53 protein-coding genes and 3 tRNA genes (2 of these 56 running past the window's edge) are annotated in these 56932 nt (G+C 64.3%); 32 read left to right on the forward strand and 24 right to left on the reverse strand.

The window, feature by feature from the left end:
* On the reverse strand, positions 1-39 hold the 5' end (the start) of the coding sequence (locus AC1DJW_RS02440; protein WP_390279017.1) for a nicotinate phosphoribosyltransferase. Its footprint begins 1290 nt before the window's first position; only the first 39 of its 1329 coding nucleotides appear in the window; its start codon is at positions 37-39; the stop codon falls past the left edge of the window.
* A 166-nt stretch (positions 40-205) separates the two neighbouring features.
* Here AC1DJW_RS02440 and clpS point away from each other — a divergent pair, with 166 nt between their 5' ends.
* The 6 genes from clpS to rdgB all read left to right on the forward strand — a co-directional run bounded on the left by clpS (position 206) and on the right by rdgB (position 4624).
* Positions 206-625, forward strand: coding sequence for an ATP-dependent Clp protease adapter ClpS (gene clpS, locus AC1DJW_RS02445; protein WP_476900613.1), 420 nt, complete (start codon positions 206-208; stop codon positions 623-625).
* Positions 618-1184, forward strand: a complete 567-nt coding sequence (locus AC1DJW_RS02450) for a DUF2017 domain-containing protein (RefSeq protein WP_284751202.1) — start codon at positions 618-620, stop codon at positions 1182-1184. The genes clpS and AC1DJW_RS02450 overlap by 8 nt, the downstream gene beginning before the upstream one ends.
* 104 nt (positions 1185-1288) lie before the next feature.
* Positions 1289-2377 carry a glutamate racemase gene (murI, locus tag AC1DJW_RS02455; RefSeq protein WP_390279014.1) on the forward strand — a complete coding sequence of 363 codons (1089 nt, stop codon included), beginning with the start codon at positions 1289-1291 and terminating at the stop codon, positions 2375-2377.
* Positions 2374-3171, forward strand: coding sequence for an MBL fold metallo-hydrolase (locus AC1DJW_RS02460; RefSeq protein WP_284751200.1), 798 nt, complete (start codon positions 2374-2376; stop codon positions 3169-3171). Before murI ends, AC1DJW_RS02460 begins: the two co-directional genes overlap by 4 nt.
* 56 nt (positions 3172-3227) lie before the next feature.
* A complete protein-coding gene (rph, locus tag AC1DJW_RS02465; RefSeq protein WP_078108499.1) occupies positions 3228-3986 on the forward strand; it encodes a ribonuclease PH in 759 nt (252 codons plus the stop codon).
* Positions 3983-4624, forward strand: a complete 642-nt coding sequence (gene rdgB / locus AC1DJW_RS02470) for an RdgB/HAM1 family non-canonical purine NTP pyrophosphatase (RefSeq protein ID WP_476900614.1) — start codon at positions 3983-3985, stop codon at positions 4622-4624. Before rph ends, rdgB begins: the two co-directional genes overlap by 4 nt.
* 74 nt (positions 4625-4698) lie before the next feature.
* Here the strand turns inward: rdgB and AC1DJW_RS02475 are convergent, their stop codons facing one another.
* On the reverse strand, positions 4699-5463 hold the full coding sequence (locus tag AC1DJW_RS02475) for a VTT domain-containing protein (RefSeq protein ID WP_476900712.1): 765 nt from the start codon (positions 5461-5463) through the stop codon (positions 4699-4701).
* Between the two features lie 163 nt (positions 5464-5626).
* On the opposite strand from AC1DJW_RS02475, the gene AC1DJW_RS02480 reads away from it, so the two are divergent.
* The 3 genes from AC1DJW_RS02480 (at position 5627) to AC1DJW_RS02490 (ending at position 8533) form a co-directional block, all read left to right on the forward strand.
* Positions 5627-6892, forward strand: a complete 1266-nt coding sequence (locus AC1DJW_RS02480; protein ID WP_459341293.1) for an MFS transporter — start codon at positions 5627-5629, stop codon at positions 6890-6892.
* A gap of 9 nt (positions 6893-6901) precedes the next feature.
* The gene (locus tag AC1DJW_RS02485; RefSeq protein WP_476900615.1) at positions 6902-7927 is read left to right on the forward strand and encodes a 3'-5' exonuclease; all 1026 of its coding nucleotides are present in this window, start codon (positions 6902-6904) and stop codon (positions 7925-7927) included.
* Between the two features lie 66 nt (positions 7928-7993).
* Positions 7994-8533, forward strand: a complete 540-nt coding sequence (locus tag AC1DJW_RS02490) for a DUF4395 domain-containing protein (RefSeq protein WP_476900616.1) — start codon at positions 7994-7996, stop codon at positions 8531-8533.
* A 12-nt stretch (positions 8534-8545) separates the two neighbouring features.
* Here AC1DJW_RS02490 and AC1DJW_RS02495 read toward each other — a convergent pair whose 3' ends face one another.
* Entirely contained in the window at positions 8546-9625 is a 1080-nt protein-coding gene (locus tag AC1DJW_RS02495) for an ADP-ribosylglycohydrolase family protein (RefSeq protein WP_284751195.1), read from the reverse strand.
* A 73-nt stretch (positions 9626-9698) separates the two neighbouring features.
* Here AC1DJW_RS02495 and AC1DJW_RS02500 point away from each other — a divergent pair, with 73 nt between their 5' ends.
* The 6 genes from AC1DJW_RS02500 to AC1DJW_RS02525 all read left to right on the forward strand — a co-directional run bounded on the left by AC1DJW_RS02500 (position 9699) and on the right by AC1DJW_RS02525 (position 17338).
* A complete protein-coding gene (locus AC1DJW_RS02500) occupies positions 9699-10058 on the forward strand; it encodes a YidH family protein (RefSeq protein WP_284751194.1) in 360 nt (119 codons plus the stop codon).
* Positions 10055-10405, forward strand: coding sequence for a DUF202 domain-containing protein (locus AC1DJW_RS02505; RefSeq protein ID WP_390279007.1), 351 nt, complete (start codon positions 10055-10057; stop codon positions 10403-10405). The genes AC1DJW_RS02500 and AC1DJW_RS02505 overlap by 4 nt, the downstream gene beginning before the upstream one ends.
* 142 nt (positions 10406-10547) lie before the next feature.
* Complete coding sequence (locus AC1DJW_RS02510) at positions 10548-11474, forward strand: MIP/aquaporin family protein (protein ID WP_476900617.1); 927 nt, start codon at positions 10548-10550, stop codon at positions 11472-11474.
* Positions 11475-11564: 90 nt separating this feature from the next.
* The gene (locus tag AC1DJW_RS02515) at positions 11565-12752 is read left to right on the forward strand and encodes an exonuclease SbcCD subunit D (protein WP_476900618.1); all 1188 of its coding nucleotides are present in this window, start codon (positions 11565-11567) and stop codon (positions 12750-12752) included.
* Complete coding sequence (locus AC1DJW_RS02520) at positions 12749-15769, forward strand: AAA family ATPase (RefSeq protein WP_476900619.1); 3021 nt, start codon at positions 12749-12751, stop codon at positions 15767-15769. The genes AC1DJW_RS02515 and AC1DJW_RS02520 overlap by 4 nt, the downstream gene beginning before the upstream one ends.
* Before the next feature lie 135 nt (positions 15770-15904).
* On the forward strand, positions 15905-17338 hold the full coding sequence (locus AC1DJW_RS02525; RefSeq protein WP_476900620.1) for an MFS transporter: 1434 nt from the start codon (positions 15905-15907) through the stop codon (positions 17336-17338).
* Positions 17339-17497: 159 nt separating this feature from the next.
* Here the strand turns inward: AC1DJW_RS02525 and AC1DJW_RS02530 are convergent, their stop codons facing one another.
* The gene (locus tag AC1DJW_RS02530; protein WP_284751326.1) at positions 17498-18232 is read right to left on the reverse strand and encodes an IclR family transcriptional regulator; all 735 of its coding nucleotides are present in this window, start codon (positions 18230-18232) and stop codon (positions 17498-17500) included.
* 148 nt (positions 18233-18380) lie between these two features.
* Between AC1DJW_RS02530 and AC1DJW_RS02535 the strand changes: the two genes are divergently transcribed.
* Both AC1DJW_RS02535 and hpaB read left to right on the forward strand, forming a co-directional pair.
* Complete coding sequence (locus tag AC1DJW_RS02535; RefSeq protein ID WP_390278999.1) at positions 18381-18917, forward strand: flavin reductase family protein; 537 nt, start codon at positions 18381-18383, stop codon at positions 18915-18917.
* A gap of 64 nt (positions 18918-18981) precedes the next feature.
* Positions 18982-20436: a 4-hydroxyphenylacetate 3-monooxygenase, oxygenase component gene (gene hpaB / locus AC1DJW_RS02540; RefSeq protein WP_284751187.1), complete on the forward strand. Its 1455-nt coding sequence runs from the start codon at positions 18982-18984 to the stop codon at positions 20434-20436.
* A 144-nt stretch (positions 20437-20580) separates the two neighbouring features.
* Here the strand turns inward: hpaB and AC1DJW_RS02545 are convergent, their stop codons facing one another.
* The gene (locus AC1DJW_RS02545) at positions 20581-21234 is read right to left on the reverse strand and encodes a phosphoribosyltransferase (protein ID WP_390279335.1); all 654 of its coding nucleotides are present in this window, start codon (positions 21232-21234) and stop codon (positions 20581-20583) included.
* Positions 21235-21316: 82 nt separating this feature from the next.
* Here AC1DJW_RS02545 and AC1DJW_RS02550 point away from each other — a divergent pair, with 82 nt between their 5' ends.
* Entirely contained in the window at positions 21317-21730 is a 414-nt protein-coding gene (locus AC1DJW_RS02550) for a MarR family transcriptional regulator (protein WP_459341997.1), read from the forward strand.
* 38 nt (positions 21731-21768) lie between these two features.
* On the opposite strand, the gene AC1DJW_RS02555 is transcribed toward AC1DJW_RS02550, so the two are convergent.
* From AC1DJW_RS02555 to AC1DJW_RS02575, 5 genes are all read right to left on the reverse strand, one after another.
* Positions 21769-22599: an alpha/beta fold hydrolase gene (locus AC1DJW_RS02555; RefSeq protein ID WP_284751185.1), complete on the reverse strand. Its 831-nt coding sequence runs from the start codon at positions 22597-22599 to the stop codon at positions 21769-21771.
* Between the two features lie 4 nt (positions 22600-22603).
* Positions 22604-22933 carry a biotin/lipoyl-containing protein gene (locus AC1DJW_RS02560; RefSeq protein ID WP_268021268.1) on the reverse strand — a complete coding sequence of 110 codons (330 nt, stop codon included), beginning with the start codon at positions 22931-22933 and terminating at the stop codon, positions 22604-22606.
* Positions 22926-23960 carry an alpha-ketoacid dehydrogenase subunit beta gene (locus AC1DJW_RS02565; RefSeq protein WP_476900621.1) on the reverse strand — a complete coding sequence of 345 codons (1035 nt, stop codon included), beginning with the start codon at positions 23958-23960 and terminating at the stop codon, positions 22926-22928. The genes AC1DJW_RS02560 and AC1DJW_RS02565 overlap by 8 nt, the downstream gene beginning before the upstream one ends.
* Entirely contained in the window at positions 23953-24990 is a 1038-nt protein-coding gene (locus AC1DJW_RS02570) for a thiamine pyrophosphate-dependent dehydrogenase E1 component subunit alpha (RefSeq protein ID WP_390278989.1), read from the reverse strand. The genes AC1DJW_RS02565 and AC1DJW_RS02570 overlap by 8 nt, the downstream gene beginning before the upstream one ends.
* A 303-nt stretch (positions 24991-25293) precedes the next feature.
* Positions 25294-26676: an amino acid permease gene (locus AC1DJW_RS02575; protein WP_390278987.1), complete on the reverse strand. Its 1383-nt coding sequence runs from the start codon at positions 26674-26676 to the stop codon at positions 25294-25296.
* A 176-nt stretch (positions 26677-26852) separates the two neighbouring features.
* Between AC1DJW_RS02575 and AC1DJW_RS02580 the strand changes: the two genes are divergently transcribed.
* From AC1DJW_RS02580 to AC1DJW_RS02605, 6 genes are all read left to right on the forward strand, one after another.
* The gene (locus AC1DJW_RS02580) at positions 26853-27332 is read left to right on the forward strand and encodes an Lrp/AsnC family transcriptional regulator (protein ID WP_059387632.1); all 480 of its coding nucleotides are present in this window, start codon (positions 26853-26855) and stop codon (positions 27330-27332) included.
* A gap of 101 nt (positions 27333-27433) precedes the next feature.
* Complete coding sequence (locus AC1DJW_RS02585; protein WP_284751324.1) at positions 27434-28144, forward strand: NUDIX hydrolase; 711 nt, start codon at positions 27434-27436, stop codon at positions 28142-28144.
* Positions 28141-29448 (forward strand): quinolinate synthase NadA, encoded by a 1308-nt coding sequence (gene nadA / locus AC1DJW_RS02590; protein ID WP_390278986.1) that lies wholly within the window; start codon positions 28141-28143, stop codon positions 29446-29448. Before AC1DJW_RS02585 ends, nadA begins: the two co-directional genes overlap by 4 nt.
* A 37-nt stretch (positions 29449-29485) precedes the next feature.
* Positions 29486-31255: an L-aspartate oxidase gene (gene nadB, locus AC1DJW_RS02595; RefSeq protein ID WP_476900622.1), complete on the forward strand. Its 1770-nt coding sequence runs from the start codon at positions 29486-29488 to the stop codon at positions 31253-31255.
* Complete coding sequence (nadC, locus tag AC1DJW_RS02600) at positions 31248-32144, forward strand: carboxylating nicotinate-nucleotide diphosphorylase (RefSeq protein WP_476900623.1); 897 nt, start codon at positions 31248-31250, stop codon at positions 32142-32144. Before nadB ends, nadC begins: the two co-directional genes overlap by 8 nt.
* 4 nt (positions 32145-32148) lie before the next feature.
* Positions 32149-33306 carry a cysteine desulfurase family protein gene (locus tag AC1DJW_RS02605; RefSeq protein WP_476900624.1) on the forward strand — a complete coding sequence of 386 codons (1158 nt, stop codon included), beginning with the start codon at positions 32149-32151 and terminating at the stop codon, positions 33304-33306.
* Between the two features lie 78 nt (positions 33307-33384).
* On the opposite strand, the gene AC1DJW_RS02610 is transcribed toward AC1DJW_RS02605, so the two are convergent.
* Genes AC1DJW_RS02610 through AC1DJW_RS02620 form a run of 3 tightly spaced genes read right to left on the reverse strand, consistent with a single transcriptional unit; the run spans position 33385 to position 35462 of the window.
* On the reverse strand, positions 33385-33876 hold the full coding sequence (locus AC1DJW_RS02610) for a GtrA family protein (protein ID WP_284751177.1): 492 nt from the start codon (positions 33874-33876) through the stop codon (positions 33385-33387).
* A 12-nt stretch (positions 33877-33888) separates the two neighbouring features.
* On the reverse strand, positions 33889-34743 hold the full coding sequence (locus AC1DJW_RS02615) for a fumarylacetoacetate hydrolase family protein (RefSeq protein WP_476900625.1): 855 nt from the start codon (positions 34741-34743) through the stop codon (positions 33889-33891).
* A 50-nt stretch (positions 34744-34793) separates the two neighbouring features.
* On the reverse strand, positions 34794-35462 hold the full coding sequence (locus tag AC1DJW_RS02620; protein ID WP_284751175.1) for a DUF1684 domain-containing protein: 669 nt from the start codon (positions 35460-35462) through the stop codon (positions 34794-34796).
* A 124-nt stretch (positions 35463-35586) separates the two neighbouring features.
* Between AC1DJW_RS02620 and AC1DJW_RS02625 the strand changes: the two genes are divergently transcribed.
* Positions 35587-36396 carry a hypothetical protein gene (locus AC1DJW_RS02625; RefSeq protein WP_284751174.1) on the forward strand — a complete coding sequence of 270 codons (810 nt, stop codon included), beginning with the start codon at positions 35587-35589 and terminating at the stop codon, positions 36394-36396.
* A 67-nt stretch (positions 36397-36463) separates the two neighbouring features.
* On the forward strand, positions 36464-37270 hold the full coding sequence (locus tag AC1DJW_RS02630) for a transglutaminase-like domain-containing protein (RefSeq protein ID WP_284751173.1): 807 nt from the start codon (positions 36464-36466) through the stop codon (positions 37268-37270).
* An 11-nt stretch (positions 37271-37281) separates the two neighbouring features.
* Here the strand turns inward: AC1DJW_RS02630 and AC1DJW_RS02635 are convergent, their stop codons facing one another.
* The 7 genes from AC1DJW_RS02635 to bcp all read right to left on the reverse strand — a co-directional run bounded on the left by AC1DJW_RS02635 (position 37282) and on the right by bcp (position 46349).
* Positions 37282-37746: a MarR family winged helix-turn-helix transcriptional regulator gene (locus AC1DJW_RS02635; protein WP_284751172.1), complete on the reverse strand. Its 465-nt coding sequence runs from the start codon at positions 37744-37746 to the stop codon at positions 37282-37284.
* The gene (locus AC1DJW_RS02640) at positions 37743-38876 is read right to left on the reverse strand and encodes an LLM class flavin-dependent oxidoreductase (protein WP_459341989.1); all 1134 of its coding nucleotides are present in this window, start codon (positions 38874-38876) and stop codon (positions 37743-37745) included. The genes AC1DJW_RS02635 and AC1DJW_RS02640 overlap by 4 nt, the downstream gene beginning before the upstream one ends.
* Positions 38877-39002: 126 nt before the next feature.
* Entirely contained in the window at positions 39003-42227 is a 3225-nt protein-coding gene (locus AC1DJW_RS02645) for an efflux RND transporter permease subunit (protein WP_476900626.1), read from the reverse strand.
* A gap of 64 nt (positions 42228-42291) precedes the next feature.
* Complete coding sequence (locus tag AC1DJW_RS02650) at positions 42292-43797, reverse strand: malate:quinone oxidoreductase (protein ID WP_390278970.1); 1506 nt, start codon at positions 43795-43797, stop codon at positions 42292-42294.
* Between the two features lie 79 nt (positions 43798-43876).
* Positions 43877-45544: an ABC transporter substrate-binding protein gene (locus tag AC1DJW_RS02655; RefSeq protein WP_284751169.1), complete on the reverse strand. Its 1668-nt coding sequence runs from the start codon at positions 45542-45544 to the stop codon at positions 43877-43879.
* Between the two features lie 132 nt (positions 45545-45676).
* A tRNA-Leu gene (locus AC1DJW_RS02660) sits at positions 45677-45758 on the reverse strand.
* A gap of 120 nt (positions 45759-45878) precedes the next feature.
* Positions 45879-46349, reverse strand: a complete 471-nt coding sequence (gene bcp / locus AC1DJW_RS02665; RefSeq protein WP_390278968.1) for a thioredoxin-dependent thiol peroxidase — start codon at positions 46347-46349, stop codon at positions 45879-45881.
* A gap of 108 nt (positions 46350-46457) precedes the next feature.
* On the opposite strand from bcp, the gene AC1DJW_RS02670 reads away from it, so the two are divergent.
* Positions 46458-46946, forward strand: a complete 489-nt coding sequence (locus AC1DJW_RS02670) for a MarR family winged helix-turn-helix transcriptional regulator (RefSeq protein WP_284751167.1) — start codon at positions 46458-46460, stop codon at positions 46944-46946.
* Between the two features lie 103 nt (positions 46947-47049).
* Here AC1DJW_RS02670 and AC1DJW_RS02675 read toward each other — a convergent pair.
* The 4 genes from AC1DJW_RS02675 to AC1DJW_RS02690 all read right to left on the reverse strand — a co-directional run bounded on the left by AC1DJW_RS02675 (position 47050) and on the right by AC1DJW_RS02690 (position 49664).
* Positions 47050-47125 (reverse strand) — tRNA-Lys (locus AC1DJW_RS02675).
* Positions 47126-47194: 69 nt separating this feature from the next.
* Positions 47195-47270, reverse strand: a tRNA-Lys gene (locus AC1DJW_RS02680).
* A gap of 116 nt (positions 47271-47386) precedes the next feature.
* Complete coding sequence (locus tag AC1DJW_RS02685) at positions 47387-48532, reverse strand: PQQ-dependent sugar dehydrogenase (protein ID WP_476900627.1); 1146 nt, start codon at positions 48530-48532, stop codon at positions 47387-47389.
* A 43-nt stretch (positions 48533-48575) separates the two neighbouring features.
* Entirely contained in the window at positions 48576-49664 is a 1089-nt protein-coding gene (locus AC1DJW_RS02690) for a sunset domain-containing protein (protein WP_476900628.1), read from the reverse strand.
* A 271-nt stretch (positions 49665-49935) separates the two neighbouring features.
* Here AC1DJW_RS02690 and ilvD point away from each other — a divergent pair, with 271 nt between their 5' ends.
* The 5 genes from ilvD to serA form a co-directional block, all read left to right on the forward strand.
* On the forward strand, positions 49936-51657 hold the full coding sequence (gene ilvD / locus AC1DJW_RS02695) for a dihydroxy-acid dehydratase (RefSeq protein WP_284751164.1): 1722 nt from the start codon (positions 49936-49938) through the stop codon (positions 51655-51657).
* A 432-nt stretch (positions 51658-52089) separates the two neighbouring features.
* Positions 52090-53991 (forward strand): acetolactate synthase large subunit, encoded by a 1902-nt coding sequence (locus AC1DJW_RS02700; protein ID WP_284751163.1) that lies wholly within the window; start codon positions 52090-52092, stop codon positions 53989-53991.
* A gap of 2 nt (positions 53992-53993) precedes the next feature.
* Positions 53994-54506 carry an acetolactate synthase small subunit gene (gene ilvN, locus AC1DJW_RS02705; protein WP_028264679.1) on the forward strand — a complete coding sequence of 171 codons (513 nt, stop codon included), beginning with the start codon at positions 53994-53996 and terminating at the stop codon, positions 54504-54506.
* An 81-nt stretch (positions 54507-54587) separates the two neighbouring features.
* On the forward strand, positions 54588-55613 hold the full coding sequence (gene ilvC, locus AC1DJW_RS02710; RefSeq protein WP_078108575.1) for a ketol-acid reductoisomerase: 1026 nt from the start codon (positions 54588-54590) through the stop codon (positions 55611-55613).
* 184 nt (positions 55614-55797) lie between these two features.
* On the forward strand, positions 55798-56932 hold the 5' portion of the coding sequence (serA, locus tag AC1DJW_RS02715; RefSeq protein ID WP_390278961.1) for a phosphoglycerate dehydrogenase. The gene runs 461 nt beyond the window's last position; the window shows 1135 of its 1596 coding nt (coding positions 1-1135); the start codon lies at positions 55798-55800; its stop codon lies off the right edge, out of view.

A 56932-nucleotide genomic window follows, 5' to 3' on the forward strand; every position in this document is an offset into this window, starting at 1 on the left:
CGACGTGCGGGGGTGGTCCCAGGCGACGGATCTACTCACGAATTCACTCTAGTCCCCACCGGCTCCCACGTCTCGCTCCGCTCAACGCGGGGCCCTCGCCGGTGTGGGCCCACCCACCGGCTCCCACGTCTCGCTCCGCTCAACGCGGGGCCCTCGCCGGTCCACCGTCATTAGCTCGCCCAGACAACGCCATTAGAATGGACAGATGACCACTACCGTCGGCCCCGGCACAGCCCCCGGCACCTCTATAGCCACCTGTACGGGCACCAACACAGTGACAGACGCAGGCTTAAAGGGAGGGGAACGGACGGACATCTCGGAGCAGTCGTCCACCGACCTCCTCAGCGCTGCTGACATCCCTTGGAACCTCGTAGTCTGGAACGATCCCGTCAATCTCATGAGCTACGTGAGCTACGTGTTCCAGAGCTACTTCGGCTATTCCGAGGCCAAATCAAACAAACTCATGCTTGAGGTCCACAAGAAGGGCCGTTCCATCGTGGCGTACGGTGGCAAGGAACAGGTGGAGCAGCACGCGGTTGCCATGCACGGCTACGGTCTGTGGGCAACGGTTGAAAAGGCAAGCAGCGGCGACGGCCGGGGACGCAAGGGCGGCGCACGTGGCTAAGGCTTTCAAATACGGACTCAAAGGCATTACCGGCTATCTTGAGCCCGCCGAGCGCGAACTCCTGCGCGGACTCCTGGACGATGTCATTTCGATGCTGGAACCAGAGCTGTCGAGGAACGAAGATCCCCTGACGGCCTTGATCGGCCTGGACATGAACGTCAAGGAACCGTCCGATCGCGCCCTTTTGCGGCTCTTGCCGAACGTCATGAAGAACGACGACGCCGCGTCCCTGGAGTTCCGCCAGCTCACCGAGCGCTCGCTGCGGGAAGGGAAAATCGGCGCGCTTCGGGCGGCCGCGATGGGCCTGGACCGAAACGAGCTCGTCCTCACCCGCGAGGAGGCGAAGCTCTGGTCCATGGCCCTCAACGATGTTCGTTTGGTGCTGGCGGAGCGCCTCGATATCCGCGACGAAGAAGATGCCGACCATGTGCACGCCATGCAGGACTGGTCGCAGGCCGAAGACGTAGAGAGCTACCTGGCGCTCGTCTACAACTTCACCACCTGGCTTCAGGAATCGTTGGTCCAGGCCATGATGGCCTCGATGGACCGGAAACCCTGAGTGGAATTGCCGGGGCTTGTGGCCGTCCGTGTGACAAAACAGACACGAGGCCCCCGCCACATGTCGTGGCTGCAGCACATGCCTTGGCTTATTCTCTAAGAATCATGAACTCAGCATCGGACCCGGTATCGGGTGGGGAGAGCGCCGCGGCGGCGCCGGAGTCACAGCGCAAGCCCGAGTCACAGCGCAAGCCGGAAACACTGAACAACCACGCACACAACCCCTTGCTGGGATCACGCCCCATCGGGGTCTTCGATTCCGGAGTCGGTGGACTGACCGTGGCACGGTCCATCATCGACCAATTGCCCCATGAGTCGATCATCTACGTGGGGGACACGGCCAACGGACCGTACGGGCCGCTCCCCATCGCCGAAGTCCGGGCCAATGCCCTCGGCGTCATGGACGAGCTCGTGGACTCCGGCGTGAAACTCCTGACCATCGCCTGCAACTCAGCCTCGGCCGCAGTCTTGCGCGATGCCCGCGAACGCTACACGGCCCGCTACGGGATCCCCGTCATCGAGGTCATCCAACCCGCAGTCCGCCGGGCGGTGGCCGCGACGAGATCCGGCAGGATCGGCGTGATCGGGACATCGGCCACAGTGGGTTCCCGCGCTTACGAGGACACCTTTGCCGCAGCCCCGGACCTCAGCATCACCTCGGTAGCCTGCCCTGAATTCGTGAGCTTCGTGGAGGCCGGCATTACGACCGGCCCCGAGCTGCTGGCCGCGGCCCACGAATACCTGGAACCGCTCAGGGATGCCGGCGTGGACACCGTGGTGCTGGGCTGCACGCACTATCCCTTGCTCACTGGCGTGATCTCCTACGTCATGGGGGACGACGTCACTCTTGTGTCGAGCGCCGAAGAGACCGCCAAAGACGTTTACCGCGCCTTGGCCACCCACGGGATCCAGCGGACCGATGCCGGCTTGCCCCGGCACGACTTCATGGCCACCGGCGACGCCGTGCAGTTTGAAACCCTGGCGCGCCGTTTCCTCGGCCCGGAGGTCCTGTCCGTGCGCCACGTGGACCATGTGGCCGCCCAATACCCGACCGGAAGCCTCGCCCGCATCACCCCGGAAATGTTGGAGGCCGCCCGCGCAGGCGGCCATCATGCGAGGACGTCCAATTTCGTTGACCCTGCAGCCTTCACCGTGAACGACTTCGGCGCGGCCCGCGGGGGCCGCATCCAGTGAAACTGACCATTGTTGGCTGCACAGGTTCCTTCCCCGGTCCCGGGTCGCCGGCGTCGTGCTATCTACTGACCGCGCACGACGGTGAGCGCCAGTGGAAGATCGTCATGGACCTCGGCAGCGGCGCCCTCGGGGCCATACAGCGCTACACGGACCTCGAAGACATCGACGCCATCTTCCTGACCCACTTGCACCCGGATCATTGCATGGACCTTTGCGGACTGCACGTGGCCGTACGCTGGAAGCCGGGCGGCTGGGGGCGGGACAGGATCCCCGTCTGGGGGCCGGCCGCGACCGCCGACCGCATGGCCACCGCCTATGGGCTCGATCTGGACCCGGGAATGCACGAGGAATTCGACTTCAGCAACTGGAGCGAACGCCAATCCGTGCAGCTCGGACCGTTCACCGTGACGCCGTTTGCCGTGAACCACCCTGTGGAAGAGGCCTACGCCTTGCGCGTGGAGGTCACCGAGCCGGACAAAGAAGGCAAAGCGGTGAGCCGCATCCTGACGTACTCGGGAGACACCGACTCGTGCCAAGGCCTAGAGGATGCTGCCCGGAATGCCGATCTCTTCCTGTGCGAGGCCGCCTTTGAAGAAGGGCGCGACGACGACATCAAGGATGTGCACTTGACCGGCAAGCGCGCGGGCCAGGCGGCGACAGCCGCCGGAGCCCGACGCCTCCTGCTGACTCACATCCCTGTGTGGACATCGCAGACCAAAGTCATGGCAGAGGCGCGGCCCGAGTTTGCCGGCGATGTCGCCGTCGCGGTTGCCGGAGTCCACTACACCGTTTGAACCCGCAGTCCAACTGAGTAGTCCGGCGTGGGCCACCGGATCGCTAAGCTTGCAGTATGACTTCCGAAGCCACATCTGTCCCCGTCATCCGTGCCGACGGCCGCACGCCCGATCAACTCCGTCCCATCAGCATCACCCGCGGCTGGTCCAAGCAGGCCGAAGGTTCGGCCCTGATCGAATTCGGCAACACCCGGGTGCTGTGCACGGCTTCCCTGACCGAGGGCGTTCCGCGTTGGCTCAAAGGCGAAGGCCGGGGCTGGGTCACGGCCGAGTACGCCATGCTGCCGCGGGCCACGAACACCCGTTCCGACCGTGAGTCGGTCAAAGGCAGGATCGGCGGACGCACCCACGAAATTTCGCGCCTGATCGGCCGCTCGCTGCGTTCCATTATCGACACCAAGGCCCTGGGCGAGAACACGATCGTGCTGGACTGCGACGTCCTGCAGGCCGACGGCGGCACCCGCACCGCCGCGATCACAGGCGCCTACGTAGCGCTCGCAGAAGCGATTCGCTTCGCCCGCGAGAACAAGATGATCGCCAAGAACGCACAGCCGCTGATCGACACGATCGCTGCCGTCTCCGTGGGAATCATCGACGGCATCCCGATGCTGGACCTGCCCTACGTCGAGGACGTTCGCGCCGAAACCGACATGAACGTGGTGGTCACGGGCTCCGGGAAGTTCGTGGAAGTCCAGGGCACCGCGGAGGGAGCCCCCTTCGACCGCGATGAACTGAATGCCTTGCTGGACCTCGCCCTCATCGGCACGGGCGAGTTGGCGGCAATCCAGCGCGAGACCCTGGCCGAGGCTCCGTGAGCGGGGCAACGACGCCGCGGCTCGTTCTCGCTACCCACAACAAAGGAAAACTGCGCGAACTCAGGGAACTGCTCAGGGGGCAGGTACCAGGACTCGACGTCGATACCCAAGTGATTGACGCGGCCGCGGCCGGCGCTCCCGATGTTGCCGAGACCGGCGTGACGTTTGCCGAGAATTCGCTGCTCAAGGCACGGGCCGTGGCTGAAGCCACGGGAATGGTAGCGATCGCCGATGACTCGGGACTGGCCGTGGACGTCCTGGGTGGGGCTCCGGGTATCTTCTCGGCCCGCTGGTCCGGCCGGCACGGTGACGACGCCGCCAACCTCCAGCTCCTGCTGGCGCAGCTCTCGGACGTCCCCGACGCACACCGGGGAGCAGCGTTTGTCTGCGCGGCGGCACTCGCTGTACCGGCCGCCGTCGACGGCGGGGCGCGCGAGGTGGTCGAGTACGGCCAGCTGGAAGGCACTCTCTTGCATGAGCCCCGCGGCGCGGGTGGATTCGGTTATGACCCCGTACTCCAGCCGCAGGGGCTGGACCGCAGTTGCGCGGAGCTGAGTTCCGAGGAGAAGAACGCCATCAGCCACCGCGGCAAGGCGTTCAGGGCTCTGCTACCGGCTATCGTGGACGCCCTGCGATAAAACTCCTGTAGGTATTAACGAGAGAGGCACCCCGCAGGCGAACTGCGGGGTGCCTCTTCTATAAGCCAGTGGGCTTAGCGCTCGCCGTGCTTTCCGGCTTCGTGTCCGTCGATGAACTCTTCGACTGGTTCAGTTCCACGGTCCGTGGCCTTGCGCTTGGCCAGGAGGCCGCGGATGACCTCGACGGCGACGGGGATCACCGAGAGCAGGACGATGACCACGAAGATGATGTCGAGGTTGTCCCGGACCCACGGAACCTTGTTTCCGAGAAGGTAGCCGAGCAGCGTGACGCCGCCACCCCAGAGCACGGCCCCGATGACGTTGAAAATGAAGAACTTGCGCTTGTCCATCTGCGCGACGCCGACGATCACCGGGACGAAGGTGCGGATGATCGGAACAAAGCGGGCCAGGATCAGGGCCTTGCCGCCATGTTTTTCGAAGAAGGCGTGTGCGCTCTCGACGTTCTCCCGTTTGAACAGCTTGGAATCAGGCTTGTTGAAGATCGCGGGTCCGGCTTTGGAACCAATGAGGTAGCCGCTCTGGTTGCCGATGATCGCAGACACGACGATGAGGGCGACGAGTGCCCAGATATTGAACTTGATGGTATCCGTGGCGACCAGCAACCCTGCGGTGAAGAGCATCGAATCGCCAGGCAGGAAGAAGCCCACCAGAAGTCCGGTCTCGGCGAACACAATGCCGCACACGAGCAGGACTACCCATGGTGCCAAGGCGGGGTCGGCCAGGAAGATCTGGGGGTTCAACCAGTCGGGGAGGAGCGCGGACATATGCGGCTGCACCTGCCCTGCACCCCCCAAAGCGGATACGGCAAAGTCGTTCATCGCAGAAAGGGTCACCCTTCAAGGGTACGGGACATCCGCCGTCGGGCCCTTGAGTCATCCGCTGGGGGTGTCTGACAGACACTGCCACCTTTCGCCGGACGTGGGTAGCGTGGTGGACATGGGCAGAAGAGACGAAAACTTCTGCGTCCGCACCTAACTGAACATGAGTGACGAGGAAGAACTGTTGAAGCGAGACGTAGCCATATCCAGGACACCGGCGAAGGTCGCCGCCGGGCCAGCCCCGGTGTTCCCGTGGGGAGGTCTTCTGATCCTCGCCGCGGCAGGTTTCACTGCCGTTACCACCGAACTCCTCCCGTCCGGACTACTTCCACAGATCAGCCGGGACCTGGGAGTAGATGAGGCGGCAGTGGGTTCCCTGACGGCCGCCTATGCAGCAGTCATCGTGTTTACAGCGCTTCCCTTGTCGAGGCTGCTCGGCGGACGGGTCCCGCGCAAGGGGTTGTTGATCGGCACGGTGCTCGCGTTCGCCCTAAGCAACGTGCTGTTGGCTTCCAGCCCGAGCCTGGGCTTCGCAGTTGCCGCGAGGCTCCTCGGGGGTGTGGCCCACGGGATGCTGTGGTCAAGCATGGCCCCCTACGTTGCCAGGATCGTTCCGTCGCACTCCGTCGGAAAAGCAATGGCCGTGGTCTTCAGCGGCAACAGCATCGCGCTGGCTGTGGGCGCTCCGATCGGCACGCTCATGGGCTCGGTGCTTACATGGCGGGTTTCCTTCCTTATCCTGGCCGGAGTCGGTGCAGTTCTCGCGTTGCTGGCCGTTTGGGTGCTCCCCTCCGCTCATGACGAGGACAGCAATACGACACCGACTCTTCGCGGAGCACTGAAGCTGCCTGGCGTGATCGCGGTGGCCACAGCCTGGCCGCTCTTGCTTTTGGGTCACTTCACCCTCTTCACCTACATCGCGCCGTTCCTCCACGTCTCCGGCCTGCCGGATGCCTTCACGAGCATTTCGTTGTCCGTGGTGGGGGCTGCCAGCCTCGTGGGGATCTGGATCGCCGGCCTCACCGCCGATTCCCATCCGCGGCGCTCCCTGCTTTCCGCTGTCGCCCTGCTCATGCTCGCCTTCGGCCTCTTGCCGCTACTTGGCGGCACCTGGGTAGGCGAACTCGTCCTGGTGACCGTGTGGGGTACCGCCTTCGGGGCCATCGGCATCTACAACCAGGCAGCAATCCTTCGCGCCGGCGGAGAACACAGGGACGCCGCGAACGGCTTGACGGTGGTCACCATTCAACTGGGCATCGCTGTCGGCGCGGGGTATGGCGCCCTGGCCCTGACTACTGTCGGCGCCCTGTGGGTGCCGCTTGCCGCGGCCGTCCCGACGGCGGCAGCGCTCGCAATCATCCTGGCCAGCCGCCGCGGCGGCTACCCCGCCGGTCCCCGGGAAGCACGCACTTCACCAGTCCACCTGTAACCTTGACCAGTGGCATTGGACTTTACGGCGATCGACTTTGAAACTGCGAACGGCTTCAGGGGTTCTCCGTGCTCGGTCGGGCTGAGCAAGGTCCGCGGCGGGGTCGTGGTGGAGGAAGCTTCATGGCTCATGCGGCCGCCGGAAAACCACGACCACTTCGAGTACCACAACACGCGGATCCACGGCATTCGCGCCGAGGACGTCGCCGGCGCTCCACGCTTTGGCGAACTCTTCCCTGAAATCGGGGCTTTCATCGGCGGAGACATCCTTGCCGCCCACAATGCGGCGTTCGATCTGGGCGTCATCCGTTCCGGACTCGAAGTTTCCGGCCTGCCTGGCCCCGCATACGAGTACGTCTGCACGGTGATGTTATCCCGGCGCTGCTACTCCTTGGTATCCAATTCCTTGCCCTACGCGGCAGAGGAGGCGGGCGTGCCCCTCGTGAACCATCACGACGCCGCGGAGGACGCCCGGGCCTGCGCCGGAATCCTGGTGGACATCGCGCAGAGGAACAACGCCAACAGCATCGCCGAGCTGTACTTGTCCCTCGGCCTGGCCATTCCCAAACAGCAGGCCTTCCAGCCAGGAGACGGACTGTCCAAACAAACGCTCGCTGCGCTCGCGGGCGTCGGTGGAGTGCGCGACGCGGTCGCCGGCCGGTCCGGCGTCGGGAATGGCGCCGGCCAGCTTGGACGCGCCTGGAGCAATTGGCCTGAAGAAGGCACCAATCCGGAGCCCAACCCTGCAGCGGAACCGGGCCACCCTCTGTTCGGGCAGACCGTCGTCTTCACAGGTGAGCTTGCGATTGCCCGGCTGGAAGCGAAACAGCGGGCAGCGGAGATGGGTGCGCGTCCGGAGAGCCGCGTGACCGGGAGGACCACGGTCCTCGTGGTGGGCGACGGCTTTGTAGCCGGCGATCTCCGGAATGGTTGCCTCACCGGCAAAGCCAAAAGGGTCCTGGAGTTGCACAGCCGCGGCCAGCAGATCGAGGTGCTGTCCGAGGGGGAGTTCCTGCAGATGGTCGGCGGACGCTAGCCACGTCGAATTTCACACGGAGCAACAAAGCTTCCCGTTGTGTCGCGGCGCTCCTAGCCTTGAGCCATGACACAGGGAAAACAGGCCGGCACTGCAGGGTTGACCGCAGCTCCCGCACCCACTGGATGGCGCGCCGTCTTCGCTTTCCCCAATCCGGTCAATGAGTACGCCGCGAGGATCACGGCCGGCCTGGTGGTTGTTGCTGCAGTGGCCACCCTCGTGAGCGGCCTCGGCTGGGGACTCGCGTTGATCGCCGCCGGCTTCTGGCTGCGGGTGTTGTTCGGGCCGAGGATCTCGCCGTTCGCCTTGCTATCCGTCAAAGTCCTGGCACCCAGGGTGGGTCCTGCCAAACTTGTCCCGGGACCGCCCAAGCGTTTCGCGCAGGGAATCGGCGCGGTGCTCAGCACCGCGGCCGTGGTCCTGTTCTTCGCCGGTTTCGCTTCAGGTGCCTGGATCCTGCTCGCCTTGCTGATCGTCGCGGCGTCCCTCGAATCGTTTGTGGGATTCTGCCTGGGCTGCGCCATTTTCGGGTTCCTGCAGAGGCGCGGCCTCATCCCCGAGGACGTCTGCGAAGCGTGCAACAACATTGCGCTTCGCAGGCTTTGAACCGTTTGGCTCTTAGCCCACCGTGACGGCGATGAGCCGTTGCGCCATCCCGCGGATGACCTCAGGGGCTTCAAGGGCTTCAAGCCAGTCCGAGGGCAGTGCCTCTTCCCCATGGAGTGCCCCGAGGATATTGCCGGCGATCGACGCGGTGGAGTCGCTGTCACCGCTGTGGTTCAGCGCCACCGCTATGGCCTGGCGGAAATGGGCGGCCGGATCGCGCTGAGCTTCTGCCGCGGTTGCCAGCACCGCGTAGAGCCCGACGGCGAGTGCCTCCTCCGCGACCCAGCCCTCGCCTAGTTGCGCGGTGAGTTCTTCCGGGCTGAGCAGCGTGCCGGTGGAAGACAGTTCCAGCGCCTCCCGGAGGCGCCCTAGGAGCTCGGGATCTGGATCCGGCAGTGCTGACACCACGCTCAAGGCATGCTCAGCCGCAGTCCGCACATCCGAGCCCGCGGTCACCTTGTGCACGAGCACGCTGAAGGCACCCGCGCTTTGCCGCGCCGAAGGGTGTCCGTGGGTCAAAGACGCGGCATCCGTGCTCAGCTTGTAGACTGCGGCCTCGGAAATATGCGGGACAAGGCCAAACGGAGCGGACCGCATGACCGTGCCGCAGCCTTTGGATTCCGGATTGACGGGCCGGAACTTGGTTCCCATCTGGCCTGTAGCGAGCCCGCTCAGGCACGCTTTGCCCGGATGCCTGCGGTGCCGGAGTACCTCCTGGCTGTCGATCCACCGCGGCTGGGGAGCGGGAGCAGACGCAGGCAACGCCACACCCTGCGTAGCGAGCCATCGCAGGTACGCGAGCCACAGGCACGCCGTTTCATCAGCTGCTACGCCGTCGTTGGCCCACTCGAGGGCTTCCACGAGGCCGTCAACGGTGTACAGCGTCATCTGGGTGTCGTCCGAAAAGTGGCTGCCGCCGTCGAGCTGGCCAAAAGAGGTGAGGCCCGCGGCGCCGAAGCGGGAACGGATGGTGGCTACGTCGTCGAACTCCACGGCGTAGCCGAGCGAATCACCCAAGGCGCCTCCCAGCAGGCAGCCGTGAACCCGGGACTCGAAGGACGGCATGGTGGAGGGGGACGGTTCAGCAGTCATAGTGGTAATTTACCGTGGCTGCATCGCCGGCCTTCACCTGCCCGCTGATACGGTGGCTCGTGAACCAGGAGGCATGATGCGTGAACCCGCGTGGCGGAAAACCGGAAAGACCCCGGACTACAGATTCTCGCTCGCGAATGAGCGCACCTTCCTCGCCTGGATCCGTACTTCCTTGGCGCTGCTGGCTGGTGCCGTCGCTATCGATCAGCTCGCCCCGAACATCGCGCCGCAGCCCGTGCGCATTGTCTTGTGCGTCGTGCTTTCCATGATCGGCGCCGGCCTCGCGACGCTTGCCTACCGCCGGTGGGCGCAGATGGAGGCGGCCATGCGCAACGACGAAGCCCTGCCGTTCTCACGGGTCATGCTGCTGATGACGATCGTGGTTGCCGTGGCAGCGTTCACCTTTGCCGTGCTGATCCTGGTGGCGCGTTGAGCATTGAAGCCAGGGATCGGGGGCTGCAACCGGAGCGCACCACGCTGGCTTGGCGGCGGACCCTGATTTCGCTTCTCGTGGTGGACCTCTTCATCTGGCGCCGGTGGTTGACGGCCAAGTCCGGCGCGGGGCAACTGCCCACCGGGATACCGGGGCTCGATTATCAGGGAATCTGCGCCTTGACGGCCGCCGCTGCGACGATCGTCCTGGGCTGCGTTGTCTGGGTCAGGTCTCATCAGTTGCACCATGGCGCGGAGGAAGCGTCGGCTATCTTGATGCTTGCGAGCGCCCTGTCCATCATCGCGCTCGCCTGCGCTGCGGTCGCCGCAATCGCGTTGGGCGGCTAGGCTCGGATTCAGGAAGCGTCCAGACTCGGCTGACAGGATGCTGCGGGGCAAGAGTGCGGTCCGCTGCAGGGCTTCTTGCCGTGCCAGGAGTGCTCGCCTCCGCAACAGACCACCCGAACTTCGAACAAAGGAATCCCTCGACATGACCACAACTGTGTCCGCTCCCTCCTCCCGCGGATCCCGGCTCCTAGCCCGGGCGTCCGCTGAAGCTCTGGGGACGCTGTTCCTTGTGGTTATTGGCTTGGGCGTGCTGATCTTCATCAACCCCCAGGCGGTTCCGATGCCGGCCTCGCTGGCTAGCGGTCTGACCGTTACTGCTGCCATGCTCGCCTTCGGTTACTTGTCGGGCGGGCACTTCAACCCGGCCATCACGGTTGGCCACCTGGTTGCCGGCCGGATGAAGCTTGTGGATGGGGCCGCGTACGTTGGGGCCCAGATTGTGGGCGGCTTGCTGGGCGCGTTGGCGATTTTCGCCGTCGTCCGAACCGTTCCCGGGATCACTGACAGCCGGACCGTCTTTGACACGGCAACCTCCGGCTTCGGTACGCATTCGAGCTTCCAGGTTCCCGTCACCGGCGTGATGCTCATAGAGATCCTGGGTGCTGCGCTCCTCGTGGGTGTCTTCCTGGGCGCCACCGCGCGTCGCAATCCCGGCAAAATCGCAGCACCGTTCGCCGTCGGCCTGACAGTCGCAGTCCTGCTGCAGCTGGGCCAATCCACCGGCAACCTTGCCTTCAACCCCGCACGTGCCACCGCCTCCGCCATCTTCAGCTCGAGCTGGGCAGTGGAGCAGCTCTGGCTCTTCTGGGTCGCACCTGTGGTGGGCGCGGCGATCGCAGGCCTCATCTTCCGCGGCTTCGGCGAAACTGCTCCGGCGGCCGTGCCTGAGGTCGAAGAACCGTTGCCGGCCGACGGCTGGGACGAAAAGTCCGACGACGACGCTGAAGCTGCTGCCCCGGAAAGTGCGGCCGAGGTTTCCACGCCGGCTCCTGCGCCCACCGCGGCACCCGCGGAAGAGAAGCCCGACGCCGACCCGGCCCGTGATTTCTTCGACGGCAAGCGGGGCTGACACAGGAATTCAGCTGCCCGGAAGGCCATGTTACGGACGGTGCCGCCGCGCCGCGCCAATAATGTCCGTGCCTCCAGTTAGCTTGAAAACATGAGGCTTTTGCATACTTCGGATTGGCATCTGGGACGCTCGTTCCATGGCGCCGGGATGCTTGACGCCCAGCGCAATTTCCTCGAGCAATTGCTGGCAGTCGTTCGGGAACAGTCGGTGGACGTCGTCTTGATTGCCGGGGACGTCTACGACCGTGCGCTGCCTGCCCTGGATGTCGTGAAGCTTCTCGACGACGCCCTCGTGCGGATCACGGATGCCGGAGCCAAGGTGGTCCTGACAAGCGGCAACCACGATTCCGCGATCCGCCTTGGTTTCGCCTCACGCCTGCTGGAGCGCGGGGGAGTCCATTTGCGGACCCGGGTAGAGGATCTCGATTCCCCTGTCCTGTTTCCGCTGGATGGCGAGGACGGCGCGGCTCAGCCGGGTGCGCCCGTGCTTGCCGTCTATGGGATTCCGTACCTTGAACCGCGGCTTGTCGCCGAACGGCTCGGCACCCAAACACCGAGCCACTTTGACGTCACGCAGGCCGCGGTCCAGCTCATCCGTGAGGACATTGCCCGGAGAAGCGAAGCAGGGCCGGTGCACTCGGTTGTGCTGGCACATACCTTCGCGAGCGGCGGCATCACCTCGGACAGTGAACGCGATTTGAGCATCGGCGGTTTGGGGGCAGTGCCCCTGGATCTCTTCGATGGCTTCGGCTACACGGCCCTCGGACATCTGCACGGTCGCCAGGAACTTTCGGAGCACGTCCGCTATTCAGGTTCGCCGCTGGCGTACTCGTTCTCGGAGGCCAAGCATCGGAAGGGTGCATGGCTGATTGATGTCGGCGTCAACGGTGTTGAGAGCGTAGGGGAAATTCTGTGGAAAGCACCGCGGGAGCTGGCCATTCTCCGGGGGAAGCTCGCTGAGCTTTTGGAATCGGAGGAATATTCCTGGGCCGAGACTGCGTATTGCCAAGTCACCCTCACGGACTCCGCACGGCCGGCGCAGGCTATGGAACAGCTCCGTGCCCGTTTCCCGGACACGCTGGTGCTGGGCTTTGACCCTGAAGACGCCGCGGGAAAGGTCAAAGCCAGCTACAGCAGCAGGCTTGCAGAGGCCGAAGACGATCTTGGTGTTTGCTGCGGCTTCCTCGACCATGTGCGCGGGAGGCCCGCTGACGACGCTGAACTTTCCGCCCTTCGTGAAGCCCTGGAATCGGTCCGGCTGGAAGGAGCAGAGCTGTGAGAATCCACCGCCTTGAAATCGAGGCTTTCGGTCCGTTTGCCGGGCTTCAGTCAATCGACTTCGACCAGCTGGGTGCACAGGGCCTGTTCCTCTTGAATGGCGCCACCGGCGCGGGAAAGACGAGCGTGCTCGACGCTATCTGCTTTGCCTTGTATGGCTCGGTGCCAGGCGCCCGCCAGGACGGCAAACGCCTGCGGAGCGATCACGCGGAACCGGCTGCGGAGCCCCGGGTGGTCTGCGAATTCTCGGCGCGCGGCAGGCGCTTCGAGGTCACCCGCTCCCCGGCATGGGACCGGCCAAGCGCCCGTGGACGCAAGGGATTCACCACGCAGCAGGCCAAAACGCTACTGCGCGAACGGGTCAATGGTTTGTGGGAAGAAAAGACTTCCCGCAACGACGAAGCCGGCATGGAAATCGGTGACGTCCTGGGCATGGACCGGGAACAGTTCACCAGGGTGGTCATGCTCCCGCAGGGAGACTTCGCGGCTTTCCTGCGTTCCAAGGCTTCCGACCGGCTGGATCTCCTGCAGAAACTCTTCGGAACCCAGCGTTTTGAAGCGATCGAGCAGCAGTTGGTACTCCAGGCAAACGCCGCGCGAGCAAAAGTGCAGGACAACCAGCACGGACTTCAGCTTCTCGTGCAGCGGGCGGAGTCAGAGTACGCGCAACTGGGCATCGAAGAAGCCAGCGATCCGGGTCTCGATGACGCAGGATCCAACGAGTCCACGCCCGAACTCCGGCTAGGGACCCTCGAGGCCCGGGCCCGGGCCGAATCTTTGGAGCGGCAGCAAGCTGCAATCTCTGCCGATGCCGTCCGGCTTCAGCTGGCAGACAAACTCAGCTCCGCCCGGGAACGGGTTCAACGGCACGCGAAGCTCGACGCCGCCACGCGCCGGCGCGAAGTCCTCGCCACACGTGCGGCTGAAGTGCAGGAATTCCGCGAGCGGCTTGGACGCCACCGCAAAGCCGCCGTCCTCGGCGGACAGCTCAACGCCGTCGACCGCGCCGCGAAGGCCTTAGACCTCGCGGGCGCGAAGGCGGAGTCGGCGACGGCGAAGCTTCTTGCCGCCTCTCTGGACGCAAGCGACCCCGGAGCGTCCCTGGCCAGGATTCAAGAAACGATGGCCATTGTGGAGGCCCGTGTCGGGGACGAACAGAAGCTCGAGGACATCACTGCCAGGCTTGACGCGCTTGAGCTGGCGGCAGGACAACGGGAGTCGGCCAAAGCAGCGCGGTCCGTCGCATTGGCCGGTCTTCGCGCGGAGGCGGCTGCCTTGGAAGGCGAGTTGGTCCCGCTGGAAGCGGCCGCTGTGGAGCTGCCCCTCCGCGAAAGCGAAGCTGCAGCAGCGCAGAACACGGTCAAAACCGTAGCCCGTTACACAATCGCCCTTGATTCCCAGTCCGCGGCAGTGAAGCGCCACGCGTTGGCCCGGGCCCTCTCCCAGGACCTCCGGCAACTCTGGCTGGATCTCCGCGAATCCCGGCTGGCCAATGCCGCCGCCGAACTCGCCGCAAAGCTGCACGACGGCGAAGCATGCCCCGTCTGCGGAAGCTCCGAACACCCGTCTCCGGCGCCAGCCGGGCTAACCGCCTTGGCCCTTGCCGAGGAAGAGCAATCCGCCCATGAACGCTATGACGAGAGCGAGCACGAACTGTTGCAGGCGGCGGCCGAGCTCGCGTCCGCCGAGCAGGAAGTTGCCGTGCTCGCCGCCCAAGGCGGAGATATCGATCCGAAGGAAGCCGCTTCGGCGGAGGCCGTAGCCAGAGACGCCCTGGCCTCGGCACGTTCCGCCGTCGACGGGCTCAAACGGGGCAAGACCGACCTTGCACGCGCGGCGGAGCGCATTGCCCGCTTGGAGGAAGAGCAAGTCCAGGAGGACACCGCCGCGGCGCAGGCTGCGTCCACCATGGTCCTGCTCGACGAACAACGCGAGTCCCTGGAGACCTTGCTTCGCGGCCTTCGTGATGGCTTCGACACACTGCGCGAGCGGATTGAGGCATTGACCGGGCAACGCGAGCTCCTGCAGTCCGCTGTGGCCGCGGGAGTGCAGTTGGAACGTGCCCGGGAGGCTTCGGATGATGCTTCCACAGCCTTGGAAACCGCCCTGTCGGCGAACGGATTCGACACCGCAGAGGCCGCGCGGCTCGAAATCCTCGACGAGCAGCACGCCGCGAGGCTCGATGAAACCATCAGGGCCGCGGAGACCGAGAGCGCCCGACTCGCGGAGGTCTTCGAGTCCGAGGAACTCGTGCTCGCTGCCAAGGAAGCGCAGATCGGTGAGGTGCCCCTGACCGCCGTCGAGCTCGCCGCCCTGGAACAGGAGGCCGGACAAACGGAAGAAACGGCCCGCCGGCTGGATCTAGCTGCGGGACTCGCTGCCAGGACGATGACCAGCCTGGCGGCGATCCGCTCACAGTACGAAGACGCTGCGGCATCCGGGCGCGGCCCCCGTGAACGCGCCCGGGTACTCAACGAGCTCGCTGAAACCGCCAGGGGAGCAGGCGATAACGGCTACAAGATGAGCCTCAACAGCTATGTCCTCGCTGCCCGCCTCGAACAGGTCGCGGCGGCGGCGTCGGAGCGGCTTATCGCCATGAGCGATGGCCGATACACCCTGCAGCACACGGACGCCAAGGCTGCCCGGGGCGCCAAATCCGGTCTGGGACTGGAAGTCGTGGATGAGTGGACAGGCCAGCGGCGGGACACCGCAACCCTGTCCGGAGGGGAGTCGTTCATGGCTTCGCTCGCGTTGGCCCTGGGGCTCGCGGATGTGGTCCAACAGGAGGCCGGCGGTGTAGACATCGAAACCTTGTTCGTGGATGAGGGTTTCGGGAGCCTTGACGAGCAATCCCTTGAGCAGGTCATGGATGCACTGGAGGGACTGCGCGACGGCGGCAGGGTCGTCGGACTGGTCAGCCACGTTGCGGAGATGAAACAGAGGATCAGCAGCCAGCTGCAAGTAATCAAAAACCGGAACGGTTCCACCGTGCGAATCGTCGACGCCGCCGCAGCCTAGACACCGGTTCAGGCTGCGGGCTCGTGTATGCGGCCCGCTGGAGCAGGCGCAGCCGTCCGGTAGACTTGGAGGGTTACACCGGGTCGCGCGCATCGGGAGGAGGGACGATGCGCACCATTCAGCGAACCCGGAATCATGAGCTCCTCCCCACAGAACCCCGCGGCGAACACCGCACTTAAGCCTCACCCTGAATTTCCTTCTGCGCCAACGTCGGCCCAGTCCCCGTCGGCGGAGCCCCGTCGCTCGCGTCTACCTGGGCGCTTCGCCCGCTTGCCCGAGCTCGCTGGCCGGAGCTTCCTCCCGCTGGGACTCTTTGCGAGGCTGCCCCTTGCCATGCTGACCGTCGGCACCCTCACGCTGGTCACGGCCGTCAGTCATTCTTACGCTATCGGCGGCCTGGCTGCCGGAGCAGTCGGAATCGGATCGGCCTTGGGCGCGCCGGTGCTCGGCTCGCTCGCCGACCGCTCAGGCCAGCGCCCGGTTCTGCTCGTAGCCGCTGCTGTCAACGCCATGACAGTCATCGCATTGCTCGTTGCGGCGTACCTGACGCCAGATTTCAACACCCCCACGGACGCGATTGCCATATTGGTGACAGCGTTCCTCGCCGGGGCGAGTTGCCCGCAGGTGGGGCCCATGGCCCGTGTCCGTTGGATGGCACTGACCACTAGGAACCTGAACACCCGGAATTCGATGCCCGGAACCGGGGCCAATGCCGCCGCTTCTGGAAGCGTGGCATCCAGCCGCGCAGACCTCGACACCGCTTTGTCCTACGAGGGAACCGCGGACGAGATCACTTTCGTCCTCGGTCCGGCGCTGGTCGGCATTCTGGCGAGCCTCGTAGCGCCTTGGCTTCCGCTCGCATTGGCGGCGGTCCTTACGGCCACCCTCGTGCCGGCCTTCGCCGTCCATCCCTCACAATTGGCTGTGGTGCCGGCAAAGCGCAAGGCGCGCACCGCCGTCGGGAGCGTCCCTGCAGAGCAGCAGTCAAGGGTCCGTTCATTGGCCTGGCTAAAGGTCGCCGTTCCGGTGCTGGCCATGGTCTGCATGGGAACATTCTTTGGTGCAACCCAGAATGCGTTGAGCGCTTTCTCCGCCCAGTTCGCCACGGCGGAAATTGCGGGGCTGATGTATTCCGTCATGGGCCTGAGCTCCGCCGTCGCTGCGCTGTCTGTTGCCTATTGGCCGCAGCGCTTCGGACTGACCATCCGTTGGGTGCTCGCCGCGGCCGCGATGACGGCGTTCTCCCTCCTGTTGTTCCTTCCCGCCGGGATCTGGCCGATGGTCGTCGTTCTGTTGGTGCTCGGAATTCCCGTGGGACCCGTCATGGTGACGGTCTTCAGTATCGGGGGAGTCGTGGCACCGGCCGGCCGGATGGCGACGGTCATGACGGCCCTGGCGAGCGGCATCGTGGCAGGTACGGCGCTGGGCGCCTACCTTGCCGGCCAGTTGGCCCAGACCCAAGGACCCGGCGCCGCATTTGTGGTGTCCACGTCCGCTTCGGGCGCGCTTCTGGTGCTCGGCATCGTTGCCGGGCTGGTCCTCCGGCGCCGGCCAAGCACGCAACCATAACGACGCTCGCTCATTTATGGGCCATTTTTTGGGAACCCTCGCTCAGATCATCTGCGAGATGGTTCCCGGGTTTGGCCCTATAAGTGAGCGAGCGTTGGAAGAAACCGGACGAACGCACGCATCAAAGGGTGAAGGCTCAGGGGTCCAAGGGGCGGGTCCTTACGCCAGTTGGGACTCTATGCGGGCCGCGCTCGCCGCCAGTGCTTCGCCGACGGCGGCCTGATCCTGTTCGCGGCGGATGTAGACGACGGCGATCGCGGCGGGCCGCCCGCCCGGCACCCGGATCGGGGCGGCCAAGGATGACAAGCCGGCGATGACTTCGTCGTGGCTCGCGGCGTAGCCGAGCCGGCGCGCTTCTGCCGCTTCCGGTCGATAGGGCAGGCCCGGAGCGCGGGCGGACCATTCCTCTTCGCTCATGGTGGATTGGATCGCGATTCCAGGCGCCCCGGTATTCACAGGGTGGCGTGTGCCGGGATGCTGTGCCAGGGTCGCGGCTGAGTGGCGGGGCTCGACAGTGACCAGCGTGACGCAGTCCTGATGATCCCAGACCGCTACGAATGCCGTCATGTTCAGGGCGTTGGCAAGCTGGGTCAGTTCCGGGAGGGCGGCCGTCTGGAGGTCGCGGGAGACACCCCGGGCCAGCACCGCAAGGCCGGGACCGGGCTGAACGCGGCCGGCGTCGTCGCGCACCAGCAGGGAATGATCCTCCAGCGTGCGAAGGATCCGGTAGGCCACCGAGCGATGAACGCGCAGGGCGCCGGCGAGTTCTGCAATGGTCAACGGGGCCTCGGCTGCCGCCAGGATTTCGAGGGCCTGGATTCCGCGGGAGAGGGTCTGCGACGGCGAGACCGTCGCCGTCGTGCCCTGCAGACTTTTCGCGGCGCTGGGAGACATCATGCGCTCCATCCTATGTTGGGGCCTAACGCGACCGGCCCGCCGTCTTGTGCTGTCACTCACAAGAGACTATGGTTCTGTATGAGAATTTGTTGTTCAAATATAGAACAAATTCACATATAGAACAATCGCCAGCCAGGAATCAACGATGATTGCCAAGTCCAGCCACAATGCGGAGCCCGGTCCCTTGAGCCGCACTTCGCGGCCGCGGGCACATCATTTCCGCGGCAGCCTGGGCCGCTTCGCCACAGGTGTCGCCATCGTGACGTTCGACGGCGCCACCAAGCGGCACGGTATCACCGTCAACTCCTTTACCGCCGTATCCATGGAACCGCCGCTGGTCCTGGTCAGCATCGCCCGCAACGCCAAAGCCCACGATGAGCTGGCCGGGCGCCCCTTCAGCGTCAATATCCTGGGCGCCGAACAGAAGCAACTCGCCCTGCATTTCGCGGGCCGACCCGGGCCCGAGCCCCTTTGGGTAGAAGGCGACACGGCGCCCCGGCTATCCAACGTCCTCGCCTATTTCGAATGTACGCCCTGGGCGGCTTACGACGGCGGAGACCACACCCTCTACCTGGGTGAAGTGGCGGACTTCAACTACCGCAGCGGCGACGCGCTCGCGTTCGCCAACAGCTCTTTCACCACTATCCCGGAAAGCCAATTGGGAATGGAGGACCTTCTGTAGTTGCCGGCGCCCGTCGACGCCGCATCCGTATGCCGTTTCAGCTCAACCATCATTGGAGACAACCATGGGAATCCGGACCGGACAGCAGTACCTGGACAAGCTCAACTCGATGAACCCCCACGTCCTGATCGACGGCGAAATGGTCACCGAGAAGATCGCCGACCACCCGTCCTTCAGGAACGTGGCCCGCACGTACGCGAAGCTCTTCGACATGCAGCATGACCCGAAGTATGCGGACGCCCTCACCTACGAGTCCCCGACGACAGGTGACCGGGTGAGTGCCTCGTTCCTCGTGCCGCGCAGCAAGGAAGACCTCGAACATCGGCATGCAGCGATCCGCACCTGGGCGGAGTACTCCCTTGGGTTCCTGGGCCGGACGGGTGACTACATGAACGGCGCCCTCACGGCGCTCGCGGCCGCAGAAAAATGGTTTGCCCAGGCCGATCCGATGTTCGGCGAAAACATCCGCAAATACTACGAGCATTGCCGCGAGAACGATCTCCTTGCAACGCACACGCTGATCCCGCCGCAAGTCAACCGTTCGGTGTCAGGTTCCGAACAGCTCGGCGGGCAGCTCTCCGCGAGGGTCGTCGAGGAGCGGGAAGACGGCATCGTGGTCCACGGCGCGCGTATGCTCGCCACGATCGCACCGATCGCCGACGAGCTTCTCGTGTTCCCTTCGACGCTCCTGCGCTCGACGCCGGAAGATGCTCCCTACTCTTACGCGTTCGCCCTCCCGAACGATGCGCCGGGCATGCGTTACCTGTGCCGGACCTCGCTCTACAACGGCGGAGGCACCCACGACGAGCCGCTCGCGAGCCGCTTCGAGGAGATGGACGCCGTCGTCGTTTTCGACCACGTGTTCGTGCCGAACGAGCGCATCTTCATGCTCGGGCATCCTGAACTGTGCAACGCCTTCTACTCCGAGACCGGTGCCGGCGCCCTCATGACCCACCAGGTGGTCACGAGGACCATCGCGAAGAGCGAGTTCTTCCTCGGCCTGGCCTCGGAGATCGCGGCATCGATCGGGATTGACGGATTCCAACACATCCAGGAGGACCTCGCGGAGCTGATCGAGACCGTCGAAATCGGTAAGGCGCTCATGGTGGCCGCCGAAGCCCAGGCAGCTCCAAGCCCGGATGGCGTGTTCTTGCCGCATTGGCCCACCCTGAATGCGGCTCGCAACTGGTACCCCAAGGTTGCCCAGCGGTTCCCCGCCATTATCCGGAAGTTCTCGGCGTCGGGCCTCATGGCGCTGCCAGGCGAAGCGGACGTGGCGAGTGACGCGTTGCCGGACATCGAGCTATACCTGCAGGCGAAAACGTTGACCGGGCCGGAGCGCGTGCGCCTCTTCAAGCTCGCTTTCGATGCCAGCATTTCCGCGTTCGCCGGGCGCCAGGCCCTCTATGAGTACTTCTTCTTCGGCGACCCCGTCCGCATGGCTGCCGCCCTCGTGAACAGCTACGACCGCGAGCCGGCCCGCGCCCGGGTGCGGGAGTTCCTCGAGCGGAAGGACTGAACGCGCCACGGCGCGTCCGACGACGACGGCGAGCTATCGCCGTCGTCGTTCGCACTCCGACGCTCGCTCACGTATGGCCGGAAATTCTCCGACGCTCGCTCACGTATGGCTGGAACAACCGCAACCCTCCGGCAAATTTGCGAATTACCCCGCCTGCTCCAAAAGCCGCACCGCGTCGTCGTCGGTCAATTGCTCGAAGTGCTCGTAGAACGCGCCCACGGCGTGGAACTTGCCTGGCGTGTGCAGGCACATCATGAAATCGCACACCCGGCTGATGGACGCTTGGGCTTCAAGGGATGACACGGGGACGGCCGCCACCACAGTCGCCGCCCCGCCCGCGCGTACGGCCTCGACGGCGGCGCGCATCGTTGCGCCCGTGGCGAGTCCGTCGTCGACAAGAACCACAGTCTTGCCCTTGAGGTCGAAGTTGATACCGGGGTAGGTCTTCACTCGCCGCAGGAGTTCTCCCCGCTCGCGTACCTCCACAGCGTCGAGCGAAGCCTGGGTGATTCCGTGCCGCAGCATTCGTTCGCCGAGGGGCCGGTTGAGGATGCGGACGATCCTGCCATTGGACCAAGCCAAGGCGCCGAACGCTGTTTCTTCACGCCCAGGGATGCCGAGTTTGCGCACCAGGATGGCGCCGTATGGCTGGAGGAGCTCGACGGCGGCAGTGGCCGCCACAGGGACCCCACCGCGGGCGAGGCCCAACAAGATGGTGTCCGGCCGTTGCCGGAGCTGCGGAAGCCCTGCTGCCACGCGGCGTCCGGCGTCCGCACGGTCCTTGAAGCGCATGCCCATTCGTCCCACTTCCACGTCATCCAGCGCTGAATCAAGCCTACCTTTCTTGCCGGGACCGCTCCGCGCTGCCACGATGGGCCATGTGAACAAGCCCATCGGTTACTGGACCAAACGCTTGGATGCCGCATTGGAGGCGCATCTGGACAGCACGTTGGCGAGGTTGAAACTCAGCCGGAGGCAATGGCAGACCCTCAACGTCCTGGCCGAGACACCCCTCAGCCCCGAGGAACTTGACGGAATACTCAACCCATTCTGGGGCGGCGACACACGGCGTCGCGAAAACGAACTCGCCGCGCTCGTAGGCCGCGGAATGATCATCATGGTGGATGATCGCCTCAGCCTCAGCGAATTGGGCCACGCAAAACAAACGGAAGCCCAACGGCTCGTTGAAGACTCGCGCCGGGATCTCTCGATGGGTATCGGTATCGACGAATACGCCATGGCCGTCAGCGTGCTCGAGCGCATGACGCTCAATGCGGAGCGGCTGGCCGGCTAAGGCAGCCGCTCCGCCACTATCAACCGCTCCGCCACCCCCTAGACGCCGAGGAACGCCACCGCGGCATCCTTGAAAACCCGGCTGGTCACGGCGTTGCTGTGGTTCCGCCCCGGCACAAGCAGTTGTTCGACCATGCCGCCGGCGTGCGAAGCGATCGAAGCGAGCTCCGGCATGGTGATGGCGCGCTCGTCCTTGTCGCCTGCCACCAGGAGCATCGGCATGTGGGGCACGGCTTCGGCAGGATCGAAGGGTTCGCCCTTGATCGCTTCGATGAGCGACAAGAGCGCAAAAAGATCGTTGCTCGGCAAGAGTTGTGCCATCTTGAGCAACCCTGCGGTGGACTCGTCTTCGATGGGTGTGCCGTCCGCAAGGTAGCGCTGGGCTGCCGCGAGATCGAAGGACGCCAAGGGGTCCTCCTTGTTCGGGCCGCCCAACACCAGCCGGTGCACGAGTTCGGGCTGGGTTGCACCGAATTCCCAGGCAAGCCGGGAACCCAAGGAATAGCCGATGACGTCGAGCCCGCTGGTAGGGTCACCGGCGCGCACGGGGCGCGCACCGGCGTCGGCGACTATCTGGAGCAGGTCCGCGCGGATCCGGCTCGGGGAGTAGGAGTCGAGGTCCTCAGGGGAACTGCTCTGGCCGTGCCCTGGAAGGTCCACGGTGATGACACGCCTGCCGGCGGACTTGAGGGTGGAAATCCAGCCTGTGTCGCCCCAATTGAGTTTGGTGGACGAGGAGAAACCGTGCAGCAGCAGGACCGGGCGCAGACCCGCATCGGTGCCTTCGGCGGGCTCATGGACTTCCACGAAAAGATGCGGATCTGTTCCTTCCACAGTGTGGATGTGCTCTTCCGTGTGCCTGCCGCTCATGGTGTCAGTCCTCATCAAGTACAGCGCTCAGGCGGACCCGGCGCTTCGGTGCGTCATCCTTGGGAACGGTGCCCACGATGCCGGCAGTATTGTCCGGCACCTCGAACACCACCAGCGGCTCACCGACGTTGATGGTGTCGCCCGGCGCGCCGTGGATACGGATCACTTTACCCGCCTGCGGGCTCGGCAACTCGAGGGCGGATTTGCTCGTCTCCAGCTCCACGAGCGGCTGGTTCCGTTCCACCTGGTCGCCGGGGGAGACGAGCCAGTCCAGCACGGTCGCTTCGATGAGGCCTTCGCCAAGATCGGGCAGGGGGAAGCTGATTTCAGCCACGTCGATACTCCAGTACTCGTTGGATCCCCAGGAGGATGCGGTCAATGTTCGGAATGTATTCGTCCTCCAGGTCGCCGGAGGGGTACGGCACATCGAAGCCGGTGACCCGTTCGACGGGCGCCTTGAGCGTGTCGAAGCAGCTTTGCGTGATCAGCTGGGCCACTTCGGCCCCCAACCCGGAGGTCAGTGGAGCCTCATGCACGACGACGGCGCGCCGCGTCTTTCCGACGGAAGTCGCCAGTGCTTCGGCGTCGATCGGCTTGAGCCAGCGCAGATCGAGGACCTCGACGTCGATTCCGTCCTCCGCAGCGAGTTCGGCAACCTGCAGGCACCGGGCAACCATGGCACCCCAGGCTACGAGGGTCAGGTGGCGGCCCGGCCGGACAACGCGGGCGCCGGTGAGGGTACCGCCGTCGGATGCGTCGACGTCGCCCTTTTGCCAGTAGCGGGATTTCGGTTCCATGAAGATCACCGGGTCCGGCCGCGAGGCCGCGTACTTGAGCAGGTGGTAGGCATCGTGCGGGTCCGACGGCGAAACAACCTTGAGTCCCGGAACGTGCGCGAAGAGTGCCTCGAGGCTTTCGCCGTGGTGTTCGGGGGCGCGGATGCCGCCGAAGCTGGGCACCCGGAGCGTGATCGGCATCGGCAAGGTGCCGCGGCTGCGGTAGTTCATCCGGGCGATCTGGCAGACGATCTGGTTGATGGCGGGATAAGCGAAGCCATCGAACTGTACTTCCGGAATGGGGTGGAAACCGGCCATGGCCAGACCCACGGACATGCCCAGGATGCCCGATTCCGCGAGCGGCGTGTCAAAGACCCGGGGTTCTCCGTGCTTGGCCTGCAACCCGTCGGTGATACGGAAGACTCCACCCAATCGGCCGCAGTCCTCGCCGAAGACCACCGTTTTGGGATCGTTCGAGAGGATCTCGTCCAACGCGCGGTTGAGTGCCTGCTGCATGGAAAGCTTGACGGACAGGTTCTCTGTCGCTGCCCTGGCTTCGAGGGTGGCGGTGGTGCTCTCAGACATGTTCGGACTCCTCGCGCCAACGGATGGCCTGGGTTTCAAGGGCGGGGGTGGTTTCCTGGAAGACGAAATCGAACATTTCGTTGCCGGGCCGGGGCCCGAGGGCTTCGATTCCGGTGCGGATGGCTTCTTCTTCTGCCAGGGCTTCCTGGTTGGCGGCCGTGAAGAATGCCTCGTCGGCCACGCCTTCGGCCAGCAAACGCTTGCGGAGGCGTTCCAGTGGGTCCTCGCCGGCGTCGATGCGCTCGTCGTCGAGGCTCCGGTAGCGCCCGGGGTCGTCGGCGGTGGAATGCGGTCCGCGGCGGTAAGTCATGGCCTCAACCACAACCGGACCGTTCCCGCCGCGGCAGTGGGCGAAGGCGTTGCGGGTGGCCTCATAGACGGCGACCACATCGTTGCCGTCCACCTGAATGCCGGGGATTCCGTAGCCCGCGGCTCGTGCAGCTACCGAGCCGCCGGCCACTTGCCGCTCGGTGGGCACGGAAATCGCCCAGCCATTGTTCTGGATGAAGAAGACGACAGGTGCTTTCATCACGGCGGCAAAGTTCATGGCCTCATGGACATCGCCTTGGGAGGAAGCGCCGTCGCCGAAGTAGCTGAGGGCCACTCCGTGCCCACCGCTCAGGGTCTGGCCATGGGCCCAGCCGACGGCATGAAGTACCGAGCCTGCCACGACGGCCTGGATGGGAGCGAGACGGCTTGCCAAGGGATCGTACATTCCGCCGTGCCACGTTGCCTTGTGGGTGGACATGTACGCCACCATGTCCACGCCCATGGTCCGGGCGACGCCCATCTCGCGGTACGTCGGAAAGGCGAAGTCGCGCGCAGTGTCGAGGGCGTAGGCGCTGCCGACCTGGGCGGCTTCCTGGCCGAGTTCGGGGGCGTAGCCCGGGATGATTCCCTGGCGCTGCCAGGCGACGGCCGAGGTATCGAGGTATCGAACGGCAGCCATCAGGGAATAGAGCTCCCTGAGCTGTCCGGGGGACAGGGGCGCGGCGTCGGCTGCGGCCACGACGGGAAGAGATGAGTCCATGGACGTGACCGTAGTCACTGTTCGGAACGTAGGCAATCCGCCTATTCAGGCCTAGTCAAACTGCCAAGAACTGTCAGTCTTCGCTAGGGGGTACATAGCAATTTGTGCACCTCTTGCCCACCCAAGTAGCTCGCAGTTGTTGTCGTTATGAGGCGTCAAAACGACAACAACTGCTGGGCCCACGCCGCCAGGGTTCCCTGGCCGTGGGGCCCCGCCGGCGAGGGTCCCTGCCTGAGCTTGCGAAGGCTGGGAGCCAGTGGGGACTTGCGAGGCGAGGGTGGCGGTGGGGCTAGTTGGGTTTGCCTAGGCGTTTCGTGCGGACTTGACCTTGGCACCGATCCTGCAGGCCACGGCGATGCACGCGATCAACAGGAACGTGCCGATCAACTGGCCGGCGCTCTCGGCGTTCGAGAAGCCCACCGCGAAGATCAGGGCAAGCAGTGCCAGTCCGAATACCGTGAGGAAGGGGAATCCCTTCATGCGAAGCGGCAGTTCGGTTCCTTCGCGGTCGGCGCGGCGGCGCAGGATGAACTGGGACACGAGTGCCGTTCCCCAGACCACGAGGCAGGTGGAGCCTACGAGGTTGAGCAAGGCCGGAAGCACATGGTCGGGGAAGAGCAGTTCCAGGATCGTGGCGATGAAACCGAAAGCAACGGAAACCCCGACGGCGGCCATGGGCACCTGGGCGCCGCGCAGCCGCGACAGGAAAGCAGGTGCTTCGCCGCGTTCAGACAAGGAGAAGACCATGCGCGAGGCACCGTAAAGGTTTGCGTTGAGCGCGGAAAGCAACGCCACGACGGCAACGAGGGTGATGGCCGTGCCGGCTCCCGGGATGCCGGCAAGGTCCAGGACACCGGCGAACGGCGACTTCAAGCCTTCGGAATCGGAGGGCAGCACTGCTGCGATGACGAAGACCGAACCGATGTAGAAGACCAGGATGCGCCACACCACCGTGCGGATGGCCTTGCCGACGCTGTGTGCGGGATTCTGCGTTTCCGCCGCGGCCACGCTCACAATTTCGGTGCCGCCGAAGGCGAAAATCACCACGAAGAGCGCCGCGGCAATTCCAGACCAGCCGGACGGTGCAAAGTTGCCCGTGAGGTTCCCGAGGCCGGGGGAAGTTACGCCGGGCAGCCAGCCGAACAGCAAGGCCGCGCCGATGACAAGGAAAGCGACAATGGCTGCGACCTTCAGGATGGCAAACCAGAATTCGAACTCACCGAAGTTCCGGACCCCGGCGAGGTTGATCGCGGTAAAGGCCACCATGAACACCAAAGCCAGCGCCCACACGGGAATGACCGGCCAGACGGAGAACAGCAGCCCTGCTGCACCGAGCGCCTCCGCGGCGATGACCACCACCAGCTGCAGCCACCAAAGCCAGCCGACCGTGGATCCGGCCGTCTTGCCCATGGCCTTTTCCGCGTAGACCGAGAAGGCGCCGCTGTTGGGGTTCGCGGCTGCCATCTCGCCGAGCGCCCACATCACGACGATGATCAGGGTGCCTGCCACAAGGTAGGAGATGAGTACTGCCGGGCCGGCCGCGTGGATTCCGGCGCCTGAGCCAAGGAAGAGTCCCGCGCCAATGGCGCTGCCCAGGCCCATCATGGTGAGCTGGCGCGGCTTCATCGAGTGGCCAAGGCCTCGCGAAGTAATGGAGGGTCGAACAGCGGTGGACTTCGTTGTCATTCGTGTTTGCCTTCTTGTGGATGGTTTGTCGACTGGTCCTTGTAGGACTTATCGAATTTACCGCTTCCAAAGGAAAGTGGCGAAAAACACTCGTGAGAGGATGGTTACAAGCTGGTGTGACATCTGGGCATGGAGTGCCGATTTGTACAGCTCATGGGCGGAAGTAGGAAAAACTGATGGTTGTGGACGAGTTGGATGCCAAGATTGTCCGATTTTTCACCGACTCCCCGCGGGCGTCTGTCTTGGAGGCATCCAGGGTCTTGAAGGTCGCCCGCGCCACGGTCCAGTCCCGGCTGGACCGGATGGCTGAGCGCGGGGTGGTGGCACCCTGGGTTCCGCAGCCCGATCCCGCCGGCTTTGGCTATCCCGTGGTCGCCTTTTGCTCCCTGACCATCAACCAGGATTTGGGGCACGACGCCGTCGTCGAAGCCCTGGCTGCCATTCCCGAGCTCATTGAGGTCCATACCGTTTCCGGCAGTTCGGATCTCATGGTGCGGGTGGTGGGCAAGTCGAACTCGGACCTGCAGCGCGTGCTGGACAAGCTCATTGCCACCAAGACCGTGCTCCGTTCGTCCTCGGTGATTGTCCTGAATACTCATTTCCAAGGCCGCACCTTGCCGCTCCTGGAAGCTGCCGCCAAGGAGAATGCGGGCTGAAACATTTGGACACTGTCCTCTAACAGTCGTACCATTAGTTCTAGTCATCTTGACTATAACTAATTTTCCGGTCCCTACGGCAAAGAAGCGGGGTGAATACCGTGTACGCCACCTCCGCCAATGTCGAAGAGCGCAGGCTCGCGCCGCCGTCGTTGGCCATATCAACGGTGATCTTCGCCCTCCGCCCGAGCGAAAGCTCCGGCCGCCCCACGCTGTGGTTGCCGCTGGTGCGTCGCATCCGCGAACCGTTCAAGGACATGTGGGCGCTGCCCGGCGGACCGCTGCAGCACGACGAATCCCTCCAGGACGCCGCGTCCCGGAACCTGCGCGAGACCACGGGGCTGGCTCCCCAATACCTCGAGCAGCTCTACGCCTTCGGCGGCCTGCATCGCTCGCCTGCCCAGCGGGTTGTCTCGATTGTCTACTGGGCCTTGGTGCAGCCCACGGAAGCCGCTCTCGCCGACGAATCCGAGAACGTTCGTTGGTTCCGGGCAGACCGGCTCGCAGAACTGGCGTTCGACCACAACGCGATCGTGGACTACGCCTTGTGGCGGCTGCGCAACAAGATGGCCTACGGGTCCATCGCCTATCACTTGCTGGGTGAATTCTTCACTCTGGCACAGGTCCGCGAAGTCTACGAGGCTGTCCTGGACCGCCAGCTCGATCCGGCGAACTTCCGCCGGCAAATCAAGGGAACACCGGAAATCGAAGAAACCGGTGAATACCTCCAGGGCGGAAAACACCGCCCGCCCCGCCTCTACCGCTTCACCGGCACGCCCGGACTCGGGCCAGACAACAGGAGTACACCATGAGCAGCGTCAACACAGCTATCCAGCTGATCACGCGGGAAGAAGCCGAAAGCGGCCGTTCCGCGGCCGGGTCGACGTGCAGCCCCGCCCTGGCGAAGGGCCCGTGGGAGTACGACCTCGCCGAAGCCCTCGCAGGCATCCCCGCTTACGGTCCCGGCGCGTCCAGTTCCGACGACGCTCCGAAAGCCACACCCCGCCAAGGCCAGTTGCCCGAAGAGTACAAGTTGGCCAGCGACGCCGAGCTCGACGCCCGGATCCGCGCCGCCAAGGAGACGCTGGGGGACCGGGCTGTCATCCTGGGCCACTTCTACCAGCGCGACGAAGTTGTCCAGTACGCGGATTTCGTGGGCGACTCGTTCCAGCTCGCCAACGCTGCCCTGACCAAGCCTGATGCCGAGGCCATCATCTTCTGCGGCGTGCATTTCATGGCAGAGACCGCCGACATCCTGTCCAGCGAGGGCCAGGCCGTGATCCTGCCGAACCTGGCTGCCGGCTGCTCCATGGCGGACATGGCAGACGAGGACTCGGTGGAGGAATGCTGGGAGCAGCTCGAAGAGCTCTTCGGGACCGCCCCCGATTCCGATGGCCGAGCGCCGGTCATCCCGGTGACCTACATGAATTCCTCGGCCGCGTTGAAGGCCTTCTGCGGACGCAACGGTGGCATCGTCTGCACGTCCTCCAACGCCAGGACGGTGCTCGAATGGGCCTTCGAACGCGGCCAGCGGGTGCTTTTCTTCCCCGACCAGCACCTTGGCCGCAACACCGCAAAGGCGCTCGGCGTGCCGCTGGAACAGATGCCCATGTGGAACCCGCGCAAGGAACTCGGCGGAAACGACGAACAGACCCTGCTGGATTCCCGCGTCATCCTCTGGCACGGCTTCTGCTCCGTCCACAAGCGTTTCAACGTGGGCCAGATCGAGAAGGCCCGCGCCGAATTCCCGGGCGTGAACGTCATTGTGCACCCCGAATGCCCCATGGAGGTTGTCGACGCGGCAGACGGCGCAGGCTCCACCGACTTCATCAAGAAGGCCATCGCCGCCGCAACCGAGCCCACCACCTTCGCGATCGGTACCGAGATCAACATGGTGAACCGCTTGGCCGCGGAGAACCCGCAGCACACCATCTTCTGCCTCGACCCGGTGATCTGCCCTTGCTCCACGATGTACCGCATCCACCCCGGCTACCTCGCCTGGGTACTCGAGGAACTGGTGGAAGGCCGTGTGGTCAACCGCATCACGGTGGACGACTCGGTCAAGGACAACGCCAAGATCGCCCTCGAACGCATGCTTGCAGCACGGCCGCTCTAGGTCACACCCAGTACCAACCAGTCGAATCGAGCCTCACATGACTGCAGAACGCATTCCCGGCGCTCCGGCGCTGCGGCGACTCGTCGTCGTCGGAAGCGGCATCGCCGGCCTCTACTCCGCGCTGCTGGCCGCCGAGGCCGGTGCGGAGGTCGTCCTGCTCAGCAAGGGGGCGCTGGCGGACAGCAACACCTTCTTCGCCCAAGGCGGGATTTCGGCAGTGCTCGAGGAACCCGCCCCCGGCGATACCGTCGCCGCGCACATCATGGATACCCTCAAGGCCGGCGCCGGGCACTGCAATGAGGAGGCCGTGCGGGTGCTGTGCACCGAAGCGCGCCTCGACATCAGGGGGCTGGAGCGTTTCGGTGTCCGTTTCGACGCGGACGACGACGGCGATCCCGCCTTGGGGCTCGAAGCCGCCCACTCCGCGCCGAGGATCCTGCACACCGGAGGAGACGCCACCGGTGCCGGGGTCGCGAACGCACTCATCCTGGCGGTCCTTGACGCGCAGGACGCCGGGAAAATCCAGGTGCTGGGACATGCGCAGGCGACTTCCCTGCTCCAGTCCGAGGGGCGTGTCACGGGCGTCGAATTCCTACGCAACGGCCGCCTCGAGAGCGTGTTCGGCGACGCCGTGCTGCTTGCCACCGGTGGGGCGGGGCAGCTGTTTGCCCAGACCACCAACCCCTCGGTGGCAACGGCCGACGGGCTCGCGCTCGCATGGCGGGCAGGCGCCGAGCTCGCGGACCTGGAGTTCTTCCAGTTCCACCCCACGAGCATGGTCCTTTCCGCTGCCGGAAAGCCAACTTCCCTCGGCACCGATCCGCTCCTCATTTCCGAAGCCGTCCGCGGCGAAGGCGCCATCCTGGTGGATGCGAACGGCGAACGATTCATGCCCCGCTACCACCCCGACGCCGAACTGGCCCCGCGCGACGTCGTTTCCCGCAGCATCGCCCTCCACTTGGCGTCACTCGGTGATCCCAACGGCCACGTCTTCCTTGACGCCCGGGTCGTGGAAGCGAACAAAGGGCAAGGCTTCCTTGAGAAGCGCTTCCCCACGCTCAGCGCCCGGACCCGCGAAGCCGGCGTCGACTGGACCCTGGAGCCAGTTCCGGTTGCCCCTGCCGCCCACTACTGGATGGGGGGCGTAGTCACCGATCTGTTCGGCCGTACTTCCGTTCCTGGGCTGCTCGCGGCCGGTGAAGCAGCGTGTACCGGAGTCCAAGGCGCGAACCGTTTGGCCAGTAACTCGCTGCTCGAAGGGCTTGTCTTTGGACGGCGGGCTGTTGAAGGGTTCCTTGGGTGGGCGCCGCCGAACGGTGGGGGGACCGACTCGCTAGTTCCCTCGGCGCCTGCGCTCCGGTCTCTCGCCGGCGAACGCCTCGCAAGCTCGGCGGCCGGCGTGGACCTCCACGCAACAACGGCGCTTTCGGGAACCACCGAGCCGGCGGAGGCGCTCACCGCCTGGCAGCCTGAGCTCGTCCCGGAGCCTTTCTCACGGACCGCCCTTCGGCGGCTTATGACTGCCAAGGCGGGGGTGCTTCGGACCGGGGGGTTGCTCCGGGAGGCTGCTGAGGGACTCAACGCTTGGGCCGACGTCGTGCTTCCTGAGAGTGTGCCGGACTCAGTGGATTCCTTGGTTCATGAGGATGCCAATTTGCTCCTTGCCGCGCAGTTGTTGGTGCGGGCTGCGGGCGCGCGGCGGGGGTCGTTGGGGGCGCATTACCGGAGTGACGCCGTCGAAGCTCAACGCGAAGAAATTGTTCAGAGATACACGATCCGCCGGAAAGCGAGCCTCGTCAATGACTAGCCTGACCCTCCCCGCAGCACCCGTCCGGGACATTCTGGAGCGGGCTTTCGCGGAGGACGCGCCGAGCGGCGACATCACCTCGCAGTTGCTCATTCCCGCCGAAGCCCGGGCCACCGCCGTGCTCAATGCCCGGGTTTCGGGGGTGTTCAGCGGCGGAACGGTGTTCCGTGACGCCATGCTGCTCATCGACCCGGACACGAAGGTGGAGCTGTTGCTCGCGGACGGTGAAGCGTTCGACGCCGGAACCCACCTCGCGCGGGTCAGCGGCCGCGCCCGCTCGGTGCTGCTCGCCGAACGCGTCGGGCTCAACCTTGCCCAGCGCATGAGCGCGATTGCCACCAAGACGGCCGAGTTCGTCAAGCTCGTCGACGGAACCAAGGCCCGCATCACGGACACCCGGAAAACAACCCCTGGGCTGCGGGTGTTGGAACGCTACGCCGTACGCTGCGGCGGGGGAGCCAACCACCGTTACAGCCTGTCCGATGCCGTTCTGGCCAAGGACAACCACCTTGCAGTGATGACCGGTGGCGATTCCGCCAAGCTCACCGCACTGCTCAAGGCCGCCAAGGCCCAGCTGGGCCACACCACTCACTTCGAAGTGGAAGTGGACCGCGCCGAGCAGATCGAACCCGTGCTCGCGGCCGGGGTAGACACGATCATGCTGGACAACTTTTCCCTTGAGGAGCTCCGTGCCGGTGTGAAGCAGGTGGCCGGCCGCGCCGTCGTTGAGGCGAGCGGCAACGTCAACGTGGACACTGTGGCGGACATCGCCGCCGCGGGAGTCGACGTCATTTCCATCGGCGGACTCACCCACAGTGTCAACGCGCTGGATCTGGGCCTGGACGTGACGCTCGACGTGGCACCGGACCCAACCTCAGGTATCGGCTGACGCCATGATCTTCCTCGACGCCGCGGCGACCACACCCGTCCGTAAGGAAGTCCTCGAAGCGATGTGGCCGTATTTGACGGGGGAGTTCGGCAATCCCTCGAGCCATCACGGCCTTGGCGAAGCGGCTGCGAACGCGTTGTCCCGGGCACGCGTCGAAGTGGCGAAGGTCCTGGGCTGCCGGCCGGGGGAAATTACCTTCACTTCCGGCGGCACCGAAGCCGACAATCTGGCCGTGAAGGGGATCGCCCTCGCACGGCGAGCCGCGGATCCCGCCCTGAACCGGATTGTCGTCAGCGCCATAGAGCACCCCGCCGTGGAGGAATCCGCGCTCTACCTGCAACGGGTCCATGGCTTCGAGGTGGACGTGGTCCCCGTGGACGGGCACGGTGTGGTGACGGTTGAGGCGCTCCGGGCTGGCCTGAGTCCGGAGACGGCCCTCGTCAGCATCATGTATGCGAACAATGAGATCGGCACCGTGCAACCCGTGCGGCAACTCGCGGAGGTGGCCGCGGAACACGGCGTGCCGTTCCACACGGACGCCGTCCAGGCCGCGGGTTGGTTGCCTATAGGCGTCAAGGAACTGGGGGTCGATGCCCTCAGCATTTCCGGCCACAAACTCGGCGCGCCCAAGGGTAGCGGCGTTCTCTATGCCAAGGGCAGGCTCAAGCTGGAGCCGCTCGTCCATGGCGGCGGCCAGGAGCGGGGCAAGCGCTCCGGGACCGAAAACGTGGCGGGAGCTGTCGCGCTGGCCACGGCACTCACGCTCGCCCATGCCGCGCAGTCGGAACTCGCCGTACGTGTCTCGGCGTTGCGGGATGCCTTCATCCGCGCTGTCCTTGGGGCCGTGCCGGGTGCCGTGTTGACCGGCCACCCTTCGCAGCGCTTGCCGTCCGTCGCGTCTTTCTGTTTCCCCGGCACCAGCGGGGAGTCCGTGTTGCTTGAGCTTGAGCGGCTTGGTGTGGTTTGTTCGAGCGGCTCGGCCTGCGCCGCTGGATCCGACGCTCCCCCGCCGGTCCTGCTGGCCTTGGGAATCGAGCCCGAGGTGGCCCACACTGCAGTGCGCTTCAGCTTCGACTCCGCGGTGACGTCAGCGGAACTTGAGCAAGCCGCAGAAGCCGTGGCTGCCGCCGTCGGGAGCGTGCAGGGGCTCGGTCGCCGCTGACTGTCCCCACCCCAAGTAACTCGCATTTGTTGTCGTTCTGAGCCCTCAGAACGACAACAAATGCGAGTCAGTTGGGAGTCAGACGTGGCGGGCCCTGCGGAAAATCCAGTGCCGCAGCATCGTGAACCGCACGGCCGTCGCGACGAACCCGGACAGCGTGGTTGTCCAAAGGTCCTCGGCGAGGGTGGCTTCGGGGCGCAACGCATGGAGCACGCCCAGGCTACCGCCCGTGATGATCAGCGCCACGGCGATCACGATCAGCCCGTTCAGATGATCCTGCGTTCTCTTCCGGTTGCCTGTGATCTTGAAGGTCAGCCGCCGGTTCAGGGCCGTGTTCATGAGCGAGGTGATAATCAGTGCCGCGGCGTTCGCGGGTTGGGGTCCCATCCACGGGCGGAACAGCGCGTACAGTGCCAGCGAGGTGACGGTACAGATGATCCCGACGCCGGTGAAACGGATGAGCTGCCTGACCACCGGATAGCGCAGCACGCCTTTGCGGCGCTTGCTTGTATTTGGCCTGGGAAGGGACGTCTGCCGCGTCTCAATTGCCGGCACGGCAGGAGGCTCCATGGCTCAAGCCTGTCATATCAAGCTGGGAATTTTCTCCCAAGTTGCTGCTATGACGGGGTTGCTGAGCTCTCCGATGCCCTCAATGCGGCAGGTCACGGTATCTCCGGGCTCGATCCTGGTGCACTCGGCCGGGAAGCCGGTGAGGACCAGGTCGCCGGGGTGCAAGGTCATGAAGGAGGTGAGGTAGACAAGGATCTCGTCTACCTTCCATCCGAGGTCCGCGGTGCTGGCCGTGCCCAATTCCCGGCCGTTGTGCACTATGCCGATCGAAAGATCATCGTCATTGAGGTCCGTGACGATCCACGGTCCCGCAGGAGTAAACGTGTCCTGGCTTTTCGCGCTGATCCACAGTTCGTCGGTCTTCTGCAGTTCCCTCGCAGAGACGTCGTTGCCGATCGTAAAACCGAGGATGGCGTCGCGCGCGTTGTCGAGTGTGAGCCCGCGGACTTTGCGCCCGACGACGACGGTCAGTTCCGCTTCGGGGTCCACGTAGCCGACGTCGGAGGCGAGCTCGATGGCGTCGCCTGGTCCGATGACGCTCGTGGCGGCCTTGTGGAACGCCTGCGCGGGCAAGTCGCGGCCCGGCTGGCCCGTGTTGTGCGCCATGCCGAAGACGTTGGCGGGAACGGACGGCGCAAGGAACATGAACGCATCCTCGGAGACCTGAGAGCCTGTAACCCAACCCGGCCGCCCTGCGCTGCTGCCATTTGCCGGCGAGCCTGGGAACGGGCTGTCCACCACAGTCCAGCTCCGGCCTTCCGCGGAAGCGAAGTCAACGGCGTCGTTCGCGACGAAGAAGTGTTCGTCCGGCGAGGTGGGGGAGAGCGGGCGGACGCGGGCGATCCGGCGTGCACGTGAGGAAGTCATGAAGACATCCTACGTCCTCGCGCCTGTTTAGACGGAGTTTGGACGGAGGTTTAGACGGGCAGGTAGAGCTCCCCCACCGGGATATCCGCGGCCAAACGATTTGCCGGCCCGGCCAAGGGGCACGCCCAGGCCTCGTTGTAGGCGCAGGACGGGTTGTAGGCGAAGTTGAAGTCGAGCACGAATTCCTGTTGCCCGGATCCGCGAAGGCCGTGGAAAGCGCCTTTGATGGTGTCAAGCAAGTACCGGCCGGCGCCGTAGCTTCCTCCTGGTTTGCCGGCTGTGGCGTCGCGGAAAGGCACGAAGATGCCGCCGCCGTAGCTGCGGAGGCGCCACACAGCCAGAGAGCCAAGCTCGTCGAGGTCGAAGGTACCGAGCCGGACAAACGGCACCACGCCGTCAGTTCCGGTGTGCACGTTCATCTCCTGGCCCGCTCCTTCCGGAGAGAGGGCAGCATAGCGGCGGAACCGGGGATCGTAGTCCGCGGTGCGCAAGCCCGAGAAGGACCTCTTGCTGGCGGGAGTCAGTGCCGATGCCGGGTGGGTTCCGAACATGCGGTCCCGTTCCTGGCGCCAGTAAACGTGGGCTTGGAAGGGATCGTCCACCGCGATCTTGCGGACGTCGTCGTACAAGGCAAACGTGCGCAAGCGCCAGTCCGCGATGTCCACGGCGGAGATGCCCTCCACATTGTTTTCGTCCTCATCAAGCTGATCGGGAGCCATGCGTCCAGCCTAGTCCTACGATGCGGGCTGAAGCGGCGGCCCGGAGTGCACCGGCGGGGTTTTCAGGTGCGAAACGCCGATCCGGACGGGCAGGCGGCGGCTCCGCGCCGTTAGGCTGGTGCGCATGAGAGCAAAGCGGATCCCGTCGAAGTTTTCAGTCGCCGTCCTGGGTGCACTCATCGTGGTCGCCGCGGCTGGCTGTAGTTCCGAGGGCAAGGGCGGACCGGTCTGGACGGCCGGGTCCAACAGCGCGGCACCCGGGAGCGCGACGCCGTCGGGCTCCAGTGCGGCCCCGCCGTCGGGCGGCTCCACGGGGAGCCCCTCCGCAGGAACTACAGCGACGGCGGGGGCCACGGCCTCGGCGTGGAAGACGTACTCGGATGCGTCCAAGAAGGTCAGCTTCGATCTTCCGAGTGACTGGATTGCGCAATCGGTCACGCCCGACGCCGGTTCCATGCCCGGCGCCCTGAAGATCGAGGTCAAAGACGCCAAGGGAGGGTACCTCGCGACCCTTCACACCGGACTGGCCTCGGCGAGTCCGGCCGACTGCAATCCGGCCGCCAAGCGTCCCTACGTGGTGGTCAGCAGCGTGCCCATTGACCTTCCCCATGCCGACGGCGATTCCACGATCCCTCCGCACGTGGTGTTCCGGGTCATCCAGGGCTACAAATTCTTCGGTTCGTACGGCATCACCAACTTGGTGGCCGGAACTGATGGCCAGGCCTGCCAGCTCCGGAACCTTGTGGTGGGGCCGGCAGGAAAGGGCAACTACTACTTCGGGGACATGCCCGCGGTGCATGCTTTCGCCACTGACGAAGTAGTTGCTCCCGCGAAGTCCTTTGACACCTTGGACCAGGCCGCCAAGTACGTTGACCAGAGTTCGGAATTCGCCAACGTCCAGCGGATGCTATTGTCTCTGAAGGTCAATCTGTAGAACGACGATTGACACCAACAGATCGGCGACATCGGGGGGTTGTCCAGCCGCAACACTCCGGAGATCCATGGAACGCAACGTGGCTGCCCAGCTCGTTTTCAAGACCGTCGCCAACACCAAGGTGGCAATGGCGATCGCCGTGGCCAGCAATCCAGGCTACGACTCGTTGACCGAAGAGCTGTCAGTCACGGTGGAAGGCGAAGCTGTTCCGCTCACCGAGCTGACGGACCATCACGGTGGGCGTTTCCACTACATGGAGTTCGCCGAACCCAGCGAAGTAACGGTTGACTACCGTGCCTCGGTGGAAGGTTTTGGTGTCCCGGATGAGTCCTCCCGGATGGAGCTCATCCGCTATGTGCGCCCCAGCCGCTATGCCGAGTCCGATCGACTCCTTCCGACGTCGTATGCCGAGTTCGGCGGTCTGCACGGCGAGGAGCTATTGCAGGCAGTCCGGAACTGGGTCCACGATGAACTCCGGTACATCAGCGGTTCCTCGCGGGGAACGGATGGAGCGGTGGAAACGCTCCTGCACCGCAAAGGTGTTTGCCGGGATTTCGCCCACCTTGCCATTGCCCTCCTGCGCTCCAAAGACATCCCCGCCCGGCTCGCGGCGGTCTATGCGCCCGGGTTGAGCCCCATGGACTTCCACGCCGTGGCTGAGGCCCACATCGACGGAACCTGGTACGTGATCGATCCCACAGGCCTGGCCCCGCGCGAATCCATGCTGCGCATCACCGCCGGACGCGATTCCTCGGACACCGCGTTCCTGTCCACGGTGGGCGGCAGCCTGTCGTTGAAGAGCTTGAAGGTCACCGCTGTGGTGGCCGACGAGCTGCCGGATGAGGATCCGGCAAAGCTCGTCGTCCTCCGCTAGTTCTCGCGCGGCTATTTGCTTGCGACGAACGCTTGCAGCTTATCCGTCAGGCGCAGAAGCTCACGTTGTTCGTCGGCCGTCAGGGCCGGCGCCACAAGTTCGGCGATGTCGCGGACGTGCTCGCGGCCGATCTCCTTCTGTAGTTCCTGCCCGGCCGAGGTGAGCCCCAGCAGGATCCCGCGGCCGTCGTCGGGAGCGATGCTGCGCTCCACGAGCCCACGCTTCTCCAGCCTGTCAACCAGCCGGCTCAGGCTGGATTGGCTGAGCAGGACGTGATCGTTGATCTCGTTCAGCCGCAGCTTGCCCGTGGGGCAGCGGGACAGAGTGAACAGGACGTCATACTCCTTGATGGGCAACTTCTTGAAGGCCGGCCCGGCCTGGAGCCGGCGCATCACCGCCACCTGGGAGCGGAACAAGGACTCCCAGGTTTCGGCGGCGAGGCGCACGGCGGACGAGGTGGGCGCCGTGGTGGTCACGGGGTCCGCCCTACGCCGCCACTGACAGCATCGGCTGCGTCGTCGTTTCCCGATGCGATCACGGAGGCTGCCACCCGGGATGCATGGGTGGGCGCGTCAGGGACGTGGGCCGGCTTGCGGTCCTCGAATTCCTTGCGCAGGACCGGCAGGACTTCTTCGCCGAAGAGATCCAGTTGCTCCAGGACGGTCTTGAGCGGCAGGCCGGCGTGGTCCACCAGGAACAGTTGGCGCTGGTAGTCGCCGAAGTACTCGCGGAAAGTCAGGGTCTTTTCGATGACTTCCTGTGGACTGCCGACGGTCAGCGGCGTCTGGGACGTGAAGTCCTCGAGCGAGGGACCGTGGCCGTACACCGGTGCATTGTCGAAGTAGGGGCGGAACTCCTTCACGGCGTCCTGGGAGTTCTTGCGCATGAAGAACTGCCCGCCGAGGCCCACGATGGCCTGGTCAGCGTTGCCGTGGCCGTAGTGCTCATACCGTTCGCGGTACAGGCCGATCAGCTGCTGGTAGTGCTCCTTGGGCCAGAAGATGTTGTTGGCGAAGAAGCCGTCGCCGTAGTAGGCGGCAAGTTCCGCGATCTGCGGGCTGCGGATGGAGCCGTGCCAGACGAAGGGCGCGACGCCGTCGAGCGGGCGGGGCGTGGAGGTGAAGTTCTGCAGCGGGGTGCGGTACTTGCCGCTCCAATTGACGGTGTCCTCATCCCAGAGCTTGCGCAGCAGGGAATAGTTCTCGATAGCGAGCTCGATCCCGTCCTGGATGTTCTTGCCGAACCAGGGGTAGACGGGGGCGGTGTTGCCGCGGCCCATGATGAGGTCCACTCGACCATCCGCCAGGTGCTGGAGCATCGCGAAGTCTTCGGCGATCTTGACAGGATCGTTCGTGGTGATCAGCGTGGTGGACGTCGACAGCGTGATGCGTTCAGTCTGCGCTGCGATGTACGCCAGTGTGGTGGTGGGGGACGATGAGAAGAAGGGGCGGTTGTGGTGCTCGCCGATCGCATAGACGTCCATGCCGATCTCTTCGACCTTCTTGGCGATGGCCACGGCGGCCTTGATGCGCTCGTTCTCCGTGGGGGTGTGGCCCGTGGTGGGGTCAGTGGTGATGTCGCTGACGCTGAATACGCCGATCTCCATGATGTACCTTTCTGCCTGCCCGATTGGTGTCCGGGCTCTGCCAACAGTCTATCCTAAAATAGATGCATTTGCATGTATCACTGCCTGCAACAGGGTACGGCATCATTTTGTTCCCGGTGTGTCGCCCTACTCGGCGGGGCTGGAAGTGGATCGGCGGCCCGAGACTTTGGGAATCATTCCGGTGGTCCAGTCCAAGTGGTCGCCCGCGCCATGGCCGGCGATGCCGTCCTTCACGACGTCGGGGCGTTGCGTGAGTGCCCTGAGCAGCGACTTCTTCTCCCGACGGCCCTCGACCAGCTTGTAGAGGACGGGCACCAGGACAAGCGTCAAAGCCGTGGACGAAACAAGGCCACCGATGACAACGATCGCGAGCGGGCGGGAAATGAACCCGCCGCCGCCCGTGAGGCCCAAAGCCATGGGCGTCAGCGCGAATACGGTAGCAAGCGCCGTCATGAGGATCGGGCGCAGCCGCTGCCTGGCGCCGTGGGTGATGGCATTCGCCACGCTCATTCCCGGGCGGCCATCGTGTGGTTTGCGGTACTGGTTGATGAGGTCGATCAGGACGATCGCATTGGTCACGACGATTCCCACCAACATCAGCATGCCGATCAGGGAAGGCAGTCCGAGGGGAACACCCGTGACCAGGAGCAAAGCGATGGCGCCCGTTGCCGCAAAAGGCACGGACACCAAGAGGATGAGGGGCTGGATGAGGGACTTGAACGCGGCCACCATGATGACGTAGACAATGGCGACGGCTGCCAGGAGCGCGAGGCCGAGCTGCCGGAACGAGTCCGCCTGCTGCGACGTGGCGCCGCCGATCGTAGCGGTAACGCCTGCCGGCAGCTGCACGGAGGCGAGCCGTTCACTGACTGCCGTGCTGACGGCACCAAGGTTGGAGCCCGACGGCGTGACGGTCACCTTCGCGCTCCGCTGGCCGTTGCTGCTGGTGATGGATACCGGAGTGTCCACTTGCTCCACCGACGCGATGCTCGACAGCGGGACGGGCCCGGCCGGCGTCGGGAGATTGATGCCCCTGACGTCGGCGATGCTGGTGAAGTGCGTGCCTTCGCCGATCTGCACCGGGAAGTCCGTGGTGTCGATGCGGACAGTGCCTGCGGGGATGGGGCTGACCGTGGACGCCAGGACGCCGGCAACTTGCTCCTCGTTCAGCCCGGCGGCGACGGCCTTGGCGCGATCGACCTTCACCTGGACCACGGACTGGCTGGCATCCAGGTTGGTGGCTACCTCGGCGCTCCCGGGCACGCCGTCCATGGCTTTCGCCACGGCGTCGCTCGCGGTCTTGAGATCCGCCGAGTTGGCGGCGTTGATGGTGATGTCCACACTGGAAGAGGTGCCCAGACCACCTTGCTGCGCGCCAACAGTGACCTTCCCGGCAGCCGCGGCGCCCGCGAGCCGGGACCGGACCGTGTCCTGCAGTTTCTGCTGGTCAGCCTTGTCGTCCGTCACCACGGTGAACGTCGAGTTGGAAGCGCCACTTGAGGTGAGCGCGGCGAAACCCGTTTGGGCGTTGCCCGAAGTGACCTGGACGTCCTTGACGCCGTCGATCCCGCGGAGGACCGATTCCACTTGCGCCGCGGCGGCGCCGGTCTGCGCCAGGCTGGTGCCGGCAGGAAGGACCTGGCGCACGGTCATGCTGTTCTGGCCGGAGTCACCGAGCAAGTCCGTGGCGAGCAGCGGGGACATGGCAGCGGTTCCGCCCAACACCAGGACGGCGGCGACGATCGTCATGACCGGGTGCTTTTGGGTTTTGAGCAGGATGGGCAAATACCCGCGCTGCAGGCGGCTGCGCTGCTCGGCCTCGTGCGCCTTGGTTCGGGCGTCTTCCGCGGCACGCACGTCCTCCGCGTCCGCGGCCGGCGATGAAGACTTGAGGAACCAGTACGCCAGCACCGGAACGATCGTGAGGGACACGAGCAACGAGGACAACAGGGCGATGGTCACAGTCAGGGCGAAGGGCCGGAACAATTCACCCGCCAGGTTGCCCACAAAGGCGATCGGCAGGAAGACGGCAACCGTGGTGAGGGTGGACGCCGTGATCGCACCGGCAACTTCCCGGATGGAATTGAGGATGGCCCCGAGCTTGTGCTCACCATAGCTGAGGTGCCGTTTGATGTTCTCGATCACCACGATCGAGTCGTCCACCACGCGGCCGATCGCGATGGTCAACGCGCCGAGGGTGAGGATGTTGAGCGAGTAGTGGGTCGCCGATATTCCAATGAACGTGATCAGGAGCGACAACGGAATGGAGACGGCCGTCACGAGCGTGGAGCGCACGGACATCAGGAACACAAGGATGACCGCCACCGCGAAGCCAAGTCCAAGAAGGCCTTCCGTGGTGAGGTCCTTGATGGATTTTTCGATGTACGGGGCCTGGTCGAACACCGGCGTAAAGTGCGCATTGGAGCCGAGTTCGGCTTCCATCTGCGGAATGGAATCCTTGACGGCGTGCGAAATGGCGACCGTGTCGCCGTCGGGCTTTTTCGTGATGGACAGGGCGAGCGTCGGCTTCCCGTTGGTCCGGGTAATCGAGGTTGCGGCGTCGTCCTGGATGCTCACGTCGGCAACGCCGCCGATTGTGGTACCGGCCTTCGCCCCGGTAAGCGGCAGGCCCTTGATGACGTCGAGGGAGTCCACGGGGCTGCCGATCTGCAGGGAGAGAGTCTTGCCCTGATCATCGATGGTTCCGGCCGGGACCAGCGTCCCGTTGTTCTTGAGGGCACTCGTGAGCGACTGGACTGTGGCGCCGTTCGCGGCCATGGCCTGGGCTTTGGGCTGGATCAGGATGTGCTGGGTGGCTCCACCTGTCACTTCGGCGCCGCGGACCCCATCCAGTTTCTGGAGTCGGGGCACGCTCAAGCGCTGCAGGTCTGTATTCAGCTCACTGAGGGGCTTGTCCGAAGACACTGCCAGGTACACGATCGGGAAGTCGCTGATGCTGCCCGCAAAAGACCGGGGCTCGACGTCGGCGGGCAGCACGCGCTTGGCGTTGGAGATGGCGCGATCGATCTGGTTCCGTGCTCGGTCCAGGTTCGAACCGTACGTAAACACCATGGTGATCTGCGAAACACCATTCCGCGACGTCGATGTGGTCGATTCCAGGCCCTCGACACTGTTCAGCGCTGTTTCGAGCGGGCGGCTGAGTTGCTTGTCGACAACTTCCGGTGACGCGCCCGGCATGGCCGTGATCACTGAGATCTGCGGGAACTCGATCGAAGGAATGAGCTCCTGCTTGAGGGACGACATGGTGATCACGCCGAACACCGCCGCGAAGACGGTGATCAGCGCGATCAGTGCCCTGTTCGCCAGTGAAAGTTTTGCCAGACGGAACATTGCACTGTCTCCTGGGATCTACGGTCTGTTTCTTGTCTCGAACCGGCCGCAGCCCGGACGGTTGCTAGTGCTGGACGGCGTTTGCAGGCTCAAGTTGGAGAGAACGGGAGGTGCTCGCTTCCAGCTCGGCCGCAAGTTCCGGATTGTCGTTCAGTTTGACGCCGTAGCCGGGCATCATTTCCTTGAGTTTGGACTGCCAGCCCTTGAAGTTCTTCGGGAAGGACCGCTGGAGCATCTCGATCATGATGGGGACGGCGGTGGATGCGCCGGGAGATGCGCCGAGCAGTGCTCCGATGGAGCCGTCACGAGCCGTGATGACTTCGGTGCCGAACTGCAGCACTCCGCCCTTCTTGGAGTCTTTCTTGATGATCTGCACCCGCTGGCCTGCGGTGATGAGCTCCCAGTTGCCGCCGTCGGCCTGGGGGTAGTACTCGCGGAGGGACTCCACCTTGGCGTCGTGGCGCTTGGCCACTTCCTTGATCAGGTACGCAGTCAGGTCCATGTTGTCCTTGGCCACCGCAAGCATCGGGATGATGTTGCTGGGGCGGATGGACAGCGGCAGGTCAAGGTAGCTGCTCGTCTTGAGGAAGTTGGTGGAGAAACCGGCGTACGGGCCGAAAAGAAGTGAACGCTTGCCGTCAACGTAGCGGGTATCAAGGTGCGGCACGGACATGGGCGGGGCGCCCACGGAGGCCTGGCCGTAAACCTTGGCGCTGTGCTGGCCGGCGATGGCCTCGTCGGTGCAGCGGAAGAACTGCCCTGACACCGGGAAACCGCCGTAGCCCTTGCTTTCCGGGATGCCCGATGCCTGGAGCAGGTGGAGTGCTCCACCGCCGGCGCCGACGAAGACGAACTTGGCGTGGATCTGGCCGTGCTCGCCGGAAGCGGGGTGCTTGAGCGAAAGGTCCCAACCGCCGTCGGAGGCTTTGCTCACGTTGGTGACGTCGTGGCCATAGTTGACTTCAACGCCGTTGTCGGCGAGGTAGCCGGTCAGCTCGCGGGTCAAAGCGCCGAAGTCGACGTCGGTGCCTTCCGCTGCGCGGGTGGCGGCAACGCGCTGCTTGGCGTCGCGGCCCTTGACGATCAACGGGGCCCACTTGGCGATCTGTGCCTGGTCTTCCGTGTATTCCATGCTGCGGAAGAGCGTGTTGGGCTTGAGTGCCTCGTAGCGGGTCTTGAGGAAGTCGGCGTGCTTGTCGCCGATGACGAAGCTCATATGGGGAACGGTGTTGATGAAGCCCTTGGGGGAGCCGATCAACTTATTGTCCACAAGGTGGGACCAGAACTGGCGGGAGAGCTGGAATTGCTCGTTGATGTGGAGGGCCTTGGACGGGTCAACCGAGCCGTCCTTCGCTGCGGGCGAGTAATTAAGCTCACAGAGCGCTGCATGCCCGGTTCCCGCGTTGTTCCACGGTCCGGAGCTTTCCAGGCCGGCTTCGTCGAGTCGCTCAAAGAGGGAGATGGTCCAGCTGGGTTCGAGTTGCTTGATGAACGCACCCAGGGTTGCGCTCATGATCCCGCCCCCAATAAGGACGACGTCAGCGTGGTGTGTCTTGGAAATGAAGGTCACGATCTATCTCCGATAGCGGCGGCACTGGCTGTCACAGAATATCCCCGCGTGGGCACATAACTGAAATTGCGGCGGGACGTCAAGACTTCAGGCGAACGTTTGTAAAAACTTCGTTTAAGACAGGCGACGCAGGGTACTTCTCGACGCGGTCGGAAAGGGCCAAAGCCGAGATTGGGAAAGCGATGGGTACTGCAGGGACGGTCGCAGCGATCTGGGCATTGATGGTCTGGTACTGGGAGTTGCGGTCGGCGCCGTCGGGGAGTCCCCGGGCCCGGTCGATCTTTGAGAACACCTGTGGATCGCTGTAGCCGAACTCGCCGTTGTTCTCTCCGAAGAGGGTGCCCACGAAATTGTCCGGGTCAGAGTAGGCGCCATTCCAACCGAGCAAATGGAGCGCATGGTCACCCGGGGACTGGACCTTCTGGAGGTAGCCGTCATCCCAATTCACCGGTACGGGCTTGATGTTCAGCCCGATGGCGGTGAGCTCTGCGCTGATCTCCGCGTAGATCTTCTCCGGAGTGGGAAGGTAGGCACGCGTGACGTTGAGCGGATAGTAGAACTTGAGTTCCTCGCCTTTATAGCCGGACTTGGCGAGCAGCTGCTTGGCCTTGTCAGGGTCGTATCCCAAGGACGGTGCGTTGTTGTTGAAGCCGCTTAGCTTGGGGGGAACGAATTGGGACGCCGGTGAGGTGTTGTCGATGAAGAACTTGTGGATGAGTGTGTCTTTGTCGATGGCCATCTCGATTGCCTGGCGCACCCCAAGGTTCTGGAGGGGCGCCACGGACTCGTTCATCCCGAGGTACATCACGGAGAACGGATCCCGTTGGACAATTTGCATGCCCTTCTTGACCAGTTGGTCGAAGGTGCCGGCGGTGACAAGGTCGTATCCGTCGATGGTTCCGGCGAGCAGGGCCTGGAGCCGGGCCTGCGGGTAGTCGAACGGAATGAAGTTGACCGTGGCTATCTCTCCGCGGTCGCCCCAGTAGCCCTTGTAGCTGGTGAGCGTGATGCGGTCCTTGCCCCAGGAGGAGAAAACGTAGGGGCCCGTGCCCACGGGGTGGGAGGCGTATGCCGACGCCGGTTGTCCTGACAGTTTCCTGTCCAGGACGTTGGCATTGCCGTCGGCCAACGCTTTCGGGGACGACATTGCGAACGCCGGCAGCGTCAAGGCCTGCAGGAAGCCCGTGAAGGGCTTGGTCAGGTTGATTTGGACGTGGTCGGGAGAGACAACCTTGCAGTTCTTGAAGAGCGAAAGCGAAGCGTCGTCCGAGAAGGATTTGAAGACGCTCTTGAATGCGATGCCCGGTGCCTGCTGACGCACGCTTGCCGGGAAGTTGAACCAACGGTTGAAGTTGCCGCAGACAGCGGCGGCGTCAAAGGCGGTTCCATCGTGGAAGGTGACCTTCGACCGCAACGTGAAGTCGTAGCTGAGTCCGTCATTCCCTTGCGACCAGGACGTGGCCAGCAGGGGAGTCGGTTGGCCGGTGGACGAGTCGACTCCCACGAGGCCCTCCATCACTTGCCGCGTGATGCGATACGCCTCGGAGTCGTTCGTCAGGGCGGGATCCAGGCCAAGGGGCATCGACGGGGTGCCAAAGTTGAAGGTCTTGCTCGGCTCCGCCGGAGCGCCGCCTGCGGCCGATGTGGACGGTACCGGTCCAGGACTTACCGTGCACGAAGTCAAGGCCACGGCCAGAAGGCCTGCGCCGATTTGTAGCGTGACTCGGCGAAGCTTGCTGCTTACCACTCTTGTCCCCTCAAGGCAGTTGGACGGGCTGGGGCCCGCGGCAGCCGGACCGCAGTCCAGTCTAGTTCAGGGCCCTGAGTCCCGGCTGGAAACGGAAGTGCCCCGGCCAATGACCGGGGCACTTCCTGAATGTGCGCAAGGGGGGACTTGAACCCCCACGCCCGAAGGCACAGGAACCTAAATCCTGCGTGTCTGCCAATTTCACCACTCGCGCTGGTGCTGGTACCCGGACCGGGATTCAGGTTACCCTGCCCCGGTCATATACCGGCCTCTATTGTACCCGCGGTTTTGCGTCAGCCGTTCCAGCCTCGCCTACGCGGCCGCGCGGTGCCTACTAATCGAGTTTGAGGTCCCTGCGCAGTTTTGCGACATGGCCGGTGGCCCGCACGTTGTACTGGGCCACGGCCACCTTGCCGTCCGGATCCACCACTATCGTTGAGCGGATCAGGCCTTGGTACGTGCGCCCATAGTTCTTCTTTTCGCCCCAAGCCGCATAGGCGTCAGCGACCTGGTGCCCTTCATCGGACAGGAGGGGAAACGTCAGTGACTCTTCGGCCACAAACTTTTCCAGATCCTTCACGGTGTCCGGAGAGATGCCAAGGACGTCGTAACCGGCAGCCTGGAGGGTCGCGAGGGAGTCGCGGAAGTCGCAGGCCTGCTTGGCGCATGCCGGTGTGGAAGCCGCGGGGTAGAAATAGATGACCGTATTGCGGCCACGGTGCGAGGCCAGGCTGACTTCGCGACCCGTGTGGTCCTTGAGGGTGAAGTCCGGGGCAGTGTCGCCTGGAATGAGTCGTTCAGCCATTTGTGCTCCTTGCTAGCGTCCGCGACCACTCAGCTTAGTGACGAGTTGGCCGCTTCACGAATTGAACCCCGGCCTGATCTGCGCCGGGCGGTCTATATACTGGCCCTTATGCCTGATATGGAACGGTGGCCCACCGGGCGCCTGCTCTCCACGGCCGCGCGCCTCGTGGAGCATGCCTGGAACGAGAAACTGCGCGGTATGGACCTGACCCATGCCGGGGTCATTGTCATGGAAGTTCTTGCCGTCAACGGACCGACCACCCAGTCGATGCTCGCACAGATTGTCCGGGTTCAGGCGCAGACAATGGGGAAGACGCTTACCAGGCTGGAGACCCACGGCCACGTCAGCCGCGCCCGCAGCATTTCCGACCGCCGTAGCCAAGTGGTCAGTTTGACCGAAGCGGGGGAGCGCACCCTCGGGCTAGCCACGCAGTTGGAACGCGAAGTGCTTGCACCGGTGCCGGTGGACACAGCCAAACTGCGGCGGGAACTCCAAGCGCTCGTACGCGAACTGGCGAACAACCATTCCTCGGCTGTTGTAAGTGACATTGTGGCCGCAGTGGATTCAGGCGCGGCCCCGGGCGAAGTTTCCAACTAAGCTTCCGCAGCTCGCTCCGGTGCCCCGGCCCGGCCTGGGTGAAGCCTGCCGAAAAGCAAAAAGATCCCTGGACGGCCATTCAGCCATCCAGGGATCTTCCCTTTGGTGCACCCCCCGGGACTTGAACCCGGAACCCATTGATTAAGAGTCAATTGCTCTGCCAATTGAGCTAGAGGTGCAATTGTTTGTTGCCGCGATGCAAAGAAATAACCCTTGAGCGGCCGCTGCCGCTCAAGGGTCCTTCCCTTTGGTGCACCCCCCGGGACTTGAACCCGGAACCCATTGATTAAGAGTCAATTGCTCTGCCAATTGAGCTAGAGGTGCATTTGTCGATTTCGATCAGCTGGGGGCTTTTCTTCCCTCGTTGATCTCCGCAACGACATGTAACTCTACACGACACTTGCCGAAGTGTGAAATCGGCGTGGGCGTCCTGCGCGCCCCTAGCTGGCAGCCTTCAGGACCAGCGCAAAATCAGGGTTTTGGTTGTTGCTGAGGACCCAAAGTGTGCCGTCCGGCGCATGGGAAACGTCCCTTAGTCGTCCGTACTGGGCTGTGAGGTATGCCACGGGATTCCCCGCCGTTTCTCCGCTCAGCGGTACCGTCCACAAACGCTGCCCGCGCAGCGCGCACGTGAACGCAGTTCCGTTCACGATTTCGAGCCCGCTCGGCGAGGCATCCGCCGTCGACGGCCAGACCACCTTGGCATCGATGTAACCGGCGCGGCCGGGCGCCCCTGTCACTTGTGGCCAACCGTAGTTGCCGCCCGCTTCGATGAGGTTGAGTTCGTCGTTGACATCGGGTCCGAATTCGCTCGCCCAGAGCCTTCCCGAGCTGTCCCAGGCCAGCCCTTGCACATTGCGGTGTCCGTAGCTGTAGACCGGGTTGTTGCCGAACGGGTTGCCCGGCGCCGGCTTCCCCTCGGGGGTAAGCCGCAGGATCTTGCCGCCAAGCGCATTGCGGTCCTGTGCTTGCTCCGGGTGCTGCGCATCTCCCGTGCCGACATAGAGGAACCCATCCGGGCCGAAGCGGATGCGCCCGCCATTGTGGGTCGATGCTTTCGGAATGCCGGCGAAGATGACTTCGGGTGTGCCGAGGCTCAGCCGCTCCGCAGCCTGCTCAAGGCGGGTGCGCGAAATCCTGTTGTCCGATTCGCCGGTGAAATAGGCGTAGAGCAGCCGGTCGCTGGCGAATGCCGGGGAGAGTGCCAGCCCCAACAGGCCGCCTTCGCCGCCGGGTACGACGCCGGGAAACTCACCGACCGTCGTGGCCCGATCATTCCTGACCGATTTGATGAGCTTGGTGTCCCGTTCGGAGATGATCGCAGTGCCGTCGTCGAGGAACACGATGGACCACGGGATTGTCAGATTGAGGTCAAGCTTCCGAAGCAACTCCGGTCCGCTGCCTTGGGTGCCGGAGGGCTGGGCCGCGCGTGATTGGCTCGCGGACGACGTAGGCCCTGGTCCGGGGGCGCCCCCTGTGCAAGCGCTCAGCAGCAAGGCCGCGAGGCATGCCACCGCTGTCACAGTCCGGACAAGTGCAAGGCGGGACCGGAGAATGCTCCCCGATCCCGCCTTTGCCTGATTCATGAGTTCCAGGCCCGTGCCCTGGGGCTTCAGGTCCCTGGGGCTCTCAGCGGCGGTTCCTGCGAGGCGGCCGGAAACCTGCTGCCTCGGCGTGGGCGCTCGAAATAAACCAGACCTCCGCCTTGACTTCGTCGTAGGACGGGCTGTCTTCATCGTGGTAGGTCATGGTGTCCGCGTTGCCTTTGACGGTGTAGCCATCTGGGCCGCTCCCGTCCGCGCCGGCCGCGGCCGAGCCTTCACCGTACGGCTGGTCGGCGGCGAGATGCCCGCCCAACGGCGGCGCGCCGGTTGAATCCTCGGCTGGGGTGGTTGACTCAGGCGTCGAGACCGCGCCGGGAGTCTCGGTCCGGTCTTCTTGCACCCCTTCCGCAGTGTCGACTGCCTCCGCAGCGGCGGATTCTGCACCGGGAAGCGTCGGTGCATGGGCGTCGGTGTACTCGCGGTGGTGAATCGGAGCGGGGGGCACGGGTGCGCCGCCTTCGCTCCAGGTCGCTTCCCACTCGGCGCTATCGGCCAACTGTTCCGGGGTGGCCGGTTCGGTGCCCGAAGACGCCGGAACGCCGGTAGCGGCCGGAACGGAGGGTCCGGCGTCGGCCGCCGTAACGTCGTCGGCCGTCACGCCCCCTTCAAGTTCAGGCTCGGCGGCAACCGTCCCGGCGTCCTCGGAAACCGCCGCTTCGGAAACCGCCTCCTCGGACAGCACGGGTTCCGAGAGCGTGGGCTCCTCGAACACGGGCTCCTCCACCGAGGCTCCGGTCGCCGGGGACTCTTCCTCGGCGGCCATTCCGGTTTCGAGGGGAGGGACAGGGCGCTCCCAGTCGTCGACGTCGACGCCGCCCGCCTCGGTTGCCGCTTCCGGCTCGGGTTCCGGTTCCGGCTCCGGCTCGGGCTCGGCTTCGGGTGCGGCCGCGCGCGACTCGGCCAAGTTTTGTTCGGCGGTCGCGGCCGCTGCCACCAAAGGGGCCGAACCCGTCAAGGCAGCTGCTGTGACGTCCATCTGTGGAGAGGAAACGGTCGGCGAGGGTGAGGACGGGGCCATGACGCCGGAGGAAGACTTCGCGCGGTTGCGGCTCAAGAGCCACCAGACAATCGCGACGATCAACACGATGACGATGACCGTGATCAACCATTCCATGGGTGGAGCCCTTCTGTTCGAGTGGCGCAGTTGTCGTGATTTGACGTTACGTCCGCGTCACGAGGCTGTCTAGGTTAGTCAATCGATTCGCGGCCTTTAGGACTCGCGCGATCCTGTCGGCCGGAGATGCAGCCGATAATGGGACCGATATCTCACATATCGAGACGACCGTCCATTATTTGAATGAAATATTGAATGAAATAGCGCTGAATTCTCGTTAACCGCTGATCATGTTCGTTGGCCACAGTCCAAGAGTCATAGACTCGTGCCCATGAGTGACCACACCCCAATTGCGACAGACAACCAGCCGGACATCAAGCCACGCAGCCGGGTCGTAACGGACGGCATCCATGCCGCCCCCGCGCGAGGCATGTTCCGGGCCGTCGGCATGGGCGATGACGACTTCGCCAAGCCCCAGATCGGCGTCGCGAGCTCGTGGAACGAAATTACCCCCTGCAACCTCTCGCTGAACCGACTCGCCCAGGGCGCCAAGGAAGGCGTTCACGCCGGCGGTGGGTTCCCGATGCAGTTTGGCACCATCTCCGTTTCGGACGGCATTTCCATGGGCCACGAAGGCATGCACTTCTCCCTTGTTTCGCGCGAAGTCATTGCCGACTCCGTTGAAACCGTCATGCAGGCTGAGCGCATCGACGGTTCTGTCCTGCTAGCCGGTTGCGACAAGTCCCTCCCCGGCATGCTGATGGCAGCCGCCCGCCTGGATCTCGCCAGCGTCTTCCTTTACGCCGGTTCCATCATGCCGGGCTGGGTCAAGCTCGAGGACGGCTCCGAGAAGGAAGTCACCCTCATTGACGCCTTCGAAGCCGTGGGCGCGTGCGCTGCCGGCAAGATGAGCAAGGGTGACCTGGATCGCATCGAACGCGCGATCTGTCCGGGTGAAGGCGCCTGCGGCGGTATGTACACGGCGAATACCATGGCGTGCATCGGCGAAGCCCTCGGCATGTCACTCCCGGGCTCGGCAGCCCCGCCCTCGGCAGACCGCCGTCGTGATGACTTTGCCCGCAAGTCCGGCGAGGCAGTCGTCAACCTGCTCCGCCTCGGCATCACCGCCCGGGACATCATGACCAAGAAGGCGTTCGAGAACGCCATCGCCGTCACCATGGCCTTCGGTGGTTCCACGAACGCCGTCCTGCACCTGCTCGCGATCGCCCGTGAAGCCGAGGTCGAACTGACCCTGGACGACTTCAACCGCATCGGCGACAAGATCCCGCACCTGGGTGACCTGAAGCCCTTCGGCCGCTATGTCATGACCGACGTCGACAAGATCGGCGGCGTGCCGGTCATCATGAAGGCGCTGCTCGACGCCGGCCTGCTGCACGGCGACTGCCTGACGGTCACGGGCAAGACCCTCGCCGAGAACCTGGCCTCCATCAACCCGCCGGACCTCGACGGCAAGATCCTGCGTGCGCTGGACAACCCGATCCACAAGACCGGCGGCATCACCATCCTGCACGGTTCCATGGCCCCGGAAGGTGCCGTCGTGAAGAGTGCCGGCTTCGACGCCGATGTCTTCGAAGGAACCGCGCGCGTGTTCGAACGCGAGCAGGGTGCACTCGACGCTTTGGACAAGGGCGAGATCAAGGCCGGAGACGTCGTCGTGATCCGTTACGAAGGTCCCAAGGGCGGCCCGGGCATGCGTGAGATGCTCGCCATCACCGGCGCCATCAAGGGCGCGGGCCTCGGCAAGGATGTTCTCCTGCTGACCGATGGCCGCTTCTCCGGAGGTACCACCGGTCTCTGCATCGGGCACGTTGCGCCTGAAGCCGTCGACGGCGGACCCATCGCCTTCGTCAAGGACGGCGACAAGATCCGCGTGGACATAGCCGCCCGTTCGTTCGACCTCCTGGTGGACGAAGCCGAACTCGAGTCCCGCAAGATCGGCTGGGAGCCCCTCCCGGCCAAATTCACCAAGGGCGTCCTGGCCAAGTACGCCAAGCTGGTCCACAGCGCCTCCACAGGCGCGTACTGCGGCTGACGCCAAGTAGCCCGTGCCTCCAGCGGTGACAAGGCCGCTGGAGGCGGCAGGGCTTAATAAGGGCTGGTCCGAGGGGCCCCGGCCGGACGGCGTTCACGCCGGAGGGTGGGGGTAGGACCAACCCGTGGACAATGGGGTCCACATAGTGAGATGAGATCTTCACCGTTTGACACTTATCTCACAAAGAGGGAACACTGAACGCATGATCGCATTCGTTACTGTCGGCGCCACCGTGGGCACTGTCGTACTTACCAAGCGCGTGGCTTCCTAGCCCGACTGGTAACGAACCGTCACGCGCAACCCCTCGAAGAGCCGCAAGGCTGAGGGGTTTTTTTATTTCCCACAGGGGACGGCGCATTTAGCAACAACCGCATGAACGCAGTACCCAAGCAGTAACTTTCACTAATTGAAGATCCCCAAAGGAAGAGTCCGATGAGCAAAGGATCGCCGATCAGCCCCTCGCTGATGGCTGCAAAGTCCGCTGGAGCCCCCAAAGCTCCGGAAAAGGTCGACCGTCCGGCTGACGCCGTCGTCGACAATGCTGCAACTCTCTCTCCTGTACTCGGGCCGAACAACGTTGTACCCCCAACGGTGATGACCGGCTCGGAAGCTATTGTCCGCTCGCTCGAAGAACTCGGCGTGGACGATATTTTTGGTTTGCCCGGTGGTGCGATCCTCCCCACCTATGACCCTTTGATGGCCTCCAAGATGAATCACGTCCTGGTCCGTCACGAACAGGGAGCCGGCCACGCAGCCCAAGGCTACGCCATGGTTACCGGACGGGTTGGCGTCTGCATCGCCACCTCGGGCCCCGGTGCCACCAACCTCGTTACCGCCATCATGGATGCCCACATGGACTCCGTGCCGCTCGTGGCCATTACCGGCCAGGTATCGGCTTCTGTCATTGGCACGGATGCCTTCCAGGAAGCGGACATCGTCGGCATCACCATGCCGATCACCAAGCACTCCTTCCTGGTGACGGATCCCAACGACATTCCGCATGTCATGGCCGAGGCTTTCCACCTTGCAAGCACCGGGCGTCCCGGTCCCGTATTGGTGGACATCGCCAAGAACGCCCAGCAGGGCACCATGACCTTCTCCTGGCCACCCAAGATCGATTTGCCGGGTTATCGTCCGGTGGTCCGCGGCCACAACAAGCAGGTGCGCGAGGCTGCCCGGCTGATCGCCGCGGCAAGCAAGCCCGTGCTGTACGTGGGTGGCGGAGTGGTCAAGGCGCATGCTTCGGCCGAATTGCGCGAACTCGCGGAGCTCACCGGAGCGCCCGTGGTGACCACACTCATGGCCCGCGGCGCGTTCCCGGATTCCCACCCCCAGCACGTCGGCATGCCCGGCATGCACGGCACGGTTTCCGCGGTGACCGCACTGCAGCAGTCCGATCTGCTGATCACCCTTGGTGCGCGCTTCGATGACCGGGTGACGGGTGTCCTGAGCACCTTCGCTCCGCATGCAAAGATCATCCACGCGGACATCGACCCCGCGGAGATCTCCAAGAACCGCGTGGCAGACGTTCCGATCGTGGGTTCCGTCAAGGAAATCATTCCGGAACTGAGCGAGGCCGTCCGGACCGCTTTCGAACAATCCGGCACTCCGGACCTCGACGGTTGGTGGGCGTTCCTGAACAACCTCCGCGATACCTACCCCCTCGGTTGGACCGAACCGGAAGACGGACTCAGTGCCCCCCAGCGGGTCATCGAACGCATTGGTGCGCTGACGGGTCCGGAAGGAATCTACGTTGCGGGCGTTGGCCAGCACCAGATGTGGGCCGCGCAGTTCATCAAGTACGAGCGTCCTCACGCCTGGCTGAATTCCGGCGGTGCGGGCACCATGGGTTATGCGGTGCCGGCAGCCATGGGCGCCAAGGTCGGCGAACCCGACCGCGTGGTCTGGGCGATCGACGGTGACGGCTGCTTCCAGATGACCAACCAGGAACTGGCCACCTGCGCCATCAACAAGATTCCCATCAAGGTTGCCATCATCAACAACTCCTCGCTGGGCATGGTGCGCCAGTGGCAGACCCTCTTCTATGAAGGCCGCTACTCCAACACCGACCTGAACACCGGCCACGACACCGTCCGTATCCCGGACTTCGTCAAGCTGGCAGACGCTTACGGCTGTGCCGCGTTCCGTTGCGAGCGGGACGAGGACATCGACGCCACCATCCAGAAGGCCTTGGAAATCAATGACCGTCCCGTGGTCATCGACTTCGTGGTCAGCCCGAACTCCATGGTGTGGCCGATGGTCCCCTCCGGAGTCTCGAACGACCAGATCCAGGTTGCCCGCAACATGACCCCGGAATGGGAAGAGGAGGACTAGCCATGAGCCGCCACACACTGTCCGTTCTGGTCGAAGACAAGCCCGGCGTGCTGACCCGCGTGGCCAGCCTCTTCGCCCGGCGGGCCTTCAACATCAACTCCCTGGCCGTCGGCCCCACCGAGGTTTCCGGGATTTCCCGGATGACCGTCGTCGTCGACGCCGATGGCGACCTCATCGAGCAGGTCACCAAACAGCTCAACAAACTGATCAACGTGATCAAGATTGTCGAGCTGACTTCAGAATCTTCCGTGCAACGTGACCACATCCTGGTCAAGGTACGTGCGGATGCCGCGACACGCCTGCAGGTCACCCAAGCTGCAGACTTGTTCCGTGCCTCAGTGGTTGACGTTTCCACAGACTCGGTGGTCATTGAGGCAACCGGTACCCCGGAAAAGCTCGCAGCGCTGCTTTCAGTGCTGGAGCCGTTCGGCATCCGCGAAATAGTGCAGTCCGGCACCTTGGCCGTTGGGCGGGGATCCCGCTCCATGAGTGACAGGGCTTTGCGCAGCGCTTAGGCACTGTCCTAGGTACTGCGTAGCAGCCCGATACCGAACCACAGACAATATCTACAAAACCACTCAAGAGGAGTTACGCAAGTGACTGAAATGTTCTACGACGACGACGCAGACCTGTCGATCATCCAGGGTCGCAAGGTTGCCATTGTCGGCTACGGTTCCCAGGGCCACGCCCACGCGCTGAACCTGCGCGACTCCGGCGTCGAGGTTGTCATCGCGCTCAAGGAAGGCTCGAAGTCGATCGCCAAGGCCGAGGACGCAGGCTTCACGGTCAAGAACGTTGCCGACGCCGCCGAATGGGCCGACGTCATCATGATCCTGGCACCGGACCAGCACCAGCGTGCGATCTACAACGACTCCATCAAGGACAAGCTGACCGCAGGCAAGGCCCTTGCCTTCGCCCACGGCTTCAACATCCGCTTCGGCTACATCGAGGCGCCCGAGGGCGTTGACGTCATCCTGATCGCCCCGAAGGCTCCGGGCCACACCGTGCGCCGCGAATTCGAAGCCGGCCGCGGTATCCCGGACATCATCGCCGTCGAGCAGGACGCTTCCGGTTCCGCTTGGGAACTGGCCAAGTCCTACGCGAAGGCGATCGGCGGCACCCGCGCCGGCGTCATCAAGACCACCTTCACCGAAGAGACTGAAACCGACCTCTTCGGCGAGCAGGCTGTCCTGTGCGGCGGCGTCTCCCAGCTGATCCAGTACGGCTTCGAAACCCTGACCGAGGCCGGCTACCAGCCGCAGATCGCCTACTTCGAGGTTCTTCACGAGCTCAAGCTCATCGTTGACCTCATGTGGGAGGGCGGCATCGCCAAGCAGCGCTGGAGCGTTTCCGACACCGCGGAATACGGCGACTACGTCTCCGGCCCGCGCGTCATCGACCCCCGGGTCAAGGAAAACATGGCCGGCGTCCTCGCCGACATCCAGTCCGGCGCTTTCGCCAAGCGTTTCATTGACGACCAGGACAACGGTGCAGTCGAGTTCAAGGAACTGCGCGCCAAGGCAGAGCAGCACCCGATCGAGGGTGTCGGCCGCGAGCTGCGTTCCCTGTTCTCCTGGCAGCAGCAGGACGAGGACTACGTCGAAGGCTCCGCAGCCCGCTAATCAAGGCACCCGTTGAGGCCGCGGCAGGAGCCGTAGCAATTCAACACAGAACGCCGTTCGGGATAGGCTCGAAATGAAGCCGCCCGGCATGGAGGCCGGACCCGGTATACCGGGTCCGGCCTTCGTCGTCAAAGAATCGTTTCACCAAAACCCCACCTGAAAAAGAGAGCTAAAGAGGTCACCGGTGACTAGCACCAAACCAGTAGTACTCCTCGCTGAGGAACTTTCGCCCGCCACGATCGAGGCCCTTGGTCCGGACTTCGAAATCCGCCAAACCGACGGTGCGGACCGGTCCCAGCTGCTCTCCGCAATCGTCGACGTCGACGCCATCCTTGTGCGTTCAGCCACCCAGGTGGACGCCGAGGCAATTGCCGCAGCCAAGAACCTCAAGATCATCGCGCGTGCAGGCGTCGGCCTGGACAACGTGGACATCAAGGCCGCCACCCAGGCCGGCGTCATGGTGGTCAACGCCCCGACGTCGAACATTGTGTCCGCCGCCGAACTCACGGTCGGCCACATCCTCAGCCTTGCCCGCCACATTCCCCAGGCCAGTTCCGCCCTGAAGGGCGGCGAGTGGAAGCGCTCCAAGTACACGGGCATCGAACTCTTCGAGAAGAAGATCGGCATCATCGGCCTCGGACGCATTGGAGCGCTCGTGGCTGCCCGCCTGCAGGGCTTCGAGACCGAGATCCTCGCCTACGACCCCTACATCACCTCCGCACGCGCGGCGCAGCTCGGCGTCAAGCTCGTCACCCTGGACGAGCTGCTGGAGAAGTCGGACTTCATCACCATCCATATGCCCAAAACCCCGGAAACGGTGGGCATGCTGGGCGCCGACGCCTTCAAGAAGATGAAGGAAACGGCCTATGTGGTCAATGTCGCCCGTGGCGGCCTGATCGACGAGGAAGCCCTCCACGAGGCTTTGGAAGACGGTCAGATCGCCGGCGCCGCTGTCGACGTGTTCGTCAAGGAGCCGAGCACCGACCTTCCGTTCTTCGGCATGGACAATGTCATCGTGACGCCCCACCTGGGTGCCTCCACGGACGAAGCCCAGGAAAAGGCCGGCGTCTCCGTGGCGAAGTCCGTGCGCCTCGCCCTCGCCGGCGAACTCGTGCCGGATGCCGTCAACGTCGCCGGTGGCGTGATCGCCTCCGACGTCCGCCCCGGAATCCCGCTGATCGAGAAGCTCGGCCGGATCTTCACGGCCCTGACCCATGCATCCCTGACGCAGATCGACGTCGAGGTCGCGGGCGAAATCTCCAGCCTGGACGTGAAGGTCCTTGAGCTGGCAGCGCTCAAGGGCGTGTTCGCCGACGTCG

Source organism: Arthrobacter sp. 05L417 (genome assembly GCF_056397865.1).

Bases quoted from the DNA above. Each gene is read 5' to 3' on its own strand.
- clpS (WP_476900613.1), top strand. From the start codon at position 206: ATGACCACTACCGTCGGCCCCGGCACAGCCCCCGGCACCTCTATAGCC.
- murI (WP_390279014.1), top strand. From the start codon at position 1,289: ATGAACTCAGCATCGGACCCGGTATCGGGTGGGGAGAGCGCCGCGGCG.
- rph (WP_078108499.1), top strand. From the start codon at position 3,228: ATGACTTCCGAAGCCACATCTGTCCCCGTCATCCGTGCCGACGGCCGC.
- AC1DJW_RS02475 (WP_476900712.1), bottom strand. From the start codon at position 5,463: ATGAACGACTTTGCCGTATCCGCTTTGGGGGGTGCAGGGCAGGTGCAG.
- AC1DJW_RS02480 (WP_459341293.1), top strand. From the start codon at position 5,627: ATGAGTGACGAGGAAGAACTGTTGAAGCGAGACGTAGCCATATCCAGG.
- AC1DJW_RS02490 (WP_476900616.1), top strand. From the start codon at position 7,994: ATGACACAGGGAAAACAGGCCGGCACTGCAGGGTTGACCGCAGCTCCC.
- AC1DJW_RS02495 (WP_284751195.1), bottom strand. From the start codon at position 9,625: ATGACTGCTGAACCGTCCCCCTCCACCATGCCGTCCTTCGAGTCCCGG.
- AC1DJW_RS02500 (WP_284751194.1), top strand. From the start codon at position 9,699: ATGATGCGTGAACCCGCGTGGCGGAAAACCGGAAAGACCCCGGACTAC.
- AC1DJW_RS02510 (WP_476900617.1), top strand. From the start codon at position 10,548: ATGACCACAACTGTGTCCGCTCCCTCCTCCCGCGGATCCCGGCTCCTA.
- AC1DJW_RS02515 (WP_476900618.1), top strand. From the start codon at position 11,565: ATGAGGCTTTTGCATACTTCGGATTGGCATCTGGGACGCTCGTTCCAT.
- AC1DJW_RS02525 (WP_476900620.1), top strand. From the start codon at position 15,905: ATGAGCTCCTCCCCACAGAACCCCGCGGCGAACACCGCACTTAAGCCT.
- AC1DJW_RS02530 (WP_284751326.1), bottom strand. From the start codon at position 18,232: ATGTCTCCCAGCGCCGCGAAAAGTCTGCAGGGCACGACGGCGACGGTC.
- AC1DJW_RS02535 (WP_390278999.1), top strand. From the start codon at position 18,381: ATGATTGCCAAGTCCAGCCACAATGCGGAGCCCGGTCCCTTGAGCCGC.
- hpaB (WP_284751187.1), top strand. From the start codon at position 18,982: ATGGGAATCCGGACCGGACAGCAGTACCTGGACAAGCTCAACTCGATG.
- AC1DJW_RS02545 (WP_390279335.1), bottom strand. From the start codon at position 21,234: ATGGGCATGCGCTTCAAGGACCGTGCGGACGCCGGACGCCGCGTGGCA.
- AC1DJW_RS02555 (WP_284751185.1), bottom strand. From the start codon at position 22,599: ATGAGCGGCAGGCACACGGAAGAGCACATCCACACTGTGGAAGGAACA.
- AC1DJW_RS02565 (WP_476900621.1), bottom strand. From the start codon at position 23,960: ATGTCTGAGAGCACCACCGCCACCCTCGAAGCCAGGGCAGCGACAGAG.
- AC1DJW_RS02570 (WP_390278989.1), bottom strand. From the start codon at position 24,990: ATGGACTCATCTCTTCCCGTCGTGGCCGCAGCCGACGCCGCGCCCCTG.
- AC1DJW_RS02575 (WP_390278987.1), bottom strand. From the start codon at position 26,676: ATGACAACGAAGTCCACCGCTGTTCGACCCTCCATTACTTCGCGAGGC.
- AC1DJW_RS02580 (WP_059387632.1), top strand. From the start codon at position 26,853: ATGGTTGTGGACGAGTTGGATGCCAAGATTGTCCGATTTTTCACCGAC.
- nadA (WP_390278986.1), top strand. From the start codon at position 28,141: ATGAGCAGCGTCAACACAGCTATCCAGCTGATCACGCGGGAAGAAGCC.
- nadB (WP_476900622.1), top strand. From the start codon at position 29,486: ATGACTGCAGAACGCATTCCCGGCGCTCCGGCGCTGCGGCGACTCGTC.
- nadC (WP_476900623.1), top strand. From the start codon at position 31,248: ATGACTAGCCTGACCCTCCCCGCAGCACCCGTCCGGGACATTCTGGAG.
- AC1DJW_RS02605 (WP_476900624.1), top strand. From the start codon at position 32,149: ATGATCTTCCTCGACGCCGCGGCGACCACACCCGTCCGTAAGGAAGTC.
- AC1DJW_RS02610 (WP_284751177.1), bottom strand. From the start codon at position 33,876: ATGGAGCCTCCTGCCGTGCCGGCAATTGAGACGCGGCAGACGTCCCTT.
- AC1DJW_RS02615 (WP_476900625.1), bottom strand. From the start codon at position 34,743: ATGACTTCCTCACGTGCACGCCGGATCGCCCGCGTCCGCCCGCTCTCC.
- AC1DJW_RS02620 (WP_284751175.1), bottom strand. From the start codon at position 35,462: ATGGCTCCCGATCAGCTTGATGAGGACGAAAACAATGTGGAGGGCATC.
- AC1DJW_RS02625 (WP_284751174.1), top strand. From the start codon at position 35,587: ATGAGAGCAAAGCGGATCCCGTCGAAGTTTTCAGTCGCCGTCCTGGGT.
- AC1DJW_RS02630 (WP_284751173.1), top strand. From the start codon at position 36,464: ATGGAACGCAACGTGGCTGCCCAGCTCGTTTTCAAGACCGTCGCCAAC.
- AC1DJW_RS02640 (WP_459341989.1), bottom strand. From the start codon at position 38,876: ATGGAGATCGGCGTATTCAGCGTCAGCGACATCACCACTGACCCCACC.
- AC1DJW_RS02645 (WP_476900626.1), bottom strand. From the start codon at position 42,227: ATGTTCCGTCTGGCAAAACTTTCACTGGCGAACAGGGCACTGATCGCG.
- bcp (WP_390278968.1), bottom strand. From the start codon at position 46,349: ATGGCTGAACGACTCATTCCAGGCGACACTGCCCCGGACTTCACCCTC.
- AC1DJW_RS02670 (WP_284751167.1), top strand. From the start codon at position 46,458: ATGCCTGATATGGAACGGTGGCCCACCGGGCGCCTGCTCTCCACGGCC.
- AC1DJW_RS02685 (WP_476900627.1), bottom strand. From the start codon at position 48,532: ATGAATCAGGCAAAGGCGGGATCGGGGAGCATTCTCCGGTCCCGCCTT.
- AC1DJW_RS02690 (WP_476900628.1), bottom strand. From the start codon at position 49,664: ATGGAATGGTTGATCACGGTCATCGTCATCGTGTTGATCGTCGCGATT.
- ilvD (WP_284751164.1), top strand. From the start codon at position 49,936: ATGAGTGACCACACCCCAATTGCGACAGACAACCAGCCGGACATCAAG.
- AC1DJW_RS02700 (WP_284751163.1), top strand. From the start codon at position 52,090: ATGAGCAAAGGATCGCCGATCAGCCCCTCGCTGATGGCTGCAAAGTCC.
- ilvN (WP_028264679.1), top strand. From the start codon at position 53,994: ATGAGCCGCCACACACTGTCCGTTCTGGTCGAAGACAAGCCCGGCGTG.